This is a genomic window from Chitinophaga alhagiae (assembly GCF_003568665.1).
GTDB classification, from domain to species: Bacteria; Bacteroidota; Bacteroidia; order Chitinophagales; family Chitinophagaceae; genus Chitinophaga; species Chitinophaga alhagiae.
The window spans coordinates 1,671,951-1,729,621 of the sequence record NZ_QXMH01000001.1 but is presented as its reverse complement, the minus strand read 5'-3'; the positions used below and the strand labels follow the sequence as shown (position 1 = coordinate 1,729,621).

At 53.0% G+C, this 57,671-nt stretch carries 53 protein-coding genes, 1 tRNA gene and 1 pseudogene (2 of these 55 cut by a window edge); 33 read left to right on the top strand and 22 right to left on the bottom strand.

The window, feature by feature from the left end; all coding sequences use genetic code 11:
* From D3A97_RS06900 to D3A97_RS06875, 6 genes are all read right to left on the bottom strand, one after another.
* A protein-coding gene (locus D3A97_RS06900) for a sugar porter family MFS transporter (protein WP_119078469.1) crosses the window boundary here: on the bottom strand, window positions 1–881 show its 5' portion. Its footprint begins 448 nt before the window's first position; 881 of the gene's 1,329 nt are visible here — the first part of the coding sequence; its start codon is at window positions 879–881; its stop codon lies off the left edge, out of view.
* A gap of 81 nt (window positions 882–962) precedes the next feature.
* Window positions 963–3,563, bottom strand: coding sequence for a hypothetical protein (locus D3A97_RS06895; RefSeq protein ID WP_119077647.1), 2,601 nt, complete (start codon window positions 3,561–3,563; stop codon window positions 963–965).
* A 45-nt stretch (window positions 3,564–3,608) separates the two neighbouring features.
* Window positions 3,609–4,067: a DUF4402 domain-containing protein gene (locus D3A97_RS06890; RefSeq protein ID WP_157986388.1), complete on the bottom strand. Its 459-nt coding sequence runs from the start codon at window positions 4,065–4,067 to the stop codon at window positions 3,609–3,611.
* Between the two features lie 42 nt (window positions 4,068–4,109).
* Window positions 4,110–4,514, bottom strand: a complete 405-nt coding sequence (locus tag D3A97_RS06885) for a hypothetical protein (RefSeq protein ID WP_119077645.1) — start codon at window positions 4,512–4,514, stop codon at window positions 4,110–4,112.
* A gap of 15 nt (window positions 4,515–4,529) precedes the next feature.
* Window positions 4,530–4,988: a fimbrial biogenesis chaperone gene (locus D3A97_RS06880; RefSeq protein ID WP_119077644.1), complete on the bottom strand. Its 459-nt coding sequence runs from the start codon at window positions 4,986–4,988 to the stop codon at window positions 4,530–4,532.
* Window positions 4,989–5,110: 122 nt separating this feature from the next.
* On the bottom strand, window positions 5,111–5,617 hold the full coding sequence (locus tag D3A97_RS06875; RefSeq protein ID WP_119077643.1) for a DUF4402 domain-containing protein: 507 nt from the start codon (window positions 5,615–5,617) through the stop codon (window positions 5,111–5,113).
* A gap of 356 nt (window positions 5,618–5,973) precedes the next feature.
* On the opposite strand from D3A97_RS06875, the pseudogene D3A97_RS25415 reads away from it, so the two are divergent.
* Window positions 5,974–6,189 (top strand): annotated as a pseudogene (locus D3A97_RS25415) (IS256 family transposase); the annotation flags it as partial.
* 327 nt (window positions 6,190–6,516) lie between these two features.
* Here D3A97_RS25415 and D3A97_RS06865 read toward each other — a convergent pair.
* A tRNA-Ile gene (locus D3A97_RS06865) sits at window positions 6,517–6,590 on the bottom strand.
* 115 nt (window positions 6,591–6,705) lie between these two features.
* On the opposite strand from D3A97_RS06865, the gene D3A97_RS06860 reads away from it, so the two are divergent.
* On the top strand, window positions 6,706–7,323 hold the full coding sequence (locus tag D3A97_RS06860) for an HAD family hydrolase (protein WP_119077641.1): 618 nt from the start codon (window positions 6,706–6,708) through the stop codon (window positions 7,321–7,323).
* On the opposite strand, the gene D3A97_RS06855 is transcribed toward D3A97_RS06860, so the two are convergent.
* From D3A97_RS06855 to D3A97_RS06845, 3 genes are all read right to left on the bottom strand, one after another.
* Window positions 7,324–7,572 carry a hypothetical protein gene (locus D3A97_RS06855; RefSeq protein ID WP_498365908.1) on the bottom strand — a complete coding sequence of 83 codons (249 nt, stop codon included), beginning with the start codon at window positions 7,570–7,572 and terminating at the stop codon, window positions 7,324–7,326.
* A gap of 129 nt (window positions 7,573–7,701) precedes the next feature.
* Window positions 7,702–8,055 carry a TM2 domain-containing protein gene (locus tag D3A97_RS06850; RefSeq protein ID WP_119077639.1) on the bottom strand — a complete coding sequence of 118 codons (354 nt, stop codon included), beginning with the start codon at window positions 8,053–8,055 and terminating at the stop codon, window positions 7,702–7,704.
* Entirely contained in the window at window positions 8,048–8,323 is a 276-nt protein-coding gene (locus D3A97_RS06845) for a DUF2752 domain-containing protein (RefSeq protein WP_157986387.1), read from the bottom strand. The genes D3A97_RS06850 and D3A97_RS06845 overlap by 8 nt, the downstream gene beginning before the upstream one ends.
* Before the next feature lie 190 nt (window positions 8,324–8,513).
* Here D3A97_RS06845 and rimP point away from each other — a divergent pair, with 190 nt between their 5' ends.
* The 7 genes from rimP to D3A97_RS06810 all read left to right on the top strand — a co-directional run bounded on the left by rimP (window position 8,514) and on the right by D3A97_RS06810 (window position 19,191).
* Window positions 8,514–8,978 (top strand): ribosome maturation factor RimP, encoded by a 465-nt coding sequence (gene rimP, locus D3A97_RS06840; RefSeq protein ID WP_119077637.1) that lies wholly within the window; start codon window positions 8,514–8,516, stop codon window positions 8,976–8,978.
* A 16-nt stretch (window positions 8,979–8,994) separates the two neighbouring features.
* Window positions 8,995–10,242: a transcription termination factor NusA gene (gene nusA / locus D3A97_RS06835; RefSeq protein WP_119077636.1), complete on the top strand. Its 1,248-nt coding sequence runs from the start codon at window positions 8,995–8,997 to the stop codon at window positions 10,240–10,242.
* 128 nt (window positions 10,243–10,370) lie between these two features.
* On the top strand, window positions 10,371–13,664 hold the full coding sequence (gene infB, locus D3A97_RS06830) for a translation initiation factor IF-2 (RefSeq protein ID WP_119078468.1): 3,294 nt from the start codon (window positions 10,371–10,373) through the stop codon (window positions 13,662–13,664).
* A 138-nt stretch (window positions 13,665–13,802) separates the two neighbouring features.
* Complete coding sequence (locus D3A97_RS06825) at window positions 13,803–15,200, top strand: peptidylprolyl isomerase (RefSeq protein WP_119077635.1); 1,398 nt, start codon at window positions 13,803–13,805, stop codon at window positions 15,198–15,200.
* Window positions 15,201–15,515: 315 nt separating this feature from the next.
* Window positions 15,516–17,243, top strand: coding sequence for an amidophosphoribosyltransferase (locus D3A97_RS06820; protein ID WP_232825873.1), 1,728 nt, complete (start codon window positions 15,516–15,518; stop codon window positions 17,241–17,243).
* Window positions 17,244–17,357: 114 nt separating this feature from the next.
* On the top strand, window positions 17,358–17,858 hold the full coding sequence (locus D3A97_RS06815; protein WP_119077633.1) for a SixA phosphatase family protein: 501 nt from the start codon (window positions 17,358–17,360) through the stop codon (window positions 17,856–17,858).
* A gap of 61 nt (window positions 17,859–17,919) precedes the next feature.
* Entirely contained in the window at window positions 17,920–19,191 is a 1,272-nt protein-coding gene (locus D3A97_RS06810) for an alpha/beta fold hydrolase (RefSeq protein ID WP_119077632.1), read from the top strand.
* A 2-nt stretch (window positions 19,192–19,193) separates the two neighbouring features.
* On the opposite strand, the gene D3A97_RS06805 is transcribed toward D3A97_RS06810, so the two are convergent.
* On the bottom strand, window positions 19,194–19,583 hold the full coding sequence (locus D3A97_RS06805; RefSeq protein WP_232825872.1) for an acyl-CoA thioesterase: 390 nt from the start codon (window positions 19,581–19,583) through the stop codon (window positions 19,194–19,196).
* Between the two features lie 3 nt (window positions 19,584–19,586).
* Complete coding sequence (locus D3A97_RS06800) at window positions 19,587–20,486, bottom strand: SAM hydrolase/SAM-dependent halogenase family protein (RefSeq protein ID WP_119077631.1); 900 nt, start codon at window positions 20,484–20,486, stop codon at window positions 19,587–19,589.
* Window positions 20,487–21,166: 680 nt separating this feature from the next.
* On the opposite strand from D3A97_RS06800, the gene D3A97_RS06795 reads away from it, so the two are divergent.
* From D3A97_RS06795 to D3A97_RS06780, 4 genes are all read left to right on the top strand, one after another.
* On the top strand, window positions 21,167–21,652 hold the full coding sequence (locus D3A97_RS06795) for a hypothetical protein (RefSeq protein WP_119077630.1): 486 nt from the start codon (window positions 21,167–21,169) through the stop codon (window positions 21,650–21,652).
* Window positions 21,653–21,809: 157 nt separating this feature from the next.
* Window positions 21,810–23,216, top strand: coding sequence for an aspartate ammonia-lyase (aspA, locus tag D3A97_RS06790; protein WP_119077629.1), 1,407 nt, complete (start codon window positions 21,810–21,812; stop codon window positions 23,214–23,216).
* Between the two features lie 129 nt (window positions 23,217–23,345).
* Window positions 23,346–24,686 carry an anaerobic C4-dicarboxylate transporter family protein gene (locus D3A97_RS06785; protein WP_119077628.1) on the top strand — a complete coding sequence of 447 codons (1,341 nt, stop codon included), beginning with the start codon at window positions 23,346–23,348 and terminating at the stop codon, window positions 24,684–24,686.
* 189 nt (window positions 24,687–24,875) lie between these two features.
* Complete coding sequence (locus D3A97_RS06780) at window positions 24,876–25,364, top strand: VOC family protein (RefSeq protein ID WP_119077627.1); 489 nt, start codon at window positions 24,876–24,878, stop codon at window positions 25,362–25,364.
* On the opposite strand, the gene D3A97_RS06775 is transcribed toward D3A97_RS06780, so the two are convergent.
* The 3 genes from D3A97_RS06775 to D3A97_RS06765 form a co-directional block, all read right to left on the bottom strand.
* Window positions 25,365–25,811 (bottom strand): low affinity iron permease family protein, encoded by a 447-nt coding sequence (locus D3A97_RS06775; RefSeq protein ID WP_119077626.1) that lies wholly within the window; start codon window positions 25,809–25,811, stop codon window positions 25,365–25,367.
* Window positions 25,812–25,823: 12 nt separating this feature from the next.
* Window positions 25,824–27,221 carry a sigma-54-dependent transcriptional regulator gene (locus D3A97_RS06770; RefSeq protein WP_438830695.1) on the bottom strand — a complete coding sequence of 466 codons (1,398 nt, stop codon included), beginning with the start codon at window positions 27,219–27,221 and terminating at the stop codon, window positions 25,824–25,826.
* A 111-nt stretch (window positions 27,222–27,332) separates the two neighbouring features.
* Complete coding sequence (locus tag D3A97_RS06765) at window positions 27,333–27,797, bottom strand: response regulator transcription factor (protein WP_232825871.1); 465 nt, start codon at window positions 27,795–27,797, stop codon at window positions 27,333–27,335.
* Window positions 27,798–28,024: 227 nt separating this feature from the next.
* Here D3A97_RS06765 and D3A97_RS06760 point away from each other — a divergent pair, with 227 nt between their 5' ends.
* Window positions 28,025–28,210, top strand: coding sequence for a CsbD family protein (locus tag D3A97_RS06760; RefSeq protein WP_119077624.1), 186 nt, complete (start codon window positions 28,025–28,027; stop codon window positions 28,208–28,210).
* Between the two features lie 259 nt (window positions 28,211–28,469).
* Here the strand turns inward: D3A97_RS06760 and D3A97_RS06755 are convergent, their stop codons facing one another.
* A complete protein-coding gene (locus D3A97_RS06755; protein WP_119077623.1) occupies window positions 28,470–28,925 on the bottom strand; it encodes a ferritin-like domain-containing protein in 456 nt (151 codons plus the stop codon).
* Window positions 28,926–29,145: 220 nt separating this feature from the next.
* Here D3A97_RS06755 and D3A97_RS06750 point away from each other — a divergent pair, with 220 nt between their 5' ends.
* Window positions 29,146–29,298, top strand: coding sequence for a lmo0937 family membrane protein (locus tag D3A97_RS06750; RefSeq protein ID WP_119077622.1), 153 nt, complete (start codon window positions 29,146–29,148; stop codon window positions 29,296–29,298).
* A gap of 76 nt (window positions 29,299–29,374) precedes the next feature.
* Here D3A97_RS06750 and D3A97_RS06745 read toward each other — a convergent pair whose 3' ends face one another.
* Both D3A97_RS06745 and D3A97_RS06740 read right to left on the bottom strand, forming a co-directional pair.
* Window positions 29,375–30,829, bottom strand: a complete 1,455-nt coding sequence (locus tag D3A97_RS06745; RefSeq protein ID WP_157986386.1) for a hybrid sensor histidine kinase/response regulator — start codon at window positions 30,827–30,829, stop codon at window positions 29,375–29,377.
* Between the two features lie 48 nt (window positions 30,830–30,877).
* Complete coding sequence (locus D3A97_RS06740; protein ID WP_119077620.1) at window positions 30,878–32,296, bottom strand: sensor histidine kinase; 1,419 nt, start codon at window positions 32,294–32,296, stop codon at window positions 30,878–30,880.
* A 316-nt stretch (window positions 32,297–32,612) separates the two neighbouring features.
* Here D3A97_RS06740 and D3A97_RS06735 point away from each other — a divergent pair, with 316 nt between their 5' ends.
* The 4 genes from D3A97_RS06735 to D3A97_RS06720 all read left to right on the top strand — a co-directional run bounded on the left by D3A97_RS06735 (window position 32,613) and on the right by D3A97_RS06720 (window position 34,799).
* The gene (locus tag D3A97_RS06735; protein ID WP_157986385.1) at window positions 32,613–32,972 is read left to right on the top strand and encodes a hypothetical protein; all 360 of its coding nucleotides are present in this window, start codon (window positions 32,613–32,615) and stop codon (window positions 32,970–32,972) included.
* A gap of 34 nt (window positions 32,973–33,006) precedes the next feature.
* On the top strand, window positions 33,007–33,615 hold the full coding sequence (locus D3A97_RS06730; RefSeq protein ID WP_119077618.1) for a YciE/YciF ferroxidase family protein: 609 nt from the start codon (window positions 33,007–33,009) through the stop codon (window positions 33,613–33,615).
* An 80-nt stretch (window positions 33,616–33,695) separates the two neighbouring features.
* Window positions 33,696–34,565: a glucose 1-dehydrogenase gene (locus tag D3A97_RS06725; protein ID WP_119077617.1), complete on the top strand. Its 870-nt coding sequence runs from the start codon at window positions 33,696–33,698 to the stop codon at window positions 34,563–34,565.
* A gap of 39 nt (window positions 34,566–34,604) precedes the next feature.
* Window positions 34,605–34,799 (top strand): hypothetical protein, encoded by a 195-nt coding sequence (locus D3A97_RS06720; RefSeq protein WP_119077616.1) that lies wholly within the window; start codon window positions 34,605–34,607, stop codon window positions 34,797–34,799.
* A 21-nt stretch (window positions 34,800–34,820) separates the two neighbouring features.
* Here D3A97_RS06720 and D3A97_RS06715 read toward each other — a convergent pair whose 3' ends face one another.
* Window positions 34,821–35,189: a hypothetical protein gene (locus tag D3A97_RS06715; RefSeq protein ID WP_119077615.1), complete on the bottom strand. Its 369-nt coding sequence runs from the start codon at window positions 35,187–35,189 to the stop codon at window positions 34,821–34,823.
* Between the two features lie 239 nt (window positions 35,190–35,428).
* Between D3A97_RS06715 and ku the strand changes: the two genes are divergently transcribed.
* The 12 genes from ku to D3A97_RS06655 all read left to right on the top strand — a co-directional run bounded on the left by ku (window position 35,429) and on the right by D3A97_RS06655 (window position 50,208).
* Window positions 35,429–36,205, top strand: a complete 777-nt coding sequence (ku, locus tag D3A97_RS06710) for a non-homologous end joining protein Ku (RefSeq protein WP_119077614.1) — start codon at window positions 35,429–35,431, stop codon at window positions 36,203–36,205.
* Window positions 36,202–39,027: a DNA ligase D gene (ligD, locus tag D3A97_RS06705; protein WP_119077613.1), complete on the top strand. Its 2,826-nt coding sequence runs from the start codon at window positions 36,202–36,204 to the stop codon at window positions 39,025–39,027. The genes ku and ligD overlap by 4 nt, the downstream gene beginning before the upstream one ends.
* 165 nt (window positions 39,028–39,192) lie before the next feature.
* The gene (locus tag D3A97_RS06700; protein WP_157986384.1) at window positions 39,193–39,687 is read left to right on the top strand and encodes a hypothetical protein; all 495 of its coding nucleotides are present in this window, start codon (window positions 39,193–39,195) and stop codon (window positions 39,685–39,687) included.
* 27 nt (window positions 39,688–39,714) lie between these two features.
* Entirely contained in the window at window positions 39,715–41,058 is a 1,344-nt protein-coding gene (locus tag D3A97_RS06695) for a sigma-54-dependent transcriptional regulator (protein ID WP_119077611.1), read from the top strand.
* A gap of 136 nt (window positions 41,059–41,194) precedes the next feature.
* A complete protein-coding gene (locus D3A97_RS06690) occupies window positions 41,195–41,524 on the top strand; it encodes a DUF7674 family protein (protein ID WP_119077610.1) in 330 nt (109 codons plus the stop codon).
* Window positions 41,525–41,633: 109 nt separating this feature from the next.
* Window positions 41,634–41,714, top strand: a complete 81-nt coding sequence (locus D3A97_RS25335; protein WP_119077609.1) for a potassium-transporting ATPase subunit F — start codon at window positions 41,634–41,636, stop codon at window positions 41,712–41,714.
* A gap of 4 nt (window positions 41,715–41,718) precedes the next feature.
* Window positions 41,719–43,416 carry a potassium-transporting ATPase subunit KdpA gene (gene kdpA / locus D3A97_RS06680; RefSeq protein WP_119077608.1) on the top strand — a complete coding sequence of 566 codons (1,698 nt, stop codon included), beginning with the start codon at window positions 41,719–41,721 and terminating at the stop codon, window positions 43,414–43,416.
* Between the two features lie 18 nt (window positions 43,417–43,434).
* Window positions 43,435–45,486 carry a potassium-transporting ATPase subunit KdpB gene (kdpB, locus tag D3A97_RS06675; RefSeq protein WP_119077607.1) on the top strand — a complete coding sequence of 684 codons (2,052 nt, stop codon included), beginning with the start codon at window positions 43,435–43,437 and terminating at the stop codon, window positions 45,484–45,486.
* Window positions 45,487–45,506: 20 nt separating this feature from the next.
* On the top strand, window positions 45,507–46,070 hold the full coding sequence (gene kdpC, locus D3A97_RS06670) for a potassium-transporting ATPase subunit KdpC (RefSeq protein WP_119077606.1): 564 nt from the start codon (window positions 45,507–45,509) through the stop codon (window positions 46,068–46,070).
* 204 nt (window positions 46,071–46,274) lie between these two features.
* Window positions 46,275–47,348 carry a porin gene (locus D3A97_RS06665; protein ID WP_119077605.1) on the top strand — a complete coding sequence of 358 codons (1,074 nt, stop codon included), beginning with the start codon at window positions 46,275–46,277 and terminating at the stop codon, window positions 47,346–47,348.
* 86 nt (window positions 47,349–47,434) lie between these two features.
* The gene (locus tag D3A97_RS06660) at window positions 47,435–48,541 is read left to right on the top strand and encodes a sensor protein KdpD (RefSeq protein ID WP_119078465.1); all 1,107 of its coding nucleotides are present in this window, start codon (window positions 47,435–47,437) and stop codon (window positions 48,539–48,541) included.
* On the top strand, window positions 48,538–50,208 hold the full coding sequence (locus tag D3A97_RS06655; protein WP_119077604.1) for a sensor histidine kinase: 1,671 nt from the start codon (window positions 48,538–48,540) through the stop codon (window positions 50,206–50,208). The genes D3A97_RS06660 and D3A97_RS06655 overlap by 4 nt, the downstream gene beginning before the upstream one ends.
* On the opposite strand, the gene D3A97_RS06650 is transcribed toward D3A97_RS06655, so the two are convergent.
* Window positions 50,205–53,165, bottom strand: a complete 2,961-nt coding sequence (locus tag D3A97_RS06650) for a PAS domain S-box protein (RefSeq protein ID WP_119077603.1) — start codon at window positions 53,163–53,165, stop codon at window positions 50,205–50,207. The genes D3A97_RS06655 and D3A97_RS06650 overlap by 4 nt on opposite strands.
* A gap of 249 nt (window positions 53,166–53,414) precedes the next feature.
* On the opposite strand from D3A97_RS06650, the gene D3A97_RS06645 reads away from it, so the two are divergent.
* On the top strand, window positions 53,415–54,125 hold the full coding sequence (locus D3A97_RS06645; RefSeq protein WP_119077602.1) for a porin family protein: 711 nt from the start codon (window positions 53,415–53,417) through the stop codon (window positions 54,123–54,125).
* 541 nt (window positions 54,126–54,666) lie between these two features.
* Here the strand turns inward: D3A97_RS06645 and D3A97_RS06640 are convergent.
* Together D3A97_RS06640 and D3A97_RS06635 are read right to left on the bottom strand one after the other, a co-directional pair.
* Entirely contained in the window at window positions 54,667–55,443 is a 777-nt protein-coding gene (locus D3A97_RS06640; protein WP_119077601.1) for an enoyl-CoA hydratase-related protein, read from the bottom strand.
* A 12-nt stretch (window positions 55,444–55,455) separates the two neighbouring features.
* The gene (locus D3A97_RS06635) at window positions 55,456–57,465 is read right to left on the bottom strand and encodes a S9 family peptidase (protein ID WP_119077600.1); all 2,010 of its coding nucleotides are present in this window, start codon (window positions 57,463–57,465) and stop codon (window positions 55,456–55,458) included.
* Between the two features lie 91 nt (window positions 57,466–57,556).
* On the opposite strand from D3A97_RS06635, the gene hflX reads away from it, so the two are divergent.
* Window positions 57,557–57,671: the 5' end (the start) of a GTPase HflX gene (gene hflX / locus D3A97_RS06630; RefSeq protein WP_119077599.1), read on the top strand. It continues 1,076 nt past the right edge of the window; the window shows 115 of its 1,191 coding nt (coding positions 1–115); its start codon is at window positions 57,557–57,559; its stop codon lies off the right edge, out of view.

The following is a 57,671-nucleotide window of genomic DNA, read 5'->3' as shown; positions in this document are numbered from 1 at the left end:
AGGGTGAACAGCAGGTTGGCCGCGCCGATGTAGACGGATTGCTGGAAGGCGTTGGCCTCATCAAACCCGGCCATCTCAAATATGCGCGGGGCGTAATAAATGATGGCGTTGATGCCGGACAGCTGGTTGAACATGGCCAGCAGCACGGCATAGAAAATAGGCTTGTTGTATTTGCCGGAGAACAGTTTTTCTTTGATGCCCTGTGAGGCCAGCGCATGCTCCTCCCTGATTAGGGCGGTGATGCCGGTTTCTCCTGTTTTTGCGAATATCTTTTCCGCTTCGGCATCCTGCCCGTTGAGCACCAGCCAGCGCGGGCTTTCGGGAATGGTGCGTACCAGCAGGGCAAATACAGCCGCGGGGATGGCCATCACCCCCAGCATCCAGCGCCAGGCATCTTCCCCGATGCCTGAGAGCAGGAAGTTGGCCAGGTAGGCCACCAGTATACCGGATACGATGTTTACCTGGAAGGAGCCCGCCAGCCTGCCCCGGATAGGCGCGGGAGATATTTCTGAAATATACATGGGCCCCACCACGGAGGAAATACCTACCGCCAGCCCGCCAATGAAGCGGAACAGCACAAACAGCAACCAGGCGGTGCTGAGCGCACAGCCAACCGCGGAAAGCAGGTACATCAGCGCAATGCCCACCAGCACTTTCTTACGCCCGTACTTTTGCGCCGGCCAGCCCGCCACCAAAGAGCCTGCTACGGTGCCAATGAGGCTGGAGGCTACGGTGAAGCCCTGCCAGAAAGAATTAAGGCCCCAAAGCTGCTGAATGGTTTTTTCCGCGCCGGAAATAACGGCTACTTCAAAACCGAAGAGGAAGCCGCCCAGCGCGGCAATGAGAGATACGCGAACGGCGTAGTTATAACGTGGAACCATGAGGGTTTTTTTAGGTCGGGATGAATTTACGGGAAGTTTGGGGGAAATCATAGGGGCGCTGAAAATTGAAGCCCCCCGGGATCACTTTTCCACTTCCTGCTTCAGCCTGAACACCAGCCCATCCGCCACGGCGCCCTGTGTACTTGCTGCTATGGTAAAGGGCGCCTCCCCTGTAGCAGACACCATCCGCAGTTTTTCCAGCTGCTGATCGTCAATACGGGCCGTATACGCGCCGGGGGCCAGCCCCAGGTAGCTGAAAAAGCCGTCTGGTTCGGTAACTGTTTTTCCTGCAAGCATGCCGTTGCTGTCATAGAAGGAGACAATGATGCGCCCAAGGCCTGCCTGCTTCCCGTTCTTCAGCAGGTATACCATGCCGGATGCTTCGCCCTTTACCGCAATTGGCACCTCTACCAACTTCACCTGGTTGGGGGCAACGGCCACGTTCATGGTTTTCTTTTTTAACTGCCAGGCAATGTTCTCCAGGCCGCTGTCATCCAGCTCAAGGTAGTAGTTCCTGTAGGCCTCCAGGTCAAACACGCGGGTAACGGTATCCCGGGCCTCTTTCATTAACCGGCCGCCGTTGATGCGCGGCTTCAAGCCGGTTACCCTGGGCTCGCCCCGGTCGCGGCGGTTATTGCCATTCAGATCGAGATACGGGAGGATGGATATGGCGCCGGTGCCTACCGCCGGGCGGTTGCGCAGGGTTACATGGCTGCTTTTGTTGTCGTAGATGAGGCTGCCGCCGGCAGACTGCATCAGGGTGGTGGTATTGTTGCTCCTGGCCGCTGCAAACGCCGCTCTCATAAAAGACAGGTCGAAAGACACGCCCAGCATCACATTATTGCTTTGTGTATAAAAGTTCTTTTCATAGGCAATGTTTATGAAGCCCCTTCCCGCCAGTTGCTTTTCCATTTCCAGCCGCATGGTAATGAAGCGGCCATCGTTGTACTGGTACTGGGCCTGCGGCTTGAACGTAAACCTGGCTGGCAGCCGGTAAGCCAGGGAAAGAAGGCTGTACATGTAGGGATCGTTTTCCGCAATGAACAAACCGGTAGTAGTAAAATTGGTACTGAAGCGGCGGAAGGAGGCGGACAGCATCAGGTCTGAAGAGGTGTATTTTGTTTTCGGAATGTTGCGGTACTTGGTTGCTGTGGGATAAAGCACACGAGGGGCAATGATCTCACTGAACGTTAGCCGGGAAAATACCACGTAGCGCTGCGTTCGTAATGGCATGGACACAATGGCCTTCCTTTCTTCCAGCGCGCGGTTGTTGATGGCCCGCTGGCCTTTGGCGTACCTGGTGTAATTCAGCTCTGCCTGCAGGTCTGACGGCAGGCGGTAGCTGGCCACTGCTTTTGACCTCACGTCATGCATGTATTCCGCGGATACCAGCATATTGTTAAAAGGCTTGAACGTGGTATTCAGGAAAGGCATGCCTTTGTCGGAGAAAACAGAAGAAAGATATTCCATGCCGCCCCCCACGGTTATCTGCCGGCCAAGGCCATAGTTGAAGTTGGCCCTGGCAAACAGGCTGTTGAGCGTATCTGTCAGCACGCCGGCGCTCACGGTGTATTCCAGTTCCCGCTGAGGAACAAGGTTGAAGGGGATCACGATGTTCTGCACGCTGGAGCGCTCTTCTCCCCAAGGCCCGTAAAACCGGAGCTGGATAAGGGAGTTGCCGTACATCAGCGGAATGTCGAACGTGAAGAAGCCGGTAGCGTCCGCGCGGGTGTAATCAACGATCACATTGTTCACATACAGCTCCACTATCCAGTCCGGCTCGGTAAACTGGCTTACCGTGTAGGTACCGAAGGAGCGCCTGTACAGCGTGGGCGTATTGGTGACCTGTATGCCCACAACAGGGTCTAGGATGGTGGAAACGGCCTGCGGGGCTATATGCCCGGCCCTTACCTGGCGTACAAGCGAGTTGTCGTTATTGACATAGCGCCAGGAAAAATATTGTCTTGCCGAAGAAAAGGGTGTATTGTTCTGGTAATTGAGCGCTACGGTGGCTTCACCGCCTGCCAGGGTGGCCCCGAGAGACAAATTGAGCCGGGTGCCCACCGGGCCTTCTCCCGGGCGTGTTACTACGGCTTCCCAGTCTGCCATGCCGAAGCGGAAGAAAGGGTCGTTGCGGGTGATGGTTGTGTCCGCCTCGGGCTCCTGCCTGAGCTGCCGCAGGTTGCGGCGCATCATTTCCTGCTTCATTTCCCGTATTACCGGCAGGTCTGGCGTGGCGTCCATAACTGCGGAGAGGTTCCTGAAGCTGAAGGAGCAAGGCAGGCCGAATATTTTACCGAAGAGATGGGATTTCAGATAGAGGCTGTTTTCTACCACCATCATATCGCCGGGCGGCAGGTCAAACACCTGCTGGCGGTAGCTGATGCGGTGGCGGCTTTTGTCAATAACGAACGGGGCTTCAGGCGTTACCCAAAAACCGCTGACGGTGTTCATGTCCGCAGACAGGGTGTTTTTGATCTTCAGGAAGTTAAAAACATCAGACACGGGGAGGTAAAGCTCCTGCCCGGTTATAACGGCCATCACATCCATATTGCCAACCTGCTTCACGGTCAGCTGGATGGTGATGGCGTCATACGCCGGCTCGTCTTCCGCCATGCCTGCAATGGGCAGCAGCAAAGCCAGCAGCAGGCCGGCAGCCGTCTTACAATAAGTGCGAAGCATTGAATATAGGGCTGAGTGCTGCCTGTGTTTGCCAGTCATCTGTGATTATTCCTGAATAAAGGTTACTGAGAAAGTGCCGCTGTAATTGCCCGGCGGGTTGGCGGCGCGTGCGCCCACGGTAAGCGTGGCGCCGATCTTGACAGAAGTGCGTGCCGGCGGTGTTGCGGTAGTTACGAACGGCAGGGTCTGGTCCGCGTTCCCGATGTGCAGCTGCATGCTGCCGCCATTGCTGCCGTTCAGCGGAACGTCCGGGCCGTTGACGATATTGATAATAGTGCCCTGCGCCGCCTCCACTTCAAATATGGCAGGGAAATAGGAAACACCCATGTTGACCAGTATCACATCGCCGGTAGAAGACCGGGTACCGCTGGCGTTAACCGTTACCGTTCCCCCGGAATTGCCTTGGGAAAACGCGCCGAAGCTCAGCTGCTGCGCCGTGCTGACGGCCGTTATTTGCGCGGCGGCGGCCGTGCTGAAGAGAAAGCAGGTCACCGTACAGATCATTGCCGGCAACTGCTTTTGTTTTAACCAGGTTATGCCCATCATCTAGTTTTGAAGTGCGTTGCCGGTCAGCGGCAACTGTGTTTGCGCAATAGAAGCGGCGCCTGTTTCCGGTGGTTCCTTGTATGCGATACGCAGCCTGCCGCGGTTGTAATTCACCCCGGCAGCGTTGGCAAGCGGAATTTTTACATGTCGTACGGAATTAGGCGTATATACCGCCAGCCCCTGTACGGTGCCCACTTTTGTAACGGCGCCTGTTGGTGAAACATGCTCTACGGTGATGTTGCCGTAGACAGACATGTTGCCTTTTCGGTGAAGTGACAGGTTCAGGAGCGGTGTGGCGGGGTCTGTCATTTCCAGGGAAGCGGCGGAAAGGCTTACTTCCGTATCACGTGTACCCACGCGGATAATAACCGGTATGGAAATGCCGAATATAGGTACCAGCTTCACCGCTACGCCGGCAGCTTATTGCCCGGCGGGTTCCTGGCCGAGCGGGGCTTCATTTGGCACAGCCCGGAAATATAGATGAGACCTGTATTCTCCCGGGAGCAACCTACCGGTCTGGGTCAGCTGGATGCGGACAGACTGGGCCTCACCGGGGCCCAGCACAACATTTCTCGGGAAGAAGCGTAAGTATTTGTCGGCAAAACTGGCATCGTGAGCGGCGGTGTCTATTTCTTCAAAAGAACCATCGTCTTTCATACGGTAGTGCTTCAGTGAAATAGCGTACCGCGCAGTGTCTTGCCCGGTATTGATGAGGTTCAGCTCGTGCAGTCTTTTACTGTTCTCAAAAACCACCCTCCGGGGCATTATCATCAGGTTGCCCTGGGCCATTGTTTGCCGGAAGGGAAGAGCAGAAAGCAGCAGGGCGCCTGTAATGGCCAATAGTAACAGGCCCCGCCGCGGAAAATGAAGTTGTTGCATGACAGGTAGAGGGATTGCAAAAAAGAGGCTGACTAGAAAAGCAGTGCCGGAGGCCGCGTACAACAGCCATGCCTTCACTGCCTGCGTGATGCAGGGTATCCTTTTCCAGTCAGCCGCTTCTTTTAGTTGTAGTTAACTGTTACGGTAAAGGTGGTGCCGGAAACATATGTGCCCGGTACCTGGTCTGCCCCTACGTTCAGCGTAGCTCCAACGGTAAGTGTTTGAGCGCCTGCGGTGAGTGCGCCTGTTGTAGACGGTGTGCTGGTAAAAGTATTTACCGTCATGGTTTCCGAGCCGGTGTTCCGCGTAATGGTCACGGAAGAGGGCAGGGTGATGGAATAGGTATAGGTGCCTTCACCTGTTACATCAAAAGATGCTGCGGTAACGGTACCACCCGTTGTGGGAAGGCTTACACCCCCGGTTGCCGAACGTCCGCCGGCCGGCGTTAATACTACAGTGCCGGTGCTTGCGCCTACGGCAACATTGCCAAAATTCAGGTCAACGGTTTTGCTGATGCTGATGGGCGTGATAATAGTGGCCGTGGCAGTAGCGTCGGCGGAGGATTGGGCAAAAGCGGTCATTGAAAAAGCTACCAGCATGCCGGCGATAGCGGTCATTTTTGATTTCATATGGGTATGGTTTATTAAACAAAAATTGACGTTCCGGACTAAATGCAGCGGGGCATCTCGTTTGAGAAACGGCATAGGGGAGGCATAGGTAGCATGGTGGTGCAAAATTCCGGTAAAGGGGGGAGGGAAAATACTCACAGGGGTTGATCGTTTGCTCAAGGAGCTTTATTTTCTTGATATATATCAAGGCTGAAGACGAGAAAGAGGGCTATATTAACCTCAAACCCTGAAGTATGAAAACACCATACCGTATTGTCATGACCACCCAATTTACCGGCATGACTGTAAAGGAAGTCCATGAAATCATATTTCCATAAGTAAATGATAATCATGTAATACGATTCATTTCGTCATACAAGGATGTTCGCAGGATCATGTATACCACAAATATCATCGAGGGATTCCATCGGCAGCTAAGGGCTGTAACCCAATCGAAAGGCGCCCTGATGAAACTCTTATTCCTTGTTCAGGAGAATATCTATGCCAAGTGGAACAAACCAGTCCACAACTGGAATCAGACTCTTGCACAGCTATCTATTATCTTTGGAGACAGACTCAAACCCAATCTCTAACAATATGACACATTTCCGCTATTTTAATAGTAGCATGATGCATATTTTCAGGAGAGTAGGTATAAGGAAGGCTTAACGGGTATCTGACCCCCTCATGCCGCCACCTTAACCTGATTTTCCCCCTGTGATTATCAATACTGATTTCCCCTTTAGGGGCTTTTGGCTTGTAACCCATTTCGTGACCCAAATTGAAGGTGAAGGGTCATGAAGCCGGGAAACTTATAAAGAATAAAAATGAAGACTTTAGAAAGAGGCATAGCCTCAAACCCGCCACTAGTAAGTGGTTCATAGGAAATAAAAAAGGCAACCTGTTTAAGGCTGCCTTCGTGGTCCCACCAGGGCTTGAACCTGGGACCCCCTGATTATGAGTCAGGTGCTCTAACCAACTGAGCTATAGGACCGGTCCTTTCGGACAATAAAATATATAACAAACTTTTTGGGCCCTTTTCTCAAGGGACGGCAAAAGTAAATATTTTTTATACAAATTACCAGAATTTTTTTCAACTTGCCCCCGCCATGCAAGGAATCAAAAACATCATCTTCGACCTCGGGGGCGTACTCCTCAACATCAACTACCAGCTTACCAACAAGGCCTTCACAGACCTGGGTGTAAAGAACTTCACGGAGCTCTATTCCCAGTTCCATGCCAATGCCCTTTTTGAAGACCTCGAAACCGGGCGCGTGTCAGATGAAGATTTCATCGAACAACTGCGGCCCCACATCCCCGGAGAAGTCACCAGCCAGCAGATCATTGATGCCTGGAACGCCATGCTGCTGGATTTCCCGCTGGCGCGGCTGCAGCTGCTGCAGCAGTTGAGGCTGCACTGCAACCTCTACCTCCTCAGCAACACCAACGCCATCCATTTAAGAGAAGTGAACAAGATACTGGAGCGCAGCCGTGGCATCCCTTCCCTAGGGGCGTTCTTCGACAAGAGTTATTACTCCCATCTTATCGGTTTCCGCAAACCAGAAAAGGAGGCCTACCAGGTCATCCTGGACGAGAACCACCTGCGCCCGGAAGAAACCCTGTTCATAGATGACACGCTGCCGAACGTAGACGCGGCCAGCCACCTGGGTATACAGGTCATTCACCTGCAGGCGCCGAAAACCGTACTGGATATATTCAGGAATTAGTTATTTCACTTCCTCGAAGTCGATATAATCGCCCTTTTCACGCTTGGGTGCGGATGGGGAAGTGGGCTGTGGCGGAGCTTGCTGTTGTTGTTGCTGTTGGCGGAACTGTTCCTGCATGTGTTGCTGCATATCCCGCACCTGGCGGCGCACCTGTTTGGTGCCGCGGTATACGGGAATGATGAAGTCAAATACCAGTTTGTACAGTATCCAGCCTATAAAAATATAAAATAGTAACCTTAACATAATCACACAAAGATAACGGTCTCTGCCTTTTTACCAGGCATTTTAAGGTTTCTTTAACGTAATGGGAACGTGGTATCCGGCACCGGAAAAACGGATAGCGGCGGCCTGTTCACCGGCCGTTGCATACTGCCCGCATCAAAATTTCCCCAGCATGGCGGCAATTTCCATAGACGCCTGTTTGTTGTACTCCCAGGTCAGCTTGCGGTAGTTGATGGCGTCTATGATAGTACCCACCAGGCAAAAGCCGCCGGTGAAAAGGAACAGCAGGCCCCACAACACCTGGTCCATCAGGAAACGGTGAATGCCGTTTACTCCCACAAAACCCAGCAGGCAGGTAATGAGAATGGTCTGCGGGTCTTTCCGCCGGTTCTGGTACAGCATCAGGAAACGTTTCCGTGTTTCCGGATCATATTTCTTGGTCAGCTCTTCCAGCCAGACCAGCTCCTCATGGTCCATTCCGGGCAGTGCGGCAAAATAGAAGTCATTCATATCTGAATTGAAGTTTGGTCAGTTTAACGATGCGCGCCACCAGTAACGCCAGCGCCGGCAGTCCCAGCCAATGGTGGGCCAGGCTCTCGCGCAGCTCCCCGTGCAGCAGCAGGCTCACGGAGGTGCCCAGCCCGCAGCCCGGGCAGCCGCTGAACCCCGCCAGCCTGAACACGCAAAAGCTCGGCAGGCCGGCATGCGGGTCTATTGCCGCCAGGTACGCCAAGCCCGCCACCCAGGCGGCCAGCTCCATATTGATCCGGGGAAACATCTTCCCTAAGTTAAACCAATATCCGCGCATTCGTATTTCATTAAGCTAATTAATAATATGACTGGGTGCGGGCTTTCCGCGGTGTTATATTTGGAAGAAATAGTTTTTGGAATGAAAATAAATACTAATTTTGTACAGGAAAAATGATTCAAATGAAGGGGACGCGCGTTGTCCCCTTCTTCTTTTTGGTATGGCAAATGAACAAGTGATAGCACGCATCCGGGAAATGCTGGAAGCGTTGCTGGCAGACAAGCCGGAGTATTTCCTGGTGGAGGTACGTATTAAACCCACCAATAATGTGAAGGTCTTTGTGGATGCAGATAACGGAGCGTCAATTGACAAGCTGGTATCGCTCAACAGGCAATTATACCCGCAGCTGGAAGCCGCCGGGCTGTTCCCTGATAACGATTTCTCCCTGGAAGTTTCCTCTCCCGGACTGGATGAGCCCTTGAAAACACCGCGGCAGTTCACCAAGAACATTGGCCGCAAGGTGGAGGTAACCCGGCTGGACGGTACCGTCACGGAAGGCAAGCTCCTCTCCGTTACAGACACGGAGCTGCTCCTGGAGGAGACCATTGGTAAAAAGAAAGAAATTAAACAAACAAATATCAATTTATCCGAAATAAAACACACCAAAGTGTGTATCGTGTTTTAAAAAACTATAACAGAACATGGCTAGTATTAACCTGATTGAGTCATTCACCGAGTTTAAGGAGGCGGAAAATATTGACCGCCCTACGTTGATGAAGGTGTTGGAAGATGTGTTCAAGACCCTGCTGCGAAAGAAATATGGCTCAGATGAGAACTTTGACGTGATTGTAAATACCGAGAAAGGTGACCTGGAGATCCTCCGCCGCCGCACCATTGTGGAAGACGGCACCGTAGAAGACGAGAACGCCCAGATCGCCTACTCGGAAGCTATATTGGTAGAGCCCGATTATCAGGTAGGGGAAGACCTCTACGAAGAAGTGGAGATCCTAGATTTCGGCCGCCGGGCCATTCTGGCAGCCAAACAAACGCTCACTGCCCGTATCGGGGACCTGAAAAAGAACATCCTGGTGAAAAAATACGGTGACCGTGTAGGCGAGATCGTAACCGGCGAGGTATACCAGGTGTGGAAAAAGGAAGTTTTATTATTGGATGATGAAGGGAATGAGTTAATATTGCCTAAATCCGAGCAAATACCAACGGATTATTTCAAAAAAGGCGAAAATGTGCGGGCGGTAGTGAAAAAAGTGGAGATGAAAAACAACTCCCCGCTGATCATCCTTTCCAGAACGCATCCCTCCTTCCTGGCTAAACTCCTTGAAATTGAGGTGCCTGAGATCTTTGACGGGCTTATTGTGATCAAAAAGATCGTGCGCGAGCCCGGCGAAAGAGCCAAAGTGGCCGTGGAATCCTATGACGACCGGATAGACCCGGTAGGCGCCTGTGTGGGCATGAAAGGTTCCCGCATTCACGGGATCGTTCGTGAGCTGCGCAACGAGAACATAGACATTATCAACTATACCGCCAACATCCAGCTGCTGATACAGCGCGCGCTCACGCCCGCCCGCATCAGCCGCATGGACATTGACAATGATAACAAGTACGCCTCCGTTTACCTGAAACCGGACCAGGTATCCCTGGCCATCGGTAAAAAAGGCGTGAACATAAAATTGGCCTGCGAATTGACGGGATTTGAAATAGACGTGTTCCGGGATGAAGAGCAGGAACAGACCGAGTTCGATATAGACCTGGAAGAATTTGCAGATGAAATAGAGCCCTGGGTGATAGATGAGCTGAAACGCATTGGCTGCGATACTGCCCGCAGCGTGCTGGACCTGACAGTGGAAGAACTGGTCCGCCGCTCAGATCTCGAAGAAGAGACCATACAGGATGTGAGAAGGATCCTGCAGGAAGAATTTGAAAAAGAATAATAAAGCCGGCCGCTACACCTTCCCATGAGGTAGGCTTTAATTGCAGAGATATTTGAGTTATTGTTAAAATGTTAAAAGAATTACTCCGCCGGTTGGTGGGGATTAAACGGGAAGGACGAGAATACGATATGCCTGAAGTAACAAACAACACACCGCGATTGCTGGCTGCGGCCAAGGAATTCAATATTGGAAAGGACACGCTTGTCGAGTTCCTGACCAATAAGGGCTTCGACATGGGTGAATTCGGTTCTCCTAACGCCCGTCTTACAGCCCAGATGTACAGCTCCTTGCAGCAGGAATTCCAACAGGACAAGGCCAACAAGAGGAAAAGTGACCAGATTGCCCTGCCCAAAGGAACGGTGTTAGACGCAGCTAAAAAGAAGGAGAAAGAGGAGGCAGAACTGGCGGCAAAGAAGAAAGAGAAAGAAGACGCGGAAGCCGCTGCCAAAAAGAAGGAAGAAGCTGCCCCTGTAAAACCCGAACCGCAACCGGAGCCGGAGGCGCCCAAGCCTGCCCCGCACCCGGAAGTGAAAGCGGAAAAGCCGGAGCCCAAACCGGAACCGAAGCCGGAACCCGCACCGGAACCGGTGGCGGAAGCCAAACCTGCGCCCGCGCCTGAAGCGCCCAAAGCAAAAGAGGAAGCCCCCAAGGCCGAAGAAGAAGTGGTGAAACCGGAAGCTCCCCGCATCAATGGCCCCAAAGTGATGGGTACTATTGACCTGGAAGCGCTCAACACCGCCAATCGCAATAAAAAAGCGGCCAAAAAAGAACAGCCGGAAGAAAAAGCTGAACAGGCGCCGGCGGAAGCGCCCGCCCCGGTAGCTGAAAAAGCGCCGGAAAAGGAGAAGAAGGAAAAAGAAAAAGAAGTGAAGGTGGAAAAAGCGGAACCCGCTCCCGTAGCCAAAACGGAAGAAAAACCCGTGGCTGCAACACCGCCCCCTGCTAAAGAACCGGCAGCGGAAGAAAAACCTGCAGCCAAAGCGGAAACTCCCCGCCCGGCAGAACCTGCTCCTGCAACGGAGGCCAGCGAATCAACAGATGAATCAGGAGACGATAACAGCAACGCAGTGATCGAAAATATCCAGGCCACCAAGCTCACCGGCCCCAAGGTAATCGGCAAAATTGACCTGCCTGTGTCCCAGGACCGCAGGGACAATAAAGGGTTCAGCAGCAAAGACGAAAAGCGTAAACGCAAGCGCATTGTTATAGAAAAGAAGCCGGAGCCTATTAAACCGGGCGAATTTGCCAAGGAAGGCCAGGCTCCCGCCAGCAGGGACAACCGTGGTCCCGGCCAGGGCCCGAACCGCGGCCCCGGCAACAGAGACAATCGCGGCCCCGGACAGGGCAACCGCCCCGGAGGCGGCCAGCATCACGGCGGCAACCGGCCCGGCGGGCAACACCCCGGCAACCGTGGCGGAGCACCCGGCACCGGTCCCAACCGTCCGCACCAGCGGCGCGATCAGCGGCCCGGCCAGGGCGGCTACGGCCAAAACGCGCCCCGCAGAACGGAAGACAAAGAGATCGACAAGAACGAGATACAGAACAAGATCAAGGAGACCATGGCCAAACTGGGCGGCACCGGCCGTACCGGCCGCAATACCAAGGCCTCCCGCAGAAGAGACAAACGTCACGAAGCGGCTGAACGCGAAGCAGCCCGTGCGGGAGACGATAACAAGCTGCAGGTAACGGAGTTCGTTTCCGTTAGCGAGCTGGCCAACCTCATGGACGTAAGCTTTGCGGAAGTGATCTCCAAATGTATGGGCCTCGGCATCATGGTGTCTATCAACCAGCGCCTGGATGCGGAAGTGATAGAGCTGGTAGCCGGCGAATTTGGCTATGAAGTGGAATTTATCGGGATAGATGACGCTACGGAAGATGAAGAGGAAGAAATTGTGGATGACCCGGCAGACCTGGTGCCCCGTGCGCCCATTGTGACCATCATGGGTCACGTAGACCACGGTAAAACCTCCCTGCTGGACTATATCCGCAATGCCAACGTGGTAGCGGGCGAGGCTGGGGGCATTACCCAGCACATCGGCGCCTACCAGGTAACCACTTCCACAGGCAAAAAACTCACCTTCCTGGATACCCCCGGTCACGAAGCGTTTACCGCCATGCGTGCCCGCGGTGCCAAGGTGGCTGACATTGCCGTTATTGTGGTGGCGGCAGATGATGCCATCATGCCCCAGACGCGTGAGGCCATCTCCCACTCCCAGGCAGCGGGCCTTCCCATGGTGTTTGCCATCAACAAGATAGACAAGGACGGCGCCAACCCTGAAAAGATCAAGGAACAACTGGCCGGCATGAACCTGCTGGTGGAAGACTGGGGCGGTAAATACCAAAGCCAGGAAATTTCCGCCAAAAGCGGCTTGAACATAGACGTACTGCTCGAAAAGATACTGCTCGAAGCGGAATTGCTGGAACTGAAAGCCAACCCTGACCGTGAGGCTACCGGCTCCGTAATTGAAGCTACACTCGATAAAGGCCGCGGTTACGTGACCACCGTACTGGTACAGAACGGTACTCTCCAGCAGGGAGACACCATCGTATCCGGCCAGCACTTCGGGAAAATCAAGGCCATGTTCAACGAGCGCGGCCAACGTGTTGAAAAAGCAGGCCCCTCCGCTCCTGTACAGCTTCTCGGTCTCAACGGCGCGCCGCAGGCTGGTGAGAAGTTCAGGATGTACGAAGACGAGTCCGAAGCTAAAGACCTCGCCAACCGCAGGGCACAGATCGTGCGCGAACAGGGTATCCGTACCAAGAAACACATCACGCTCGACGAGATCGGCCGCCGCCTGGCACTGGGCAACTTCAAACAGCTCAACCTCATCATCAAGGGTGACGTGGACGGCTCCGTGGAAGCGCTCAGCGACTCCCTGCAGAAACTCTCCACAGAAGAGATCGTGGTGAGCGTAGTGCTGAAAGGCGTAGGCCAGATCACCGAATCAGACGTGCTGCTGGCCACCGCCTCAGACGCCCTGATCATCGGCTTCCAGGTACGCCCCTCTATGAATGCGGCCCGCCTGGCGGAGAAAGAGAACATCGAGATCCGTACCTACTCTATCATCTACGACGCCATAGACGAGCTGAAAAGCGCTATGGAAGGGATGCTGGAGCCGAAGATCGAGAAAAAGGTGGTGTGCAACGTGGAGATCCGCGAAACCTACAAGTTCGACAAGGCTACCGTGGCCGGCTGTTACGTGCTGGACGGCAAGCTCGCCCGCAATACGCGCGTGAACCTTGTAAGAGACGGTATTGTGGTCTATACCGGCGAACTGCAGTCCCTCAAACGCTATAAAGATGATGTGAAGGAAGTAGTGTCCGGCATGGAATGCGGCCTGAGCATCAAAAACTACAATGACCTCAAAGTGGGAGACATTGTAGAAGGCTTTGAAGAAGTGGAAGTAAAAAGAACGCTCTAATACAGGAAAAGGCGGCCTTTACCCCTTGCCCGGCAAGGCGTAAAGGCCCGCCCAATCCCGAAATTTTTGTTAAATAGATTAGCCGACTTTGTGCGGCTAATTTTTTATTGGTTATTTTGGGTTCTCAGTAACGTTACTATGAAAAAATTTCTTATATCTTCTTTTGGCGCCATGCTGCTCTTCCAGGCGGCAGTGGCACAACAGGGGCAGAAAATGGTGGCTGACAAGATTGTTGCCAAGGTAGGAGATAAGATCATTCTCCAGTCTGATATTGAATCTGCCATGGTAGACATGCAGCAGCGGGCCCTGGAAGGGCAACCCCTGCCGCCGAACGCCTCCTGCTTTGCCATTGAAGAAAGTATAGCGCAGAAAGTGCTGGTGCTGCAGGCGGAACGGGACAGTTTGCCCATCAGCGAGGCAGACGTGGACGGCCGTATTGAAAGCCAGATACGCTGGGCGGAACAACGCTACGGCAGCCGGGAAAAAATGACCGAAGTAACCGGTTACACCATTTACCAGCTCCGTGAACGTTTCCGCAGCGCCATCCGTGAAAGCATGCTGGCCAATGCCATGCGGGACAAGGTGGTGAATGCCGTAAAAGTGACCCCCACGGAAGTGAAGTCCAACTTTGAACGCATCCCGAAAGACAGCCTTCCGTTCTACGAGTCTGAACTGGAAATAGGCCAGCTCATACTGCTGCCCAAAGCCGGCCGTGAAATGGATAAATACGCCGTAGACCGCCTGCTGGAGCTGAAAAAGAAAGTGGAAAACAAGGAAGGGGACTTTGGCACCTATGCCAGCCTCTACTCTGAAGACCCCGCCGTAAAGGAAAACGGTGGCGTTTACGTGCTGAACAGGAGTGACAAAACCTGGGACCCCGACTTCCTGGCGGCCGCCTTCAGGCTGAAGGAAGGGGAGATCTCCAACCCCGTGAAAACACAGTTCGGGTATCACCTCATCAAAATGAACAAACGCGGGGGAGACCGGGTAACGGTACAGCACATCCTCATTGAGCCTAATATTTTAAGCGCGGACCTTGCAGCTGCCACCCATAAGCTGGACAGCATCAGGAACCTCGTTTTAACACGTAAAATGAATTTCGGAGAGGCGGTAGCCAAGTTTAGTGACGAGCCAATGGCCAAGTTCAACGGCGGGATGCTGCAAAACCCGCAAACGGGCAGCACCTTCCTGACCATTGATATGCTGGACGACCCCTCCACCAAAGACATTGTCATGATGCTGGACTCCTTGAAGCCCGGCGGCGTTTCCAAACCGCTGCCTTTTGAGGACGAACGGGGCCGCAAAGGCCTGCGCCTGGTGTACCTTAAAACCCGCACCGAGCCGCACCGCGAAAACCTGAATGACGACTACGCGCGTATCCAGGCCCGTACCCTGAAGGAAAAACAGGCTTCCGCCCTGGCCAAATGGCTGGTAGACAAAATGCCCACCTTCTACGTACACATTGAAGATGAATACCGCAATTGCGCCAACATCACCCGGTGGATGGCCCATAACGATGCTGTAGCAAGCAATTAACGGCGGAAAAAAATATTTACAGCACCAATCCCGGTTACCTGCAGGTAACCGGGATTTTTTTATGCCATCGTGATCTGCGTGAAACACCGCTCCTGTGGCTGTTTTACAAGGCCGGCCGGCACGCTGTTGGCAGAATCCTGAAGCCGTGGGTGATTTGAATATTTAGGCGTAACTTTGCGACTTCAATTTTACGGCATGAGTGACGCGATAAAGCATGAATGCGGTTTGGCATTCATAAGATTAAGAAAACCATTCTCTTATTATCAACAGCAATATGGATCGGTTTTCTACGGCCTTAACAAGCTGTACCTCCTCATGGAAAAGCAGCATAACCGCGGGCAGGACGGCGCGGGAGTGGCCACTGTAAAATTGCACACCGAACCCGGCGTGCCTTTCATGCACCGCATCCGGAGCAGTGAGGCCCAGCCTATTGGGGACGTATTCGGCAGAATAAGGGACGAAATATCGGAAATAGAGAAATACCAGCCTGAGATCACCAAATATCCCGGCCTCCTGAAAGGCCATGTGCGTTTCCTGGGAGAGCTGCTGATGGGGCACCTCCGCTACGCCACCCAGGGAAAGAACAACGTTGAACTGTGCCACCCCTTTGTACGGTATAATACCATTCCCGCCCGCAACCTCACCATGGCCGGCAACTTCAACCTGATAAACGTGGAAGAGCTGTTCAACTTCGTGAAAGTGCAGCCGGGAGAGACCCACAAGAACAGCGACCTGGCCGCCATGCTGGAAGTGGTGCATCACTTCCTGGCCAAGGAAGACGAGATGCGCCAGAACGGGCTGGATGTAAAGGCCATCCTTCAACAGGCCTTCTCCATGTTTGACGGGGGGTACCATGTATGCGGCCTCATCGGCTCGGGAGACGCCTTCGTGATCCGGGACCCTCACGGCATCCGCCCTTCCTACTACTATGTAAATGAAGACGTGATCGTGGCCGCCTCCGAAAGGGCCGCTATCCGTACTGCCTTTAACGTAGGGGAAAATGAGGTGATGGAGCTGATGCCCGGCACCGCCCTGATCGTAAAGGAAAACGGCGAGTACAGCATAGAAGAGATCATTCCCGCCCGCGAGCGCCGTGCCTGCAGCTTTGAGCGAATTTATTTCTCCCGCGGTAACGATGAAAAGATCTACAAGGAACGGCACGCCCTCGGTTACCACCTCTCCGAAACCGTGCTGAAAGCCATAGACAACGACCTGCGCAACACCATCTTCTCCTTCATACCCAATACCGCTGAAGTGGCCTTCTATGGCCTCATCAAAGGCCTGGAAGACTACCTGAACAAGATCAAGGTAGAACGCATCATGAGCTGGGGGAAGGACTTTGACGAAGAGAAACTCACAGAGATGGTGAACCGCCGGGTAAGAATAGACAAAATAGCCATCAAGGACGTGAAGATGCGCACCTTCATTACGGAAGACTCCAGCCGTAACGAAATGGTGCAGCACGTATATGATATCACTTACGGCACCGTACGCCCCGGCACAGATACGCTGGTGGTAATAGACGACTCCATTGTACGGGGCACCACCCTCCGCGAAAGCATCATCAAGATGCTGGACCGCCTGGGGCCCAAACGCATCATTGTGATGAGCTCCGCCCCGCAGATCCGCTACCCTGACTGCTATGGCATAGACATGAGCAAAATGGGCGAGTTTGTGGCCTTCCAGGCCGCCATTGCGCTGCTGCGGGAGCAAGGTAAGGAATACATCCTCCAGGAAGCCTACGGCCTCTGCAAAGAGCTGGAACGCACCAATACGCTCAATGCGCAGAACGTGGTGAAGAACGTCTACAAACCCTTCACGCCGGAAGAGATCTCCGCAAAAATTGCCGAGATCATCACCCCCGCGGGCATCAGCGCAAAAGTGGAAGTGATCTACCAGAACATAGAAAGCCTGCACGCCAGCTGTCCCAGCAACCTCGGAGACTGGTACTTTACCGGCAACTACCCCACGCCCGGCGGCAACCGCGTGGTGAACAAAGCCTTTATGAACTATATGGAAGGCAAGAACGAAAGAGGGTATTGATATATCCCTTTCATCATTGTTAACTTTTCCTTAATTCAGGGCGCGTTTTTCACCCGTGTATTAACTTACGGTAAAATGCCGTAATTTAGAGGTAGTCAATGGTTTACGATGTGTATGAAAACATTGTTGCTCATTCGCCACGCCAAATCCAGCTGGAACGACCCTGAAATGGACGATTTTGACCGTCCGCTCAATAAACGGGGTAAAGAAAACGCTCCTGAAATGGCCAACAGGCTGCTTTCCCGCGGTACCGTTCCTGAACTGATCATCTCCAGCCCGGCTAAACGCGCGCGGTCTACCGCCCGCATCATGGCCAAAGAATGGAAATATCCTAAGGAAGCCATTTTGCTGGAAGAAGAACTGTACCTCTGCTATGCCTCCACCTTTCTGAAAGTGATCACCAAAATAGACGACGACTTTAGCGCCGTAGCCATTTTTGCCCACAACCCCGGCATCACTGATTTTGCCAATTACCTTACTGAAGAGATCCGGATAGACAACGTGCCCACCGCCGGCATTTTTGCCATAGAAGCGGAAACAGACCACTGGGAAGAGTTTGACAGGGCCAAGAAACGTTTTCTCTTTTTCGACTACCCCAAAAGTGAAGTTTTCTAGGCCTTTCTTTTAACATTCTATTCAGAGTTGCTTCCCTAATTTCATTTGCAAATGGACCCTTATGCGCATACTCCTTTTATGCCTGTTATTCCCCTTTGCAGCCCAGGCCCAAACGGGCGGCCGCGCATGGGGAGCGTTTAACCGCGCTGTAACCGTGAATGATGGCTGGAAAGGCCACCCCTACCGTTTGCTGGCCCGCGTAAAGCCGCAGGGGGCCGATGAAAGTTCCTGGGCGGGCATCTGGTTGCGTGCCCACGCAGCCGGCGGCGCCATCAGCTTTTTTGATAACATGCAGGACAGGCCGCTGAAAGAAAACAAGTGGACGGATTGTGAAATAAAAAGCGTTTTCAAAGAGCAAGACAGCATCATATACTTTGGCGGCCTGTACATAGGGCCGGGCCGGTATGCTTTTGACAGCTTCAGCCTGCAGGTGGAAACCTCCGCCGGTAACTGGGAAACCGTGCCGCTGCCCGGCATGGCGCTGAAAGATACTACCGCCCTCAGTGCCTGGAGCATGCCCGGGAAAGGCCGCGGCCTGGCGCATTCCTTTGATAATGGTCACCTGGTGATAGACGCACGGAGCCTCCCGGTGGAAAAGAAGGAAGAAAGGTCTATTTATGGCAACAACCCCAAAGCGGGCCATTACGCGAATGTGAACGGCATCAAGGTGTATTATGAAGTATACGGAAAGGGCGAGCCGGTAGTGCTGCTGCACGGCAACAGCCAGGCCATTATTGTGTTCACCTACCTCATTCCGGAATTATCGAAAAAGTATAAGGTGATAGCGGTAGATACGCGCCTGCAAGGCAAGTCTGGAGACGATGGGAAACACCTCACCTACGAGCTGTTTGCGGAAGACGTTAAAGCCCTGCTTGACCATCTCAAACTGAAAAAGGTCCACCTCTTCGGATGGAGTGACGGTGGCAACACCGGCCTCATACTCGCCAGCAAATACCCTGACCGCTTCAAAACCCTCATGACCATGGGCGCCAACCTGCAGCCGGATACCAACGCGGTGAAGCCGTTTGTGATAGCGCAGCTGAAAACAGAAGTAGCCAAACTGAAGCCGGAAGCTACCGTCAACAAACGCCTGTGGACGCTGTGTCTCGAAGAGCCGCATATTTCACCGGAACAGCTGAAGGCCATCAAATGCCCTACGCTGGTAATGGCGGGAGATGATGATATGATCAAGGACGAACATACCCGTTTCATTGCGGCTACTATTCCCAAAGGAGAGTTGCTGATATTTGAAAAGGCCACGCACTTTGCACCGTTTGACGTACCGGAAAAATTCCGGCAGGCGCTGGAAGATTTCCTGGCAAAGCATAAATGATCTTATGCTTCCAGCGGCACCGGCCGCTTGTACTCATCTATGGCTACAAAAGTAAAAGTGCCGCCAATGGCCTTATACCTTTCCGTACTGTACATTTCCTCCACGAATATTTCTACCAGCACTTTCAGGCTGGTGTTGCCGGTGTGTACCACCCTGCCTATCAGTTCCACAATAGTGCCCGCCGGTATAGGCTTGGTGAAATCTATCTTGTCTGACGATACGGTTACCATACGCTTGCGCGCATAGCGGGTGGCGGTGATGAACGCCACCTCGTCCATCAATTGCATGGCGGTGCCGCCGAACAGGGTATCATAATGATTGGTAGTATTGGGGAACACGGCTTTAAAGATGCGTGTTTCCGATTGTTGTATTCTCAGTTCGTTGTTCATCATCAGTTATTTTTTCCTTACTTCCACCGTCCACTCCGGGCCGCTGCTCACCCTGAACTTTTCGGCAAAGCTGCCCATGTTCAATGCAAAAGATAAATTCATCAGGCTGTTCTGGTACGCCAGCGGCCGGCCCTCCGGCACGCTGGCAAAAGTAGCGGCGTATGGCATGGTGCCTTCGTACACCAGCCTGTTATGGTGCAGGATGCGCACCTGCAGCTGGTCTCCGAAGCCGGGCCGCAGTTGCGCCAGGGTGCGCTCATCAATATTGGTCCATACGTTGCCGTACTGCACGTCAAGGATGGGAATGTTGCCTTTTACCGTACCGTTCCTGAAAGTGGCGCGCTGGTATGGGATGCGTACCACGCTGGTACCCAGCAACGGGCCCACGGAATCGAACGGGATAACGCCCGCCGCCAGCCTGGCGCCGGTATAGGCATACACGTCACGGCCATGAAAAGTATAGGAGCGCGAGGAGCCGGGCAGGCGGTTCACCTGTTCGTCTATTTCCCGTACGGCGCTGATGCTCATGCTTTCCGCAATAAGCGTGAGGGTGCCGTTGTCTGGCGTCACAAAATAATGCCCGCTTCGGGTTTGCGCCACTACAGACTTGCGGGCAGAGCCTACCCCGGGGTCTATCACAGACACAAACACGGTGCCCGCCGGCCAGTATGCCGCTGTTTGCTGCAGGCGGTAAGCAGCCTCCCAGATGTTGTAAGCCGGTATTTCATGCGTGAGATCAAATATTTTCAGCTCCGGCGATACGCCAAACGCAACGCCCTTCATGGCGGATACGGCGCCGTCTTTCAGGCCGAAGTCTGTTTGCAGCACCAGGGCGCGGGGTTGGGCTTTGCTTTGGGGGGCAATACAGGTACAAATCAAGAGCAGCAGTAAGTAAGGCAGCTTCATGGGTGGCATGTTAGGGGCTAAAAGTAAGGATTTTAGTACTTTTCAGGCGGGTTAAAAAAGGGCTAAATTGCAATAGAGATGTAGCATTATGAACACCAAACAACCTGGTAAAAACGCAATGGAATTTGACAAAGCTGAAATAGATTTGGTAAAAGAATGATTGAAATGCAGTTACACAGAGCGCTTTCATGTCATGACCAGATTAGTGAAGAGAGGAATGATGTTTAAAAATGCAAAAATCACGCATCGCACAACTCCAATAAAAAAGCAATAATTTGATATGGGACGTCCTGGATGAAGATTTCTGAAGAGAAAGATGAGGAAGGGCCCCGCGCCTGACATTCCCCCATCCCCCACAAAGGCTATCCGGCAAAAAATGTCTCCCGCCCGGGTCACCTAACACATTGAAACACTACATCTTTGGTGAATTGATCAAAAGCGCCCCGCTTTTTTACCGGAATTAGTACTTCCAATACCGGGGAATATCCTTATTTTCGTAACTATGAGATTATGTCCCGAAAACAACTATACAGCGTTTTCGGGAATCTGATTAACTGGTAATGATTCTTTTTTTGCAAAGGTGGATACTGCTGAAAAGCAGCCTCCCTGATTTATGCGTATACCTGAAAACACAAGGTAGTTTCATCCGTACCCGTCATTTGATCTTGAATCCGTTGTAATTGAACGTACAGGAATACATAGACAATGGACTGGTTGAAAGCTATGTGCTGGGCATTTCCACTCCCAAGGAGAAGGAAGAGATAGAGGTGTTGCTGAAAGCATCGCCCGAGCTGCGCACAGAGCTGCAATCAGTAGAGCGCACCCTGCACCGGCTGCTGCTGGAAGACGCCGTGCCGCCGCCCATGGAGCTGCGTGCCCGTACCCTGGCGCCATACAACTGGGCGGACACCAACCCGCAGGAGCCCGGCGGCAAAAAACCCAACTATACCTTCATTAACATTGCCCCCAACCAGAACGATTATATTACCGTACACCGCATGTGGAAGTGGATCTTCTTCGCCGCTTTTCTCCTGTTCAAGTTCTGTCTTTTCCTCGCCATTTATTTTTACTTCAAGTACCGGCAGGTGGAAGACAGGCAGGAAGAAAGAGAAAAAGTACGGAAAGAGATCCTTCAATCTGCGCCGCAACAGGCCGCTCCGCGCTGAAAGCGCTTCCTTGCCGGTGGCCAGGCCGGCGTTCTCCCCTATGCCGCAACCTGCTCTACATACCGCTGTTTTGCTTACATTCGCCTGGTACAACAAATCCCTGATTTACACTGTTAAAACTGAACAACAACAATTCTAATCCTTCAAGCAATTATCTATGACGCAAAGACGAGAACATGACTTCCTGGGTGAGCGGGAAATTCCGAAAGACGTGTATTATGGCATCCAGACGCTGCGGGCCATTGAGAATTTTCACATCACCGGTATCCCCCTGAAAGTGGAGCCGCTTTTTGTACAGGCCCTGGGATATGTGAAGAAAGCCGCAGCCATGGCCAATGCCGAGCTGGGCGCCTTGAAAAAGGAAATAGCAGACAGCATCATAAAGGCCAGTGACAGGGTGATCAGCGGGGAGTTCAACAACCAGTTCATTACAGACCTCATACAGGGCGGCGCCGGCACCTCCGTGAACATGAACGCCAACGAGGTGATCGCCAATATTGCGCTGGAAATGCAGGGGAAAGAAAAAGGTGATTACCAGTATTGCCACCCCAACAACCACGTTAACTGTTCCCAATCTACCAATGATGCTTATCCCACCGCCTTCCGCATTGCGCTCATTAACAAACTGAGCCTGTACAAGGAAAGCCTGCGGGCGCTGGGTGATGCGTTTGAAGCAAAGGGGGAGGAATTTAACCAGGTACTTAAAATGGGCCGCACCCAATTGCAGGATGCAGTGCCTATGAGTATGGGAGACGAGTTCAGGGCCTTTGCCACCACCATCAGGGAAGAGCTGACCAGGATAGAAGAAAGCAAAAAACTGATTGCGGAAGTGAACATGGGCGCTACCGCCATCGGTACCGGCGTAAACGCCCCGGAAGGGTACGCGGAGCTGGTGGTGAGGCATCTGCGCACCGTTACCGGCCTTGACCTGGTACTGGCTACAGACCTCATTGAGGCCACTAATGACACCGGCGCCTATGTACAACTCTCCGGGGTGCTGAAGCGTACGGCCATCAAGGTCTCCAAGATCTGTAACGACCTCCGCCTGCTGTCTTCAGGCCCGCGGTGCGGGATCAACGAGATCAACCTGCCGCCCATGCAGCCCGGTTCTTCCATTATGCCCGGAAAGGTAAACCCCGTAATACCCGAAGTGGTGAACCAAACGGCTTTCTACGTGATCGGGGCGGACCTTACGCTTACCCTGGCCGCGGAAGCGGGGCAGCTGCAGCTGAACGTGATGGAGCCGGTTATTGCTTTTTCGCTTTTTACCTCCATTACCTATATGACCAATGCCTGCAACACCCTGCGGGAAAAATGCGTGACCGGCATTACGGCCAACGCCGAGCGTACGCGAGACATGGTGATGCAAAGCATCGGCATCGTTACCCAGCTTAACCCTATTATCGGTTACGAAAAATCAGCCGCCATTGCCCGGGAAGCGTTGGAAACCGGCAAGTCTGTACATGATATTGCCGTGAAGGAAAAGAAACTGGTTACCCAGGAAAAATGGGACGAGATCTTTACGTTCGAGAACATGATCCGCCCGAAGTTCATCAACAGTTAAAAACCGGGGCGCCAGCAGAAATTGATGCCAGCTATATAAATCTTTACCAAAAGTGGATATCTTGTACGGCTATGCCTATATGGTCCCGGCGAGGGCACGGCAAACCAAAGTACATAAACAAGAAATTCCATGATCTGGCTTCAATTTGCGATCCTTCTGGCAGCTATTCTCATTGGCGCCCGTATGAAGGGCATAGGCCTTGGTGTAATGGGCATGGTAGCCCTTGCCATTTATCTTTTTGTATTCCGCATGCGGCCGGGGGAGCCGCCTATTGACGTGATGCTTATCATACTGGCGGTAGTAAGTACCGCCGCCACCATGCAGGCCGCCGGGGGAATGGACTACCTGGTGCGCGTAGCTGAAAAGATACTGCGCAGCAAACCCTCTATGATCACGCTGATGGGGCCGCTGGTAACGTTTTTCTTTACCATATTTGCGGGCACCGCCCATATTACCTACTCCCTGTTGCCCATCATAGCCGAGGTGGCTACCCAGAAACGCATCAGGCCGGAAAGGCCGCTGAGCATTTCTGTGGTGGCCGCGCATTTAGGCATTACAGCCAGCCCCATTTCTGCCGCTACCGCCGCCATGATCACCATTCTGGCCGGGCAGGTGGAGCTGATGCAGATATTGCGGGTGTGCATCCCCGCCTGCCTGGTAGGCATACTGGCGGGCGTGGCGGTAGTATGGAAAAAAGGGAAAGATCTGGAAAAGGACCCCGTGTTCCTGGAAAAAATGAAAGACCCTGAATTTGCGCGGGAACTGGACGTAACTACCGCCAGCGATGCCAAGCCGCTGAAACCCGGCGCCAAAACTTCCGTGATCATTTTTGGCGCGGCGGTTTTGTTAATAGTGCTGGTTGGATCTTTTCCCGGTATGGTGCCCCGCTTTGAACCAGGCGCGGCCAGTTTTGCTGTAAATGCCAACGGCAGCATAAAGATGGCCGCTGTCATAGAGCTGGTGATGCTCTCCGCCGCCGCGCTGATGCTGATATTTACCAAAACTGCTACTGCGGAAGTGGCCAAAGCCAGCCTTTTTACTGCCGGCGCGCAGGCTGTGGTGTCTATTTTCGGGGTGGTGTGGATGAGCTCCACTTTCATGCTGGCCAATACCGCCGCCATTGAAGGCGCATTGGGAGACATGGTAAGGGCCGCCCCCTGGACGTTTGCCATTGCCCTTTTTGTACTGAGCATGTTGCTCTTCAGCCAGGCCGCCACAACCAAGGCACTGATGCCCCTGGGCGTGTTGCTGGGCATTGCGCCTAACAACCTGGTAGCCATGTTCCCGGCTACTAACGGAGATTTTGTACTGCCCGGCTACCCCACGCTGCTGGCCGCCATCAATTTTGACAGAACCGGCAGTACATACATCGGCAAATACCTGGTCAACCACAGCTTTATGGTACCCGGCCTGGTAGCCGTGTCCGGGGCGGTAGCGGCAGGTTTCCTGTTTGCGCATCTTTTCTGGTAGGCACAAATAGTTTCAGACCTATAAAACAAACCGCATACCTTTTTTGTAGGTATGGTAGAAGGTTTTTTATCGCATCAAGAAATTGTAGTGTACACGCAATGCGGGTCCCGATTGCGGTTGCCTTATTCAGCGGACAAAAAAGCAGCGGCAGGAGGGACTCGCTTATCTTTGTACCAAATAGCTTGATACATGAGTTATACCGTTCCGGCACAAACCCGCATTGGTCATGTGCATCTGAAAGTTTCAGACCTGAAACGTTCCCTTGATTTTTATTGCGGCCTGCTGGGCTTTGAGCTGATGCTGATGTATGGGGAACAGGCGGCATTTATTTCTGCCGGTGGTTACCATCACCACATAGGGCTCAATACCTGGCACAGCAAAGGCATGCCGCCCGCGCCTGAAAACACGGCGGGGCTGTACCATGTGGCCATTCTGTACCCGGAAAGGAAAGACCTGGCGGCTATTTACAAAAGACTGAGCAGCGCTGGCGTGCAGTTTACCGGCTTTGCAGATCATGGGGTGAGCGAGGCGTTGTATCTCAATGACCCTGACGGCAACGGCCTGGAATTGTACTGGGACAGGCCGCGCGAACAGTGGCCCCTGGATGCCGAAGGCAAAATGACGATGTATACGCACCGCCTTGACCTGGCAGGGCTGCTGCGGGAGCTGGAGGCCTGATCAGTTGCGCGCTTTCAGTTTTCCCTCCGTATTTTCCATCGCTTCTTCTATGGAATGCGAATGCTTGAGGTCCAGCTGCTGTTTGGTGCTGGCAGCCAGTTTGGTGTAGAACTTATGCAGGATGTTCAGCTCTTCTTCAGAAAGGGACTCTACGTCAATCAGCCGGTTGCTGGCGGTTTTGGTGGCCGCAATCAGCTCGTTCAGCTTTAGCTGGATAGATTTGGAGTCTTTGTTCTGCGTTTTCTGGATAATGAATACCATCAGAAAAGTGATGATGGTAGTACCGGTATTGATCACCAGTTGCCAGGTGTCTGAAAACCCGAAGAGCGGGCCGGTTACCGCCCAGATGATAATGACGGCAAACGCAATGATAAAGGCCCAGGGGCTGCCGGTGGCCGCCGTAACGGTGCTGGCCAGCCGCTCAAAAAAGGGTATTTTATTGGCCATATGCCTTGGGTATTAATAATTGATGTTCAGCAGCCGCAGTTTGTTGTACAGGGTTTTACGGTCAATGTTCAGTAGCTGGGCCGCTTTGGTTTTGTTGTATTTGACGGCTTTCAGTACGTTGATGATCTTGTTGTACTCGGCCTTGAGGGCAACAGACTTCAGGTCGTTAGCGTCCAGCAACGGCATGTCAGGCATTTCTTCGTCAACTTCATCTCCGTTAGCAATGGGGCTTTTTGTAAAGGAGGCGCCGGACTTCATTTCCAGCGGCAGGGCGGCCATGGATATTTCCTTGCCTGCGGGGGTGAGCAGGCTGGCACGGCGGATCACGTTTTTCAGCTCGCGGATGTTGCCCGGCCAGTCGTACCGCCTGAAACACTCCCACACCTCATCGCTCATCATCACCTCTCCTTTATTCAGCTCCTTGCTGACCTGAGACAGGAAAGAATCTACAAACAGGTGCAGGTCCTCGATCCTTTCCCGTAACGGGGGGATATGAATGGTAAACTCATTGAAGCGGTGAAAGAGGTCTTCCCGGAACTTGCCTTTCTGCACGGACTCAAACAGGTTTTCGTTAGAGGCAACGATCAGCCTTACATCTACCGCAATTTCTTTCATGCTGCCCACCCGGCGGATCTGCTTTTCCTGTATGACCCGCAGCAGCGCCACCTGTATATCGTATGAAAGGTTCGAAATTTCATCGAGGAAAAGGGTGCCGCCGTGCGCCTGCTCAAAAGCGCCTATTTTGGTGCCGATGGCGCCGGTAAAAGCCCCTTTTTCGTGACCGAACAACTCGCTGGCCGCCAGCTCGCGGGAAAGGCTGCCGCAGTCCAGCGCCACAAAAGGCTGCCCTTTGCGGCTGCTGTGCTCGTGTATGAGGTGGGCTACAGATTCCTTACCGGTGCCGGTTTCCCCGAAGATGATCACGCTATAGTCTGTGGGCGCTACCAGTGTCAGTTCCCGGAAAAGCTCCCGGGAGGGCTTGCTTTCCCCATATACGTACCGGCTGCCGTTTTTCTGCTGCTCGGAAACGGGAACGGGTTTTTCTTCATGCGCATGCGGCTCCACCACGTTTACCTGGGTGGCCGGCGCGGGAGCCGGCTGGGAAAGGGCCTTGTTCACAAGGCTTAATATCTCGTCCGGATAGAGGGGTTTTGAAATATAGTCGTACGCGCCGTTCTTCACCATATCTACGGCAATCCGCACGTCGGAATAGCCGGTAATGATGATCACTACGGTTTGCGGGTGCTGCTGGCGGATACTGGTCAGCAACTGTGCGCCATCGGTATCTTTCAGGCGGTAATCGCAGAGTACCAGGTCATATGGGTTGTCCAACATCATTTTTGTAGCCTGCGCCCCGGTCATGGTACTATCTACCTTAAATCCATGTTTGCTCAGGAACCTGGTAAGCAAAGTACATATGTTTATTTCATCATCTATAATGAGGATACTCTTCATAATAAAGCAGCTATTGGACGGATATTAAATTTACGACTAATTATACACTTGACGGGCCTTTTTAGGCTAACTCTTCACCTCATAAATGATATCTTGCAACTCTCCGACGTTAAAAGGTTTCGGCAAAAAGCGGGCCGCTCCTGCTGTTAGGGCTTTCTGTTTTTCCATGCCATTGTCATAGGCACTGATCGTAATTACCGGTAAATCAGGATATTGCGCTTTTATGGCGGGCAGGGCTTCCAGTCCGGAGCCATCAGGTAAGTGGATATCGAGAAAAAGGATGTCTGGTTGCTGCCTTTTCAGGAACTGCATGCCTTCCTTCAGCGCGTGCACGTACTTGACCTTATAACCGTGCTTGCTGAGGCTTAGCTGCAGCAGGTGGCATATGTCTGGCTCATCGTCAATTATCAGTATTAACGCTCCCATTGTTTGCTTTTGAACTTTACCAACACCGGGGTTATTTGTAGGTCCGGGAGTTAAGTGATCGGCGTGAAACAATTTATTCCAGTATTTATTTAATTGGCTGCTCATATATCTTTCGCACAAATAATTGAAATCCTTGTTCCCTTAAAGCAAACATTTTGCCGCTTAATAATAACTGTTTAAACAGCCTTTTTTGTGGAATACTTTCCACACTTTTACCGCCTGCCGCTCCCCATTCTGCGAAACTTCACCCCCTAAACGCCGGTTGTTTCCCGCTGATGGCATGGTGGTACAGAAATTGTCCTTTCAGTTACAGCACACCAAAAACAATTTTTATGGATTCATTACAACTGAAAGGAGCCTGGAACGAGATTAAGGGCAAACTCAAGCAGCAATACGCAGACCTGACAGACGATGACCTGTTGTATACGGAAGGAAAGGAAGATGAACTGTATGGAAAATTGCAAAAGAAGCTGGGTAAGTCCAAAGACGAAGTGAAAAAACTGATTAACGATTTATAACCGTTTTTACCGGTTATACTTTTATCATAGCTGTTGTTTTAGTTATTGGCTGCTTTAATGGGTTTTAAAATGCAAGCAGCATTGAAACATTTATCAAAACAGATAAAATGTTAAATGACCAGCAAAACATATTTAAAACCTGAAAGCTTGCCAGCGCTGTCCTGCACGATCTGTGCAGGACAGTTTTTTTTCTGTTTCTGCTCATAAAAAACGGCCGGTACATGTACCGGCCGTTTTTTATGCTGGATGTTATGGCTTCCTATTTGTTTACGGCCTCCACATCGCGGAGGTGCCTGATCTCGTCATGAGAGGCCTTGAGGGCCCTCTGCTGCTGGCTGATGATCTCCCGGAGGTCTTCCGGCAGGTCTTGCTGCAATGCTTCCCGGTAAGAGCGCTGGGCGGCATCCTCCCCATACTCGCAGGAGGCCAGAATAGAATGACGGTCTTTGCCGCCGAAAGATACCTTAACGTCCATCCAGGTGCGGTAGATCTTCCCGGCAAAGGTGGTGTCCCGTTCTCTTTCTTCACCCATGCCGCGCAGGTATTTGTTCAGCTGTACCACGTACTGCCTGCTGTCTGCCAGCATCCTTTCAAACAGGCTTTTCAGATCACTGTCATCCGTCTGTTTGATGGCTTTCTGGTAGCCTTCAATACGGTCGTTATTAATTTTGACCAGGTCTTCCAGCACGTCTGCTGTTCTGTGTTGGTGTTCCATAACCTATTATTTTAAGCGTGATATAATATATCTGAAACTCCAAAAACACTGCCACCGGCAACAGCTTTGATACCAGGGGCAACAATGCGGATATTTGCCCCTCTTGGTGGAAGGCACTCCACACTATTACGCCCCAAAACCGGTAGCAGTACCGTTTTTAGGCCCTTTTTTAATTGGCACAATATTTCTGTTGTACAATAGTGAACAAATAACTTAAGCCATGAATAATCTATTGTATCTGATCGCAGTGATCCTTATTATCGGGTGGTTGTTGGGGTTCTTTGTATACTCTGCAGGCGGCCTCATACATGCCCTGCTGGTACTGGCAATAATTGCCATATTGGTAAATATTATTCGTGGACGTGCGGTATAGCACAAATGACCAAGGGTGAAAATTCGATCCATACACGGGAATGGGGAAGAGATCTTTTTTTCTTCTCCATTCTTTTTTATGGTAAAGGGGCGGATGCCCTGGGCAGCGTGATGGTGAACTGCGTGCCTGCGCCAACAGTGCTGTCTACGTCTATGTTGCCGCGGTGGTTGATAATAATGTTTTGTGTGGAGGTGAGGCCCAGGCCGGTGCCTTTGCTTTTACTGGTAAAAAAGGGGTCAAACAGGCGGGCCTTGTTCTCTTCCGGGATGCCGGCCCCGTTGTCTGTGATGTAAATATTGATCTTTCCTTCAGTTTCTTCCGTGCTCACGGTGAGCACGCCCTGGCCCGGTTCCATGGCCTCTATGGCATTGATCAGGATATTGAGCAGGGCAATGTTCATTTTTTCATCATCCGCCATTACAGTTGCATGCTCACCGGCAAGCCGTGTGATCAATTGTATGCCGTTGAGCTGCAGGCGGTCTTCTGCCAGCGCCAGCGCCTTGTTCACCAGCTGGTTTACCGGGTGCTCCTGCAGGCGCAGCTCCATCATACGGGTAGATTGCAGCAGCTCTGTTACCAGTTGGTTAATGCGGGTGCAGTTACGTTCAATAATATCGAGGTACAGCTGGCTGTCTTCCGCCTCTTTCAGCGCATCTTCCAGCCTGAACTGGCCTACGGCCAGCAGTATGTTGGTGAGCGGGTTGCGTACTTCATGCGCTATTACACGGGCAATACGGCCGCTTACCACAAATTTTTCCTGCTGCCTTTTTTCCTGCTCTTCACGTTTCTTTTCGGTAATGTCTTCCGCTACGCAAAGAAAGGTGCCCAGCTGCTCATCCAGTTTGCTGGCATTCACCACCACGTCCAGCTTCTGGCCGTGCTTGTTTTTAAAGGTGTATTCTTTTTGTACAATGGCATCATCTTCACAAATTTCCAGCAGGAACTGCAGGGCCTGCACCTCTTGCAAAAACAGGTGCTTCAGGTTCATGGTCATCAGTTCATCCCGGTCGTACTGCAATTTCTTTTCCGCAATGGGGTTGGCGTCTATGATATTTTTATTACAGTCTGCAAGAATAATAAGGTCGTGGCTTTTTTCAAAAATGCCGAAGTATTTTTTCCGGTTCTCGGCAATGGCGCGGAGGTGCGCAAACTCCATAATACCGTAGCGGATGGCCCTTTCCAGCTCGGGGCCTGTTATTTCGCCTTTCACCAGGTAGTCAGACGCGCCGGCCATCATGGCCTCATTGTCTATAGCATAATCTCCCTTGCCGGTGAGCATGATCACGGGCGCTTCGTAGTCCATTTCCTTGAAATGGCGTAAAATATCCAGTCCGGTGTATTTACCCAGCCGGTAATCGACCAGGTACAGCTCGTGATCTTTTTTTTCAATGGCTTCTATGCCTTTGTCATAAGTAGATGCCCATTCAATGTGGTACTGGCCCGGGGCTACGTCCTGCAGCAGGGAATTGACAAGGAAAAAATCGTCCTCGTCATCATCTATCATGAGTATTTGCTTGTATGTGTCTTTCATCCGGTTATATTTTCCCCCGCGCAAGATGTGTTATGTTGTGTACAAAAACTATTCCTCTCTCAGCTGCCTGAGGGGTAAAATGATCACGAAGGTGGCGCCGTTGCCGGGTTGGCCGAAGGCGGCAATATGACCATGGTGGGCATCCACGATCTTTTTACAGATGGCCAGCCCTATGCCGGTGCCTTTGTATTCGCTGACGCCGTGCAGCCGCTGGAATATCAGGAAGATCCTTTCCGCGTAGGCCTGGTCAAAGCCGATGCCATTGTCTTCTATGGTGATGCGGCAGAAGGTGTCTTCCCACTTGTCTTCCTTCATCACGCCTGTTTCGCGCCCGCTCAGCAGCTCCCGCCTGATGCGGACCTCCAGCGGTTTGGATGGTGAGGCAAATTTGATGGAGTTGGAGAGCAGGTTCTGGAACAACTGGTGAAAGGCGGTATCATTTCCTTCAATTACGGGCAACTGGTCATACAACACAGAACCTTTCTTTTCCTGCAGGGATACGTCCAGGTCGCCGATCACATCCTGCAGCAGCGCGTTCATGTCTACCGGCGCAATATTTTCCGGCATCATGCGCCCCGCGCGGGAGAATATCAGCAGGTCGTTGATCAGCACGCGCATTCTTGAAACGGCCGCCACCATGCGGTCTATCAGCTGCCCCGCTTCATCCGGCAGCTCGTTGCGGTACTTCATCTGCAGGCGGTCAGAAAAGGTGGATATTTTGCGCAGCGGTTCCTGCAGGTCATGCGAGGCCACGTAAGCAAACTGTTCCAGCTCCTGGTTGGTTTTGTTGAGCAGGGCTATGTTTTCCTGCAGCTCCCGCTGGTACACCTTCATGCGGTGCTCAATGTGCAGCTGTAGCCGGAACTCTCTGGTGAGCGTTACGTAGGCGTACACGCCAATGAGGATGGCAATAAGGGAGATGATGAATACCACCGGTATCCACAGGCTGGAAAAGAACTGGAACAGGCGGGACTTTTCGTCAAGCTGGGCCTGTTCTATCTTTATCATCTCGGACACCTTTTTGTCTATCTTGTCCATAGACACTTCTCCTTCTCCAACAGAGATGCGGCTGCCTTTTATACCGGCCTGTTCCCCGCCGGCCAGCTGGCTGTACTTTACGTCAAGGAGCCGTTTCAGCGTGTCCAGGTTGCGTATCTGAGTGGGCTCGTCCGTGATGCGGCGAAGCGCGCGGTAGTCTCTTTCTATTTTAACGGAGCGCTCGTTCATGCTGGGCTGCAGAAACTTTTGCTCTTTGGTGATATTGTAACCGCGTATGGCAGCTTCCGCATCTTTCAGCTGCTTGGTGATCTGCTCCAGCCGTTTGGACACTTCTACCGCATGGTTGAGGCGTTCGGCGTTATGCATCAGGTTTTTTGCGATCAGGTATGACAGGATGGAAGCGCCGACAATGACGGTGAAAGCAATAAAGAACCCTATCCTGATCTTCTTGTGTACGCTGATGTGCATAATTCAAGTGATTTAAAAAACCGGTACAACGCCAATACCTTTGCTGGGCAAGATTTTCTACAGTGTGAAAACCTATTTCTACAAGCACAACACCGGCGCCTCCTGCCGGATGCCGGCGCACGGCTTCCGTTTGACCCTATGAAAATACTAAAATGCCGGGTAACAGCCATTGGAACCCCATATCACGGCAAATAATATTGCTGTTGCCGCATTGGTGCGCAAAAGTGATACCGGGCTTGTGGAATGTTGTTTGAACTATATATACGGTATTGCCAAAAAGAAGATTTACATTTTTTACACCTTAAAACAGCGCGTCATGAAAAGCCAAGCTGATCAGAACAAGCAAGCTCCCCAACCACCGGGGCGCGAAGGGGACAAACAAAGAGACCGTGAACAGGGTGGTGGTCAGCCTAAGCCCGGAAACGACCAGGATTATGAAACGCCGGACATCCCCCCGGAAATTCCCAAAAGGGAAATAGAGCGCAAACCCGTTGATCCGCAATCCGAGCCGGAAAAAGAGCCGGACAAGGCCCCGAAGCAGGACATCCCGGACCCCGGCGGCAGCGAAGAGAACAACGACGTGCAGGAGCAATCTCCTGACCTCACCGTGGAAGATGACCGGGACACGGAGAGCCTGGTAGACAAGCGGGACCGTTTTCCCTTTCCGAACAAATAAGTCACCCAATTATTTAACCTGAAAATAACGCAATATGGCAACCCGTAAAACAGCCACGAAAAGCAATGGCAAAAACGGCACGTCCAGCCGCAAAACTACTTCCACTACCAGCGCTGCCCGCAACAAGAGCAAGGGCAACGGCGGGGATATGGAAAGCTCAAAATTCCACCATTTGTTCATGGAGGAACTGAAAGACATTTACTGGGCTGAAAAACACCTGGTAAAAGCCTTGCCTAAAATGCAGAAAGCAGCCACCACCATGGAGCTGGTGAATGCGTTCGCAGACCATCTAACCGCTACCAAAGAGCATGTAAGCCGGGTAGAAGAAATTTTCGAATTGATGGGCATGCGCCCTGTGGCCAAAAAGTGCGAGGCCATGGAAGGCCTGGTAGCAGAAGCGCAGGAGCTGATAGAAGAAGAAGAGGAATCCGCCGTGCTGGATGCCGGCCTCATCATAGCCGCCCAGAAAGTGGAGCACTATGAAATTGCCGCCTATGGCAGCCTTCGTACCCTCGCTACCCGCATGGGGCATACAGATGCCGCCAACCTGCTGGAGCAAACGCTTGATGAAGAGAAAGAAACAGACAGCCTGCTTACGCAGATCGCGGAAAGCTCTGTGAATGAAGAGGCTTTAGCAGAATAGATCCATATCAGCGCAAAGGGCCGGTGGAAATATCCGAGAGGGATGTTACCCCTGGTCCTTTGCCTGTATAAATAACGTTCATGCAGAAATCGCAACCCAAAAAAGACATCCGCCCGGCACAGCACCAGAACCGCCAGCCGGGCATTGAATGGCGCATGCAACCCCCACCGGTGGCCCAAAAGGCAACTACCCGCGCGGGCGGCCGCCTGCAGGAAAAAATAGCGGTGATCACCGGGGGAGACAGCGGCATAGGCCGCGCCGTGGCCCTGGCATTTGCCGCGGAAGGCGCGCATATTGTGATAGCCTATTTTGACGAACATGAAGATGCCGCCGCCACCGCCGCGGAAGTGAAGGCTTACGGCCGGGAGGTGCTGCTGGTTGCAGGTGATGTGGCCCGGGATAAACATTGCGAAAAGATCATCCGCCAAACGGTAAAGAAGTTTGGACGTATAGACGTTCTGGTGAACAATGCGGCCGTGCAGTACCCGCAAAAGAAGTTTGAGGCGGTAACCCCGGAGCAGCTGCTCAAGACCTTTTCGGTCAACATCTTTGCGCATTTTTATATGGTGCGCCATGCCCTGCCGCATATGCGCAAGGGCAGCAGCATCATCAACACCACCTCTGTAACCGCCTACCGCGGCAGCGCCCACCTGGTAGACTATGCTGCTACCAAGGGGGCCATTGTAAGTTTTACCCGCTCCCTTTCGTCCATGCTGTCTGAAAAGGGCATCCGTGTAAACGGGGTGGCCCCCGGCCCCATCTGGACGCCGCTGATACCCGCTACCTTTCCCGCTTCGCATGTGGCCGAGTTTGGCTCCGACGTGCCGCTGAAAAGGGCGGGGCAGCCGGCGGAAGTAGCGCCGTGTTACGTGTTCCTGGCCGCTGAAGACGCCAGTTATATGACCGGTCAAATATTGCATCCCAATGGAGGAGAAATTGTTAACGGATAAACCTGCGGTACCTGCTCCTGCCATAGCACCTGCTGTCAAATGGTGGAAGTGACAGACACCGTGGCTAAAAAACTGGGGAATACCCGCGCAGTGTGTAAAAAATACTACATACATCCCCGGCTTTTTGAGTGGTACGAAAGCGGCGCGCTAGAGAAATATACCGTGGGCGGGGTGAACGAAAAGGCACTGCTGACAATACTGGCCGCAAAAGAAAAAAAGCAGGAACGCCGTTAAACGAACGCCCCTGCCCTTTCATCATAAACCTCCGAAGATCAGCTGTTCTTCCCGGTCTTCTACGGGAATTTTTTTGAGAAACTCGTCAAAGCCCGTCTCGTCATGCGAGGTATACATGCCGTAAGCGTCAAGGATGTAGCCTTTGCGGCCCTCCCTGTCTTCCAGCAGGTAAAGCACCGAGCTGTCAGAGGGGTCTGATTCTCCTTCAAAACGGTAGGTTTTGATAATCTTGAGATCTTCCGGATCATAGATCTGATCGCCTTCTGCCGGCTGCATTCTGCCGTGGTCACTCATCTTGAACTCGTTGTCATAACCCTTTGAGTGCAACTTGGCCATCACCTGCGAAAGGGTGTTCATCTGGCCTGATTTATCAGGAGTATTTGCAGTCATAAAAAACAGTTTGTTTCTGCTGTTGAAAATTCAAAAGGTATGCCATAGAAAAATGGCCTAATTATTGGCCATGCCTTGAAGAAAAATAATACCCCATTTTTAGCAGAAGAACGTAAGAAGAATGTATTCCCCCATAGTTATGCATATTTATAGAATGACTTACCGTCCCGGTCCCGGGGCGGTTTTTTTTAAGGGGTAGTGGTATAATCATTGTTGTATACCTCCTAAATCTTGCAACCATGAGAGCAATATGGAGCGGCAGCATCGGCTTCGGGCTGGTGAACATACCGGTTAAACTGTACAGCGCCACCCAGGAAAGCAGGCTTGACCTGGACATGCTGGACAAAAAAGACCATTCTCACATCCGCTTTCAGCGGATCAACGAAAAAACGGGGAAGGAAGTGGCCTGGGAGAACATCGTTAAGGCCTATAACTATAACGATGAATACGTAGTGCTGGAGGAGGATGATTTTGCCAATGCCAGTCCCAAAAAGAGCAAGATCATAGAAATATCTTCTTTTGTAGACGCGGCGGAGATAGACGACATGTATTTTGAAACGCCGTACTACATTGAGCCGGACAAGGGGGGCGACAAAGCATATGAACTGCTGCTGCAAACCCTCGCCAAAACAGACAAGGTAGGCATCAGCCTGTTTGTGCTGCGCTCCGCGGAGCACCTGTCTATTGTCCGCCCCAAGGAGGATTACCTGGTACTGCACCGCCTGCGCTTTGCGGAAGAGATCAGGGACCCGAAAGACCTTTCCCTGCCGTCCAATGTCAAAATAGCCAAAAAGGAGCTGGATATGGCGGTTAAACTGGTAGACCAGTATACAGCGGCTTTTGACATCACCCAGTATAAAGACGAGTACCGGAAAGAACTGCTGAAGATCATCAAGGCCAAGGCCTCCGGCAAACGCCCGGCCGTGAAGAAACTGCGGGTGGTACATACCAAGAGCACAGAGCTGTTTGACCAGTTGAAGGCCAGCCTGGGCGGTAATAAAAAACGGGTGTCATGAGTTTAAGTACGTATAAAAAGAAACGGGATTTTAAACAGACCAGCGAACCGGCGGCCGGCAAGTCTAAAGGCGGGAAGCACATTTTTGTAGTGCAACGCCACCACGCTACCCGCCTGCACTACGATTTCCGGCTGGAAATAGACGGGGCGCTGAAAAGCTGGGCCGTGCCCAAAGGCCCTTCCCTGAACCCGGAAGACAAACGGCTGGCCATGGAAGTGGAAGATCACCCGTATGACTATAAAGACTTTCAGGGAGAGATACCCGCCGGCAACTACGGGGCCGGGTATGTTTACCTTTGGGACAAAGGCACCTACGAGCTGCTGGAAAGCAACGGCAAAGCCTTTGACAAGGAAGCCCTGCGGGAATGGCGCTCCGGCAACCTGAAGGTGGTGCTGCATGGCAAAAAGCTGAAAGGGGAATTTGCGCTGGTGAAAATGAAAGGCCGGGATGAAAATGCATGGCTCCTCATCAAACATAAAGACAAATACGCGGTTACAGGCAAATACAACAGTGAAGACCATACCCCGCAACGGGTGATAGACAAACAGCGGGGGAGCGCGGGAGAAAAGAAGGCCCCGGCGAAAACGGCTGCAAAAAGCAGCGCTGCCAAAGCCGCCGCTAAACGGCCTGCTAAAACTGCATCCTCCAAAAGCGCCGCCTCTAAACGGCCCACTAAAACTGCATCCTCCAAAAGCGCCGCCTCTTCCACCAAAGCCGCTAAAAAAAAAGCCGCTGAGCCAACGGAACAGCTGACCCCCATGAAGGAGTGGTACAAGCCCATGCTCACCACGCTGGTAGACGAGCCCTTTGACCGGGAGGGCTGGGTATTTGAAACCAAATGGGACGGTTACCGCACCATGGCCAATGTAGAAAAAGGCAGGGCCGAGCTTTATTCCCGCAACCAGATATCCTTTAATGAACAATACGCCGTTATCAGGAAAGCTGTAGAGGAAATTCCCCACAACGTGGTGCTTGACGGCGAAATTGTTGTGCTGGGAAAAAAAGAGCGCTCTGATTTTCAATCGCTTCAAAATTATAAGACCACCAGACAAGGCAACCTCGTATATGAGGTGTTTGACCTGTTGTACCTGAACGGCCATGATTTGAAAGAGCTGACCCTGCTGGAAAGAAAAGCGCTGCTGCAAGAGATCATATCCCAGCTGGATAATCCCCTCGTTCAATACTCGGACCACGTAGCCACCAAAGGCCTACGGCTCTTTAAAAAGGCCGCCGGGGCCGGTTGGGAGGGTATTATTGCCAAAAACGGCAGCAGCGCCTATACAGAGGGCAACCGCAGCCTCAACTGGCTGAAAATAAAAGTGCTCAACCGGCAGGAGGCAGTTGTTTGCGGATTTACCGCGCCGCGCGGCAGCCGTAAAAAGCTGGGCGCCCTGGTGCTGGGCGTATATGAAGGCAACAAGCTGGAATATATTGGGCACTGCGGCGGCGGGTTTAATGAACAGTTGCTTGGAGAGGTGCACGCAAAGCTGCAACCTTATGTGCAGGCCGGCTCTCCTTTTGATAAAAAAGTAACGACCAACATGCCTATTACCTGGGTAAAGCCGGTATTGGTATGCGAGGTGAAATTTTCTGAATGGACGGGCGGCGGCAATCTGCGGCAGCCCATTTTTATTGCGCTGCGGGAAGACAAGCCGGCAAAGCAGGTAAAAAGAGAACTCCCTAAACATATTACCATGGCAGGCAAAAAAGCATCTTCAGGAGAAATAACTGTGAACGGCACGCCAGTAACGGCCAAAGCGGGCAGCAGCGCCGCCGCAAAAAAAGCGGCCACCCGTAAAAGCGCGGCAGGCAAAAAGGCTACGGCCGCCAAAAGCCCCGCCGGCAAAAAAACGGCCAAAGCAGCCGCCCCCGCCGTTAAAAAAATGGCCGCTCCCGGGAAGGGCGCTGCCGAAAACGACCGTACGCTTACGCTCAACCGGCAGCAGGTGGCACTCACCAACCAGCAAAAGATCTATTGGCCTGATGAAAAGATCACCAAGGGCCAGCTCATTGACTATTACCTGGAGATAGCGGATTACTTGGTGCCGCACCTTAAAGACCGGCCGCTCTCCCTGCACCGTTTTCCCAACGGTATTAACGGGCAGAGTTTTTACCAGAAAGACCTTGATGTAAAAACTATTCCTTCCTGGCTCAAAACATTGCCGGTACACTCCGCCTCTTCCAATAAAACGGTAGACTATCTCATTTGCAATAACGAGGCAACCCTGGCTTATATGATCAACCTCGGCTGCATTGAAGTGAACCCCTGGCTGTCAAGGACCGGCAAGCCGGATGCGCCTGACTATATTGTGATAGACCTGGACCCCGGTGAAATTGATTTCAAACATGTGGTAACAACGGCCAACACGGTACGCGCCGTGCTGGATGAATTTGACATCCGCTCTTTCTGCAAAACCTCCGGCGCCACCGGGCTGCACATCTACATACCAACCGGCGCCCGTTATCCGTATGAGACCTGCCGCCTTTTTGCAGAGTTTGTAGCGCGGGAAGTGCATGCGCGCCTGCCGGACATTACCAGTGTTACCCGCGCAAAATCCGCCCGGGTAAAAAAAGTGTATGTGGATTTTTTACAGAACAGCAAAGGGCAAACCATAGCCGCTCCCTATTCAGTGCGGCCCAGGCCTGGTGCTACCGTATCTACGCCCCTGCATTGGGAAGAGGTGAATAAGAACCTCAGCATCCGCAATTTTCATATAGGCAACACCGTAAAACGTCTGCAAGCCGAAGGTGAGCTATGGGCGGGCATTATGAAGGTGAAAAACAACCTCAGGGCAATATTAAAAACTGTGAAAAATGAATAAATATTTTATAAAAGGGCTGATGATAGGCACGTTTATTGGCTTTGTATTAACATCGCCCCGCCGTGAGGAGTGGGTGAAAATGCTGGAATGCAAAATGAAGGCAATAACAAAGAGAGTACTGAAGCGGGGAGGAACATAACTATTTGCTCACTTAAAAAACAGCATATGGAAACACGTCTGCATTCACCTTTGAAACTGGCTGTGATATACGGGGTATTGATGTCATTGATCGGCATCGTACTAACCATGGTGTTTTATATGACCCAGTGGTCTTCAGACCTGTGGACCGGCTATATAGCCAACGGCGTGCTGTTTGTAGGCGTGCTGCTGTTCATTATACATGTCAACAAGGCCATGGGCGGAAGAGCTTCTTTGAGCAACCTGTTTGTAATGGGCTTGCTGGCTTCCGCTATCTTTATTGTGATGGTATCTACTGCGCATATTATTTTCCACCTGGCCACAGAGCCGCCGCCGGGCACTACCGGCAACCTGCCTTCAGATGGTACACGCATGAGCGAGTATAGCAGCTACAAAAGAGAAGGTTTCTGGATATTCTTACTGGGCAACCTGTTTGTTACCAACGCCGTGCTGGGCGGGCTGGCATCTGTCATTGGGGCTGTTACCGTCAAAAGGAACCAGAAAACAACGGATGCAAGATAGGCCCTTTCCCCTACCTTTGCAGCTGTTATGTCAACAGGTCAAATACTGATTATAGATGACGAAGACCAGCTGCGCAAGCTGCTGGCCCGCCTCCTGGGCAGGGAAGGGTATGCCGTGCTGGAAGCGAAAGACGCCAAAGCAGCCTGGAAGTTGCTGGAAAAGGAAGAAGTGCAGGTGGTGTTATCTGACGTTAAGCTACCGGATGCCAACGGCGTGGAGCTGACGCAAGCTATCAAGGCCCGCTATCCCGAAATAGAAATAATAGTGCTCACCGCCTACGGCAACATTGCAGACGGGGTACAGGCCATCAAGAACGGCGCTTTCGATTATATTACGAAGGGAGATGACAACAGCCGCATGCTACCGCTCACCAGCAAGGCCATGGACAAGGCTTTGCTCCAGTTTCGCATCCGTTCTCTGGAAAACCGCATCAGCGGCAAATATGATTTTGACAATATCATCGGGCAGTCTCCCGAAATCAGGAACGCCATTGCCCTGGCCCGGAAGGTAGCGGCCACCGATGTAACCGTGCTGCTACTGGGAGAAACAGGTTCCGGCAAGGAAGTGTTTGCACAGGCCATTCACCGCGCCAGCGCTCGCAAAATGCAGCCCTTTGTGGCGGTGAACTGTAGCGCCTTCGGGAAAGAGCTGCTGGAAAGTGAACTGTTCGGACATAAAGCGGGCGCTTTTACAGGCGCCCTGAAAGATAAAAAAGGCTTCCTGGAGGAAGCGCACAACGGCACCCTTTTCCTGGACGAGATAGGTGAAATGCCAATTGAGCTGCAGGCCAAGCTGCTGCGCGTACTGGAAACACAAGAGTTTTACAAGGTAGGCGATGCCAAACCCCTGCAGGTGAACATCCGCATTATTGCCGCCACCAACCGCACGCCCGAACGTGAAATAGAAAGCGGCCATTTCCGGGCAGACCTTTATTACCGGCTTTCCGCTTTCCAGATACAACTGCCTTCACTGAACGAACGGCGTAAAGACATTCCCCTCCTGGCCGAATACTTCCTCCGCCAGCTGGCGCCTAAAAACAACAAAAGGATAAACGGCATGAGCCCCGCCTTCGCAAAGGCCCTGCAGGCCCATAACTGGCGCGGCAACATACGGGAGCTGCGCAATGTTATTGAGCGGGCCGTTATTTTAACGAATACAGCAGAACTGGATGCAGACGCGCTGCCCATTGAGTTCCATATGGCCGCCCCTGCCGGAGAGCCATCCTCCCTGTCCCTGGCGGAAGTGGAAAAACAGCATATTGCCCGGGTGCTGCAATACGCCAAAGGCAATAAAACCAAAGCAGCGGAAATGCTGCAGATAGGATTGACCACGCTCTACAACAAGATCAAAGAATACAATATAACCGTCTGAAAGTACCCCGTTTTTGCAGGGTGCCATGCAATTTCTGCATGGTGCTTCATGGCTGCGAATGTGTCTAATTAATTGACAGCCATATTGTTAACTCTTTTGGCATTCCGCTCGTTATTACCCGGGCAAAAACATAGATATGTTACCGGATGCTAAAGTCTCCCTTTTAATTGCCCTGCAAATTCCCGCGCTGAAGTACAGCATGCCGCCAACGGCGGCTGTTACTACCGCCATCAGCGCTTTTTCCACTTACACCCGCCAGCTCATCAGGCTGGGGCAATTGCAGGAGGCAAGAAAATGTTTTTCGATGGCCGGCGTACTGTACAGGAATGGCAGCCAACTGCTGAAAACCGCCATTGAAGGCGTGTTCGTTTACGCTGTGTCTCCCTTCCTGGACGCGCAGCCCGTAAAGGAACTGCTACCCTCCTCTTTACAGCAGGTACGCAGCAGACACTTGCAAGCTATTTAAAGAATCAAAACCTTTTCCATATGATGATCGCACTGCTTTTGCTGGCCGGGCTTGTTTGCTTCTGGCTGTTCTTCAGATCTGTTGACTTTCTTGAAAAAATCTGACTGTTATGATGAATGTATTATTTGTACTGGCCATCCTGGTGTTCTGCTACATGCTGTATGTATTGCTGAAGCCGGAAAAATTCTGAAATCATGAATACCGAACTATTGGGCGTTATTGCCACTTATGCCATCACCCTGCTTATTGCCATACCGCTGGGCAGGTACATTGCCCGTGTGTTCAGGGGCGAAAGAACGCTGCTTGATTTTTTAAGTCCTGCGGAACGTTTGATCTACCGCGTTTGCGGTATTAACCCGCGTGAGGAAATGAACTGGAAGCAGCACCTCAAGGCCCTTCTTACCATCAACATGATCTGGTTCGTATACGCTTTTTTCCTGCTTGTTTTCCAGGACAGGCTGCCCCTCAACCCGGACGGCAATGCAGCCCAAACGCCGGACCTGGCCTTCAATACGGCCATCAGCTTTTTGGTGAACTGTAACCTGCAGCACTATTCCGGAGAAAGCGGGCTTACCTATTTTACCCAGCTTTTTGTGATCACTTTCCTGCAATTTGTGAGCGCGGCCACCGGCATTGCAGCATTGATAGTGTTGTTCAAGGCCTTCAGGGAGAAGACCACCACCAAGCTGGGCAACTTTTGGGAAATACTCGTAAAAACAAATACCCGCCTGCTGCTGCCCCTTTGCGTGATCATAGCGCTGGTGCTGGCGTTTAACGGCACGCCGGCCAGCTACGCGGGGAAGGATACCATTGTTACCCTGCAGGGAGATACCGTTGGCGTATCCCGTGGGCCGGCCGCCGGCATGATAGCCATTAAACACCTGGGCACCAACGGCGGCGGCTGGTTTGGGGCCAATTCCATTCACCCGCTGGAAAATCCGAGTTACCTCACCAACATGACGGAAGCCATTGCCCAGATGATCATTCCCATTGCCATGGTATTTGCCCTGGGGTTTTTCATCAACCGCAGAAAATTCTCCTATATCATTTTCGGGGTTATGACGGCGGGCATGCTGCTGTTGCTTATTCCTTCCATGATGAGTGAAATGAACGGCAACCCGGCTATTGCACAAATGGGCATTGCCCAGCCCACCGGGGCCATGGAGGGCAAGGAGGTGCGTATTGGGCCCGCGGCAACAGGCTACTGGAGCACCATCACTACCATTATTTCTACCGGCTCTGTAAATGGCTTTCATGATAGTACCATGCCGCTCACCGGGCTGATGCAACTGGTGGCCATGATGACCAATTGCTTTTATGGCGGCTGCGGGGTGGGCATCCTGAACTACTTTGTTTTCATCATCATTGCCGTGTTCATTTCAGGTCTGATGGTGGGCCGTACGCCCGAGTTCATGGGGCATAAGGTAGAAGCGCGGGAGATCAAAATTGCGGCGCTGGTGGCTTTGCTGCACCCCTTCCTGATACTGGCGGGCACCGCCCTGTCTTCTTTCGTTATTACCCGGCAGCCGGAGCTTGGCTGGCTGAATAACCCCGGTCACCATGGTTTCTCCGAAATGCTGTATGAGTATACTTCCGCCGCGGCCAATAACGGATCTGGATTTGAAGGCCTGGGAGACAATAATATTTTCTGGAACGTGAGCACCGGTTTTGTGCTTATACTCTCCCGGTACCTGCCCATACTGGGGCCGGTGGCCATAGCCGGCCTGCTGGCGCAGAAGAAGCACATTCCTGCGTCTGCGGGCACGCTCAGCACAGATACGGTCACGTTTGGGGTCATGACCATGGCCGTGATCCTCATCATTGCCGCACTGGCTTTCTTTCCCGCGCTGGCACTGGGGCCGGTGGCAGAATATTTTTCCCTGTACCTGTAAAGACAAAAACCTCAACGGATGAAAAAATCGAATAACAATACCCTGTTCCCGGCAGCGCTGGTAAGGGAAAGCCTCCGGCAGTCGTTCATAAAGCTAGATCCCCGCCTGCTGGTCAAAAACCCGGTGATGTTCACGGTAGAGATGGGTACGCTGGTAATGCTGGTGGTAACATTGATCACTCTTTTCACCGGCAGCACCGGACAGGGCAGCTTCAGCTATAACCTCGCCATTTTTATTATACTGCTGCTCACGGTGCTGTTCGGCAACTTTGCTGAAGCCATTGCCGAAGCCCGCGGCAAGGCGCAGGCGGAAAGCCTCCGTAAAACCCGTGAAGAAACGCCAGCAAAGAAGATACTGGCCGTGGGCGAGATATTTACGGACGAAGTGAAAGTGGTGCCTTCTTCCCGGCTGAAGAAAGGAGACCTGTTCCTCTGTGAAACCGGCGATGTGATACCGGCAGACGGCGAGATCGTAAAAGGATTGGCCAGCATAGACGAATCTGCCATTACCGGAGAAAGCGCGCCCGTCATACGGGAGGCAGGCGGAGATAAAAGCAGCGTGGTGGGCGGCACTAAAGTACTTAGCGACCGTATTGTGGTGCGTGTTACCACGGAGCCGGGCGAGTCTTTCCTGGACAAGATGATAGCATTGGTAGAAGGCGCTACCCGCCAGAAAACGCCCAATGAAATAGCGCTCACCATTTTGCTGGCCAGCTTTACCCTGGTGTTCATCATAGTATGCGTTACCCTCAAGCCTTTTGCGGACTATGCGCAAACGCCCATCACCATTGCGGCGTTCATTTCCCTGTTTGTATGCCTGATACCTACCACCATTGGCGGGCTGCTGTCTGCCATCGGTATTGCGGGCATGGACAGGGCGCTGCGCGCCAACGTGATCACAAAATCAGGCAAAGCGGTAGAAACCGCCGGAGACGTGGATGTGCTGCTGCTGGACAAAACAGGCACCATCACCATCGGCAACCGCAAGGCCACAAATTTTTATGCCGCCAACGGTTACGATGCAAAAGAATTTATACACCATTGCGTATTAAGCTCCCTGGCGGATGATACGCCGGAAGGCAGGTCTATTGTAGAACTGGCGGGCGGCGAGGTGGCCGCGGGCCTTTCCGTTACCGGCGCGCATCTGGTAAAATTCACGGCGGAGACCCGCAGCAGCGGCATAGACCTGCCAGACGGCACGCGCATCCGCAAGGGCGCGTACGATGCCATCCACAGCCTGACCGCGCAGGCGGGAAACGGCTTCCCCGCAGAAACCCTGGCTACCGTAAAAGAAATATCCGGTAACGGCGGCACCCCGCTGGTAGTAGCCGTAAACGGGCGTGTAACCGGTGTTATTGAGCTGCAGGACATTATCAAACCCGGCATACAGGAGCGTTTTGAGCGCCTCCGCAAAATGGGCGTCAAAACCGTGATGGTAACGGGAGACAATCCCTTCACCGCTAAATACATTGCCGCCAAAGCGGGGGTAGACGATTTCATTGCGGAAGCAAAGCCGGAAGATAAAATGAGCTATATCCGCCAGGAGCAGCAGAACGGCCGCCTGGTGGCCATGATGGGAGACGGCACCAACGATGCGCCCGCCCTGGCCCAGGCAGACGTAGGCGTGGCCATGAACAGCGGTACCCAGGCCGCCAAGGAAGCAGGCAATATGGTTGACCTGGATAACGACCCTACCAAACTGATAGAGATCGTTGAGATCGGCAAACAATTGCTGATGACGCGCGGTACGCTCACCACTTTTTCCATTGCCAACGATGTGGCCAAGTATTTTGCCATTGTGCCCGCGCTGTTTGTGGCCTCCATCCCGGCGCTGCAGGGTATCAACATCATGCAGCTGCACAGCCCTGAAACCGCTATTCTCAGCGCTGTTATTTTCAACGCGGTAATTATTCCCCTGCTGATACCGCTGGCATTGCGGGGCGTGGCTTACCGGCCTATTGGCGCCGGCGCGCTGCTGCGCCGGAACCTGCTGGTGTACGGGCTGGGCGGTGTTATTGTACCCTTCATCGGCATCAAACTGATAGACATGCTGGTGGCTTTATTCTTTTAAATGCATCAAAAACAGAAGAGATGAAACAGTATTTTTTTCCCGCTCTCCGGCTTACGCTGGTGCTGGTGCTGATCACCGCCGGTTTATACCCCTTGCTGATTGCGGGCCTGGCCAAAGTAGCGCCGGGCGGTGGCAACGGGGTTACCGTAAAGCGGGGAGATTCCGTAGTGGGCTATGCCAACATCGGGCAGAAGTTTTCTGACAACAGGTATTTCCAGGGCCGCCCTTCCGCGGTGGACTACAACGGGGCCGGCTCCGGCGGCTCCAATAAAGGGCCTTCCAACCCTGATTACCTGCAAACGGTGCAGGAAAGGATAGACACCTTCCTGGCACACAACCCCGGTGTGCAGAAAGCAAACATCCCGGCTGAACTGGTAACGGCTTCCGGCAGCGGGCTGGACCCTCACCTTTCCCCCGCCGCCGCAAAAATTCAGGCGCCCCGCATTGCAATGCTGCGCGGCTTGCCGGCCTCCATGCTGACAGCACTGGTAGACCAGCACACTAAAGGCCCCCTGTTGGGGCTGCTGGGGCCGGCCACAGTCAACGTGCTGCAGCTGAACCTGGCGTTGGACGAGATGAAATAAAGATACTCAGCCTCCCTATATGCATCCTGTGAAAACCCTGTACCCGCTACCCCGGCCCGCAGCTTGCTGCGGCCGGCGTGCGCGGTACACAATGGCAACAGGCGCTATAACTGTGCATAAGCAAGGAAACATACAATAAACCATTGCGCCCGTACAGGCAATTACACACTGGCCGGCCGCATGAAACAGTAACAAACAACTCATATGAAAGGAATATTTTTAACGGCAGCTACCATTGCCCTGACCATGCAGGCCATGGCCCAGGAAGGACCGGCCAAAGAAACACCGAAGATCACCCTGTCCGGTTATGTGGAGGCCTACTACGGCTTTGATCTCAACGAGCCGGCCAACCATACCCGCCCGCCATTTCTCTATAACCATGCTCGGCACAATGAGCTGAACGTCAACCATGCCTACCTCAAAGGCAGCTACACAGCAGACCGTGTACGCGCCAACCTGGCCATTATGGCCGGTACCTACGCCCAATACAACCTGGCCGCGGAGCCGGAGCTGCTGCGGCATGTGTATGAAGCCAACGTGGGCGTGCGCATAGGCAAAAACCTGTGGATAGATGCGGGCATTATGCCTTCCCACATCGGGTTTGAAAGCGCTGTTTCCAAAGACTGTTTTACCCTCACCCGCAGCCTCATGGCAGAAAACACGCCCTATTATGAAGCGGGGGCCAAAATAACCTGGTCTAATAAAAAATGGACGGTAGCGGCCATGTATCTCAACGGCTGGCAGCGCATCAGGCGGGTAGACGGCAACCAGACGCCGGGCTTCGGCACCCAGGTGGTATTCAAACCGGGCAGTAAAGCAACGCTTAACTGGAGCACTTTTATTGGCAACGACAAGGCGGACTCCGTACGGCAAATGCGCTACTTCAACGACGTATATGGTATCTTTAACATCACGGACCGTTTTAGCCTCATAGCCGGCTGCGACTATGGCCTGGAGCAAAAAGCAAAAGGCAGCAGTGACATGAACTCCTGGTTCAGCCCCATTGCCATAGCCCGGTATGCTTTTTCAGGCAACATTGCACTGGCGGCGCGGTATGAATATTATAACGATGAGAATGGCGTGATCATAGCTACCGGTACGCCCAATGGCTTTAAAACCGGCGGCTATTCCCTGAACTTTGACGTGGCGCCCGTCAGCAACGTGCTCTTCAGGGTGGAAGGGAAGCTATACAGCAGCAAGGACGATATTTTTATAAAGAACGGAGCAGTGAAGAACAGCAACGTGGCACTAACTACATCACTGGCAGTTTCATTTTAAATCCATAGCAAACCATTTTCACGCGGGGCCGGCCTGGGTTTTATCAAACCGTGGGCAGGCCCCCGTGGTGGTGGATCCCGCAACACATGATGCAGGAATTTTTACATCCAGACAACCGGGCCGGCCGCGGCGCTTTCAAAATATACATTGGTATGAGCGCCGGTGTGGGCAAGAGCTACCGTATGCTGCAGGAAGCGCATGCCCTTATGGGCCAGGGGGTGCAGGTACAGGTAGGGTACATTGAGACCCATGGCCGGAAAGAAACGGCCGCCCTGCTGAACGGCCTCCCCATAGTACCCCGGCGCCAGGTATTTTACAAAGGCAAGATGCTGGAGGACATGGACCTCAACGCCATTTTGCTGCTGGCGCCGCAATGGGTGATCGTAGACGAGCTGGCCCACACCAATATACCCGGCTCCAGGAACGAAAAGCGCTGGCAGGACGTGGTAGACCTGCTGCGTGCCGGCATCGGCGTAATTTCGGCCGTCAACATCCAGCACATGGAAAGCATCAACCAGCAGGTGAAGGCTATTACGGGCGTGGAGGTGCAGGAGCGGGTACCTGACAGCATGCTGCAGCTGGCGGACGAAGTGGTGAACATAGACCTTACCGCGGACGAGCTGATCACCCGGCTCAAGGAAGGCAAGATCTATGATCGGAGCAAGGTGGGAACGGCCCTGCAGCACTTTTTTACCCCGGAAAAGATACTGCAGCTGCGGGAGCTGGCGTTGAAAGAAGTGGCTTCGCAGGTAGAGCGGAAAGTAGAAACGGCGGTGCCGCGCAACCGCCAGATGCGGCACGAGCGTTTTCTGGCCTGCGTGTCCAGCAACGATGCCGCGGCCAAGAAGGTAATCCGGAAAACGGCGCGGCTGGCCGCCTACTACTACGGGGAATGGTATGTGCTCTATGTGCAGACACCGCGGGAAAGCGCGGCGCGCATCCCCCTGGCCCAGCAGCGCCACCTGATCAATAACCTGAAAATGGCCACGGAGCTGGGCGCGGAAGTATTGCGCGTGCAGGCTTCAGATGTGCCGGCGGCCATTCTGCAAACAGCGCAGGAAAAGGATATTACCACCGTCTGCATCGGGAAACCGCATATCAGCCTGTTCGGCATTATCTTGCGAACAAATATCTTTTCGCAACTGTTGAAAACTTTATCCTCTCACGAAATCGATCTTGTAATACTGTCATGACCAGGCTCAAGCTCAAAACGAAGATCACATTGGGCGTGTTGTTCCTTTTCTGTATGCTGCTGCTGGTGAGCATACTGGGCTACTATTACATTGGCCGGGTGAACCGTGAGGCAGGCGCCATTTTGCAGGACAACTACGAGTCTGTAGAGTACGCCAAAAACATGCTGATGGCCCTGGAGGCCAGGCCGGTAGACAGCCTGAGCTTTGTGAAGAACCAGGCCTTGCAGGAGCGGAACGTAACGGAGGCGGGAGAAGCGGCCGCTACCGCGCAGCTGCGCCGCCATTTCCAGGAGAAGCCAGACCTGCCTGCCCTCCGGCAAGACCTTTACACCATCATGGAGCTGAACATGAAAGCCATCGTGATGAAGAACGAGCGCACCAAGGCCACGGCAGACAAGGCTTTGTTGTACATTGCCATTATCAGCGGCATTTGTTTCCTGCTGGGTATTTCTTTTGTGTACAACTTCCCCGGTTATATTGCCAACCCCATCCGTGAGCTGACGGAGGGTATCAAGGGCATAGCCCGGCGCCGCTATGAGCAGCGGCTATACTTCCGGTCAGGAGATGAATTTGGCGAACTGGCGGAGGCTTTCAACACCATGGCGCAGCAGCTGCATGCATACGAGCACAGCAACCTGGCCCGCATCCTGTTTGAAAAGAAACGGGCGGAAGCCGTAATTGGCAGCCTGAAAGATGCCACCATTGGTATAGACAACAAGGGGAACGTACTTTTTGCCAATGGGCAGGCGCTGCAGTTGCTGAATATGCAGGCTGCGGAAGTGGCCGGCCGGCCCGCCGGGGAAATTGCGCAGCGGAACGACCTGATGCAATACCTGCTCGGCAAAACAGACAACGGGCATATAAAGATCGTGGTGAACGGCCGGGAGAGCTTTTTTACGAAAGAAACGGCAGACATTCATTACGAACAGGAAAAAATAGGGTACATCATCATCCTCAAAAATATCACTACTTACCGGGAAATTGACCTCGCCAAAACCCAGTTCATAGCCACCATTTCTCATGAGCTGAAAACACCGCTGGCCGCCACAGACCTCAGCCTCACACTGCTGGACGATGAGCGTTCCGGCCCGCTGAGCCCTGAACAGCAGGAGCTGGTAGACAGCCTCCGGCAGGATAACCGGCGTATGATACGCATGGTGAGCGAGCTGCTGGATTTTTCCCGGGAGCAGAGCGGTAACATACAATTGCAGATACAGGCCGTGGAACCGGCAGACATTGTGCAGTACGCCCTTGGCACGGTCAGCAAGGAAGCCGCCGGCCGTAATTTGGCCATCCAGGCCCGTGTGCCGGATAGCCTGCCCAGGGCCGCCGCGGATGCGGAGAAAAGCGCCTGGGTACTGGTGAACCTGCTCACCAATGCCATCCGGTATTCTCCGGCCGGCGCGGCGGTAGAACTGGCGGTGGAAGTAACGGCAACGAATACACTGTTGTTCAGCGTGCAGGATGCGGGCCCCGGCATAGACCCTGCTTTCCGCGGCAAGATATTTGAACGTTTCTTCCAGGTGCCGGGCGCTGAGAATAGCAAGGGCAGCGGGTTGGGGCTGGCCATTGCGCGGGAGTTCATTGAAGCGCAGGGCGGTACTATAGGGGTCAGCAGCGCGCCGGGCAAGGGCAGCCGCTTCTGGTTTGAATTGCCGGCCGCCTAGTTGTTCCGGATGTCTTCCATTTCCTGCTTTAATACAGATTGCGCATCGTGGTAAATTTTTATGGCCAGCTGGATGTTGGGCACTATACTGTCCAGGTTGCTGCGGCTGCGTGTATACTGCTCTATCTGCTGCATCATGTCAGACAGCGGGTGTATTTTGACGATCATGAGGCTGTTGCGCAGCAGGCTGGCATGGCGGCTGGTTTCTTCCCAGGCCTTTTCCCGCGCGCTGTTCAGCAGATGGGTAAACATGCCCGCCGTGCATTCTACAAATATGCCCAGCACGTCCAGCAGGTAATCCTTGTCGTCTTCCACAATATTGCGCAGGTACAGCAGGTCAATAAAAGGCCGGTTCCCGGGCTCGTTGGGGCCGGTGTTGATGAAACCGGACAGTGGGGGCTCTTTTTCTCCCAGCACTTCCTGTATTTTCCTGAAAAGATCTCCGGGAACAAAGGGTTTGGAAATATACTCGTTCATGCCGGTGAGCAGGCAGCGCTCCCTGTCACCCCGCAGGGCGGACGCCGTCATGGCAATAATGGGGATGCCGGAGCCCATGTCCCGTATTTTGCGGGTGGCGCTGAGGCCGTCCATTTCCGGCATCTGGATGTCCATCAGCACGCAGTCAAAATTGTTTTGCTGCACTTGCTGCAATGCCTCAAGGCCGTTTTCCGCTAGCGTTACACTGGCGCCGGCCTGTTGCAGCAGGCGCTGCGCTACTTTCTGGTTCAGCGGGTTATCTTCCGCCACCAGGATGTGGCGGCCCTGCAGCGGGGCGCGCGCGGGCTCCGGTGGCGCTTGTTCCGCGGTGTGAAAGCTGCGGCTGAACGGGATGGAAAAGCTCACAATAGTACCGCCCTCTGGATTGTTGCGGATGGCAATGTTGCCGTGCTGCAGCAAAATAAGCTGGCGGGTGAGGGCCAGGCCCAGCCCGGTGCCGCTATGCTTGCGGTTGTTGCCGCCCTGCAGTTGGGAAAAACCTTCGCCCAGGTCTTGCAGCAGGGGCGCCGGTATGCCAATGCCGGTGTCTTGCAGCTCAAACAGCAGCATGGTGTTCTTTTCATTGGCGGCCGCTACTTTTACCGTAAGCCGGATCTCCCCGCTTTCCGTGAATTTCACCGCATTGTCCAGCAGGTTTTCCAGCACCTGGTTGAGGCGCGTGGGGTCTCCCAATACGTGGTCTTTCACCGCTTCCGCCAGCTCGCAATGAAAAGCCAGGCCTTTGGCTTCCGCGCGCTGCCGGTGTTTGCCCGCCGCGCGCAGGATGAGGTGGCGGGGGTCAAAGTCTTCTTTGGCCAGGTGCAGCTGCCCCGTTCTGATGCGGGAAAAATCCAGCAGGTCGTCTACCAGCACCAGCAGGTTGCCGGCAGACTCCTGTATGTCACTCACATACTCCCGCAACTCCGGCCCGCCTTCCAGCTGCTGCAGCAGGGCGGTAACGCCAATGATCCCGTTGAGCGGCGTGCGCAGCTCGTGGCTCATGTTGGCCATGAACACTTCCTGCGCCTTTTTGGCGTTTTCCGCCTTGCGCCGTGCTTCTATCAGTTTATTTTCTATCTCTATGCGCGGCGTGATGTCTGTGGCTATGCCGCAGAGCCCGTATACGCGGAGGGTATGGTCACGCAGGGGAAATTTGTTGATGAAGAAATACCGGGTCTCATTCCCTATTTCGATGGTCTCTTCTATTTCCTGCGGTTTCTCGAAAAGGATCACCGTACGGTCTGTAACCGCGTGTTTACCGGGGTGCAGGATATTGGGGAAGTCTTTGTCAGACCGGTTTTTGATCTCTTTCAGCGCAATGCCGAACACTTCCTCGAACCGCCTGTTCACATGCAGGTAACGGCCATGCACATCCTTGATGAAAACAATGGACGTGGTGTTTTCCAGGATGGACTGCATCCTGCTGTTGAGGATGTTTATTTCTTTTTTGGTTTCGGCCAGTTGCTCATCTGCCATTCTTCTCAGGTGCACGTCTTTTACGGCGCACTGGTACCCGGCAAAAAAGCCGTTCCGTTCCACCAGCACCACGTGCTGCTCCACCCATTTCTTTTCCCCGTTTTTCATGCGGATGGGGAAGGTGTAGGTAGATTCAGGCATTCCGTCAAAAGACTGGTTCTCGTAGAACTCCCGCAGCTCTTTTTGCACGGGCGGCTCCAGCAGCATGGTGTATTGTTTGTTGATCAGTTCTTCCGCCGTGTAGCCGGTGAGGTCAAGCGCTTTTTTATTAACGTAAGTGAAGAAACCGCCGCGGTTGGTGGTAAACAGGGTGGTGCCGGCATCTTCGATCAGCTGGCGGTACTTTTCTTCGCTGGCCGTGAGCGCCTGGGTCACCGCCCGGGCCTGCCGCAGGTTGGCGGCAATGCGGTACAGCCCGCCCAGCAATACCAGGGCCGCCGCTATGCTGCCGAGTATAGACAGCAGGAAGGGTTTCCGGTGAAACCACTGCGTGCCCAGCAGGTAATTGAGCCGGGCATGCTGCTGCTCCAGGCAGCGGCCAATCAGCAGGGTGAGGCCGTCTTCCGGCGCGGGCGTTTTCCTTGTCTGGATCATGGCGCCGGCCATGGCGGGAGACTCGCGGGTGGCGTCTACCAGGTAATTGTATAATACGATGCGTTTCAGCACGGCGGTCTTGAGCGAGTCCATCCGCAGCTCATCCGCCCGGTTGCCGCTGCTCAGTACCTGGAGGTTGAACACCGGCGCGCGCAGGCGGGTTTCCATCTGGTCTGCCCGCACCAGAAAGCCGGTGTCTCCGGTGATAACGTAACCTCTTACGGCTGATTCCAGGGTTTTGGCCATGTATGCCACCTGCTCCAGCTGGCGTATCTTGTCACTGGTGAGCCTCACCCGCTCGTTGATCTTCACTACGGCGGAGTCTGCAGACCAGGCCTGCCAGGCAAACCAGGCAACGGAAACGATGGCAGCAACAAAAACAATGATAACGGGGCTGCTGTTCTTTTTCATGCAACAATAGTTGTCAATCACGCCATACGTAAGGCTTTCACTGGGGTAAAGGGGACGGGAGGGTGCTGCGTTCCGTACAACGGGATTGATTTTGGTCTGGGTATTTACCGATCATACAATTTACTTAAAATCCGGTAAAACGGCCTCGTTAATTACCATGTATTATTTTTGCAATATTTTAACCCTTTGATTTATTTGCATTCCATTAAATTTGCCTGATATTCTTTTTGCCAAGCATTTAAACATATTATGAAAAAATTACTTTTTACACTGGGTTTTATCGCGGTATCGGCGGGTGTTTTTGCACAGGATAACATGGCGGGCGCGGCCATTGGCAAGGCCCGGGAGAAGGCCTCTTTCTCCAGGGACTTCCTGGTGATCGGTTTTTCTTACGACGGGTGGGCCTCCGCTCCGGACAGTGTTAAAACAAAAGGACTATCCCGCGGCTTTCATGTAGCCCTGATGTATGACATTCCCATTTCAAAATCGAACTTCAGCGTAGCGGCCGGCCTGGGTTTCAGCTCCAGCAATATTTTCCTGAACAAACAGGTAATACCCATGAACAACACCTCTTCTAACGAGGTGAGGTTTGTTTCTTCAGACACTTATAAAAAGTACAAGGTATCCACCAACTACCTGGAAATCCCCCTGGAATTCAGGTACCGGCAGGTGGCAGACAATGCCAACAAAGGTTTCAAGGCCTCTATTGGCGCAAAGGTGGGCATGCTGGTCAATGCTCATACCAAGGGTAAAAACACCCTGGGCGGTGAAAAGAATATCATCAAGGAACAAAACAAACGTTTCTTCAACCCCTGGCGTTTTGCAGGCACCGCGCGCATAGGGTACGGCAATTTCTCCGTGTTTGGCACGGTGAACCTGAACCCCCTGTTTAAAGACAATACAGGCGCCGCATCAGACATCAGGCCCTATTCCCTGGGCATTGCGCTGAGCGGACTGTAACAAGATACACATACACAAATACAAGGCTGACCGGAAAACGGTCGGCCTTTTTTGTTGCGGTCACCGATCTATATTTATAGGGTCATCCTAGGGTTATCTTAGGGTTTTCCTAGGTAATTTTATATAAATAACCCTAAGATAACCCCAGGATAACCTCATATAGACCTGAGAATAATGAAAATATGGGCCAGCGGCCAAAGGCAGCGCGGCCGGGACAGGCGGAAAATGCAGGATACGGCCTGGATGTACATCGCTTCCCCGGCCTGCCCGGAAAATTCCATTGATCCAAACAAGTTTGTATTACGGGTGGATGTTGACCGCTGCAGGTGTCTTGCGGTTTTGTAATCAATACGGGGCTGACCAAAGTCTCCGCCAGGTACCTGAATAAATCAGGGGGCCGTCTCAAAAGTAATTTGATGGCCCCGAGAATCACGTAAACGAAAAATCTCTCCATCAGGTACCCGAATAAGATCAGGTAAAAATTACTTTTGAGACGGCCCCCCGTATTGATGCCGAAAAAAAAGGGAAGTCTGTTGGCGTTTTATTTACCGCTAAAGGCCGGTTTCCGCTTTTCCAGGAAAGCCCGCACCCCTTCCCGGTTGTCTTGGGTATTGCCGGCAATTTCCTGGCACCAGGCTTCGTAGTCCAGTACGGTGTCCAGGTCTTCCGTCATGCCCTTGGTCAGCATTTTTTTCATGAGGGCAATGGCTTTGGTGGGAGCCTGGGCGTAGAAGGTGGCTTCGGTGTCCACGGCGGCGTCCAGTTCTTCCGCTTTTACCACCTTGTTCACCAGGCCCATCTGCAGGGCGTCTGCGGCCGTGAGTTTGGTGGCTTTGGTAGCCAGCTCGAACGCCCGGTGGTAGCCGATGGTGCGGGGCAGAAAATAGGAGGAGCCGGAGTCCAGCACCAGGGCTATGTTGATAAAGATCTCAATAAGGGTGGCATTTTCCGCGGCCACTATCACATCGCAGGCCAGGGCCAGGGAGCAGCCCGCCCCGGCGGCCACGCCGTTCAACCGGCAGATCACCGGCTTGGGCATGTTGCGGATGGCGCGGATGATGGGGTTGTACCGCTTGTGGAGCGAGTCTCCCAGGTTACGGTGGCCTTCCTGCGCCGCCTTAAGGTCTTGCCCGCTGCAAAAAGCCTTGCCGGCGCCGGTGAGCACTACCGCCCTTACAGACCCGTCTTTCTCCGCCTGTTTGAGCGCGTCTTGCAGCTCATAACTGAGCGTGTCATTAAAAGCATTGTACACATCGGGCCTGTTGAGCGTAATGGTAGCCACGTTGTTTTGCACGTGAAAGAGAAGCGTGGTAAACATGGTCGGTAATTTTTACAAGGTTTCTTTCAGCCAGCCAAAAAATTCCCGCTGCCAGGCAATGGCGTTTTGCGCGCTCAGCACCCAGTGGTTCTCTTCGGGAAAATATACCAGTTTGCTTTTGATGCCTTTCAATTGCGCCACCTGGAAGGCCTGCAGCCCCTGCTCAATGCCTACGCGGAAGTCTATGCCGCCCTGTACGATCATGATGGGCGTGTTCCACCGGTCTACAAAATTGATGGGGTTGAATTGATCATATACTTTGGCGTTCGCTTTATCCCAGTAGGCGCCGATGTCCCAGTTGGCGAACCACAGCTCTTCCGTGGTGCCGTACCAGCTGCGGAGGTCAAACAGCCCGTCGTGCGCAATAAACGTTTTGAACCGTTTTTCATGCACGCCGGCCAGCATAAATACGGAGTACCCGCCATAGCTGGCGCCTACCGCGCCAAGGCGGTCTTTATCCACATAAGGCTCTTTGCTCACGTCATCTATAGCGGCCAGGTAATCCCGGATGGGCTGCCCGCCCCAATCCTTGCTGATGTCTTCATTCCATTTCACCCCGTGGCCCGGCATGCCGCGGCGGTTGGGGGCTACTACAATGTAGCCCTGCGCTGCCATGAGCTGGAAATTCCAGCGGAAGCTGTAAAACTGGCTCACGGCAGATTGCGGGCCGCCCTGGCAGTAGAGCAGCGTGGGATATTTTTTGGCAGGGTCGAAGTCTGGCGGGTAAATTATCCAGGAGAGCAGGTCTTTGCCGTCTGTTGTTTTTGTCCACCGCTCTTCTACCTTGCTTAGCCGCAGATTGTTGTAAATAGTATTGTTTTCCGTGGAGAGCTGCTGCATGGCGCCTGTTTTCAGGTTGACCGTGTACAGTTCAGCGGCATGGTTCATGTCTGCGCGGGTTACTACCAGGGTGTTGCCATGCTGGCCTACAAAACCGTTCACGTCAAATGGCCCTTTGGTTACCTGGCGGATGGCAGGTTTCCGCAGGGGGATCTCGAACAGTTGCTCCGTGCCTTTTACCACCGCCAGAAAATAGATGCTCTTCCCGTCCGCGCTGAAGCGGGCGGCAGATACGGTGCCATCCCAATCTTTGGTGAGGTTGACGGCCTTCCGGGTGTCTGCCTGGTAGAGGATGATGTCATTCTTGTCTGCCTCAAACCCGTCTCTTGCCATGCTGAGCCACAGCAGTTGCCGGCCGCTTTCGTCAAAGGCGGGGGCTACATCGTAGCCCGTCTTCCCTTCGGAAAGATTTTCGGTACGGCCGCTGGCCAGGGTGTACCGGTAAATGTCCGTATTGGTGCTGAGGGCGTAGTCTTTTCCGTGTTTTTTCTTGCACACGTAAATGATGCTGGCGCCGGAGGGGTCCCAGATAAAGTCTTCCGCGCCGCCAAAGGGCATTTGCGGGCAGTCAAACAATTCGTTCTTCATAATGTCTACCGGCTCGCCCACCTGGCCTGTTTGCGCATTATAGGTGGCGTAGAACACATGGTTGTACTTGCCGTCTTCCCAGGTGTCCCAATGGCGGTAGTTGAGCGTTGTATATACCTGCACGTTTGACTTCGGCAGGTCAGGGTAGCGATCTGTTCCGCTTATTTTTTCGAGTTTTACTTCGTTTGAAAAAAGAATGTGGGTGCCTTTGGGAGAAATGCGGATGTTTTGCATGCCGCCTTCCACATTGGTTTTTTGTACGGCATTACCGCCGTCTTTGTCCATCTCCCATAATTGCCCTTTATAGTTATAGGCGATGCGCCCGCCGGGCAATGCCTGCGCGCCTGACTCGGAGCCGGCGCCCTGCGTCAGTTGCCGGGCGGCGCCGCCATTGAGGGCAACGGCGTAGAGGTTACGCTCGCTTTTATTGTCTGCCATATTGTAGCGGGATACCCCGTACAGTACCGTTCCATCTTCCATAACGGCTTCGCCGCCTACCCGCCCCAGCTGCCAGAGCAATTGCGGGTCCATTTTCTGTTGTGCCATGCTTTGTTGAATGAATAAAATACCTGCTACCAGGAGTGTTTTACGCATTGGTGTAGATTTTGTTGTGATGAGCCATAAATGTAGGAAAATTTACCCTACCCGCCGGATTCATTAACTTTGCACAAATTCAAGAGACGCTTTGATAGAAAAACAACAAGTAGTAGACCGGGACGAACAGGCCGTGCTGGTAGGCCTTATTCATAAAGAGCAGACGGATACGCAGGTGCAGGAGTACCTGGACGAGCTGGCTTTTC

Coding starts and splice junctions, on each gene's coding strand:
- D3A97_RS06745 (WP_157986386.1), bottom strand. CDS start 30,829: ATGAAAGACACATACAAGCAAATACTCATGATAGATGATGACGAGGAC.
- D3A97_RS06875 (WP_119077643.1), bottom strand. CDS start 5,617: ATGAAATCAAAAATGACCGCTATCGCCGGCATGCTGGTAGCTTTTTCA.
- D3A97_RS06695 (WP_119077611.1), top strand. CDS start 39,715: ATGTCAACAGGTCAAATACTGATTATAGATGACGAAGACCAGCTGCGC.
- D3A97_RS06815 (WP_119077633.1), top strand. CDS start 17,358: ATGAAAACATTGTTGCTCATTCGCCACGCCAAATCCAGCTGGAACGAC.
- D3A97_RS06730 (WP_119077618.1), top strand. CDS start 33,007: ATGGCAACCCGTAAAACAGCCACGAAAAGCAATGGCAAAAACGGCACG.
- D3A97_RS06650 (WP_119077603.1), bottom strand. CDS start 53,165: ATGAAAAAGAACAGCAGCCCCGTTATCATTGTTTTTGTTGCTGCCATC.
- D3A97_RS06640 (WP_119077601.1), bottom strand. CDS start 55,443: ATGTTTACCACGCTTCTCTTTCACGTGCAAAACAACGTGGCTACCATT.
- D3A97_RS06755 (WP_119077623.1), bottom strand. CDS start 28,925: ATGGAACACCAACACAGAACAGCAGACGTGCTGGAAGACCTGGTCAAA.
- rimP (WP_119077637.1), top strand. CDS start 8,514: ATGGCAAATGAACAAGTGATAGCACGCATCCGGGAAATGCTGGAAGCG.
- D3A97_RS06735 (WP_157986385.1), top strand. CDS start 32,613: ATGAAAAGCCAAGCTGATCAGAACAAGCAAGCTCCCCAACCACCGGGG.
- D3A97_RS06780 (WP_119077627.1), top strand. CDS start 24,876: ATGAGTTATACCGTTCCGGCACAAACCCGCATTGGTCATGTGCATCTG.
- D3A97_RS06645 (WP_119077602.1), top strand. CDS start 53,415: ATGAAAAAATTACTTTTTACACTGGGTTTTATCGCGGTATCGGCGGGT.
- D3A97_RS06740 (WP_119077620.1), bottom strand. CDS start 32,296: ATGCACATCAGCGTACACAAGAAGATCAGGATAGGGTTCTTTATTGCT.
- D3A97_RS06765 (WP_232825871.1), bottom strand. CDS start 27,797: ATGAGCAGCCAATTAAATAAATACTGGAATAAATTGTTTCACGCCGAT.
- D3A97_RS06810 (WP_119077632.1), top strand. CDS start 17,920: ATGCGCATACTCCTTTTATGCCTGTTATTCCCCTTTGCAGCCCAGGCC.
- D3A97_RS06750 (WP_119077622.1), top strand. CDS start 29,146: ATGAATAATCTATTGTATCTGATCGCAGTGATCCTTATTATCGGGTGG.
- ku (WP_119077614.1), top strand. CDS start 35,429: ATGAGAGCAATATGGAGCGGCAGCATCGGCTTCGGGCTGGTGAACATA.
- D3A97_RS06845 (WP_157986387.1), bottom strand. CDS start 8,323: ATGTTTCCCCGGATCAATATGGAGCTGGCCGCCTGGGTGGCGGGCTTG.
- D3A97_RS06860 (WP_119077641.1), top strand. CDS start 6,706: ATGCAAGGAATCAAAAACATCATCTTCGACCTCGGGGGCGTACTCCTC.
- D3A97_RS06725 (WP_119077617.1), top strand. CDS start 33,696: ATGCAGAAATCGCAACCCAAAAAAGACATCCGCCCGGCACAGCACCAG.
- D3A97_RS06690 (WP_119077610.1), top strand. CDS start 41,195: ATGTTACCGGATGCTAAAGTCTCCCTTTTAATTGCCCTGCAAATTCCC.
- D3A97_RS06715 (WP_119077615.1), bottom strand. CDS start 35,189: ATGACTGCAAATACTCCTGATAAATCAGGCCAGATGAACACCCTTTCG.
- D3A97_RS06720 (WP_119077616.1), top strand. CDS start 34,605: ATGGTGGAAGTGACAGACACCGTGGCTAAAAAACTGGGGAATACCCGC.
- D3A97_RS06850 (WP_119077639.1), bottom strand. CDS start 8,055: ATGAATGACTTCTATTTTGCCGCACTGCCCGGAATGGACCATGAGGAG.
- D3A97_RS06635 (WP_119077600.1), bottom strand. CDS start 57,465: ATGCGTAAAACACTCCTGGTAGCAGGTATTTTATTCATTCAACAAAGC.
- ligD (WP_119077613.1), top strand. CDS start 36,202: ATGAGTTTAAGTACGTATAAAAAGAAACGGGATTTTAAACAGACCAGC.
- D3A97_RS06760 (WP_119077624.1), top strand. CDS start 28,025: ATGGATTCATTACAACTGAAAGGAGCCTGGAACGAGATTAAGGGCAAA.
- D3A97_RS06880 (WP_119077644.1), bottom strand. CDS start 4,988: ATGCAACAACTTCATTTTCCGCGGCGGGGCCTGTTACTATTGGCCATT.
- nusA (WP_119077636.1), top strand. CDS start 8,995: ATGGCTAGTATTAACCTGATTGAGTCATTCACCGAGTTTAAGGAGGCG.
- D3A97_RS06660 (WP_119078465.1), top strand. CDS start 47,435: ATGATGCAGGAATTTTTACATCCAGACAACCGGGCCGGCCGCGGCGCT.
- D3A97_RS06775 (WP_119077626.1), bottom strand. CDS start 25,811: ATGGCCAATAAAATACCCTTTTTTGAGCGGCTGGCCAGCACCGTTACG.
- D3A97_RS06800 (WP_119077631.1), bottom strand. CDS start 20,486: ATGAAGCTGCCTTACTTACTGCTGCTCTTGATTTGTACCTGTATTGCC.
- D3A97_RS25335 (WP_119077609.1), top strand. CDS start 41,634: ATGATGAATGTATTATTTGTACTGGCCATCCTGGTGTTCTGCTACATG.
- kdpB (WP_119077607.1), top strand. CDS start 43,435: ATGAAAAAATCGAATAACAATACCCTGTTCCCGGCAGCGCTGGTAAGG.
- D3A97_RS06805 (WP_232825872.1), bottom strand. CDS start 19,583: ATGATGAACAACGAACTGAGAATACAACAATCGGAAACACGCATCTTT.
- kdpA (WP_119077608.1), top strand. CDS start 41,719: ATGAATACCGAACTATTGGGCGTTATTGCCACTTATGCCATCACCCTG.
- aspA (WP_119077629.1), top strand. CDS start 21,810: ATGACGCAAAGACGAGAACATGACTTCCTGGGTGAGCGGGAAATTCCG.
- D3A97_RS06825 (WP_119077635.1), top strand. CDS start 13,803: ATGAAAAAATTTCTTATATCTTCTTTTGGCGCCATGCTGCTCTTCCAG.
- D3A97_RS06700 (WP_157986384.1), top strand. CDS start 39,193: ATGGAAACACGTCTGCATTCACCTTTGAAACTGGCTGTGATATACGGG.
- D3A97_RS06895 (WP_119077647.1), bottom strand. CDS start 3,563: ATGCTTCGCACTTATTGTAAGACGGCTGCCGGCCTGCTGCTGGCTTTG.
- infB (WP_119078468.1), top strand. CDS start 10,371: ATGCCTGAAGTAACAAACAACACACCGCGATTGCTGGCTGCGGCCAAG.
- D3A97_RS06665 (WP_119077605.1), top strand. CDS start 46,275: ATGAAAGGAATATTTTTAACGGCAGCTACCATTGCCCTGACCATGCAG.
- D3A97_RS06820 (WP_232825873.1), top strand. CDS start 15,516: ATGGAAAAGCAGCATAACCGCGGGCAGGACGGCGCGGGAGTGGCCACT.
- D3A97_RS06655 (WP_119077604.1), top strand. CDS start 48,538: ATGACCAGGCTCAAGCTCAAAACGAAGATCACATTGGGCGTGTTGTTC.
- kdpC (WP_119077606.1), top strand. CDS start 45,507: ATGAAACAGTATTTTTTTCCCGCTCTCCGGCTTACGCTGGTGCTGGTG.
- D3A97_RS06785 (WP_119077628.1), top strand. CDS start 23,346: ATGATCTGGCTTCAATTTGCGATCCTTCTGGCAGCTATTCTCATTGGC.
- D3A97_RS06890 (WP_157986388.1), bottom strand. CDS start 4,067: ATGATCTGTACGGTGACCTGCTTTCTCTTCAGCACGGCCGCCGCCGCG.